The organism is Streptomyces sp. NPDC025651 (assembly GCF_055558735.1).
Genome location: NZ_JBVHLZ010000004.1, coordinates 591,660 through 632,875, shown reverse-complemented (window position 1 = coordinate 632,875; position 41,216 = coordinate 591,660). Strand labels below are relative to the sequence as shown.

40 protein-coding genes (1 of these 40 only partly in view) are annotated in these 41,216 nt (G+C 71.2%); 9 read left to right on the top strand and 31 right to left on the bottom strand.

From position 1 onward, the window contains the following. Positions 1-135 precede the first annotated feature (135 nt). The 4 genes from ACZ4D5_RS19315 to ACZ4D5_RS19300 all read right to left on the bottom strand — a co-directional run bounded on the left by ACZ4D5_RS19315 (position 136) and on the right by ACZ4D5_RS19300 (position 5,214). Entirely contained in the window at positions 136-1,530 is a 1,395-nt protein-coding gene (locus tag ACZ4D5_RS19315; protein WP_467773549.1) for an AI-2E family transporter, read from the bottom strand. Between the two features lie 135 nt (positions 1,531-1,665). Then, positions 1,666-2,385 carry an aggregation-promoting factor C-terminal-like domain-containing protein gene (locus ACZ4D5_RS19310; protein WP_467773548.1) on the bottom strand — a complete coding sequence of 240 codons (720 nt, stop codon included), beginning with the start codon at positions 2,383-2,385 and terminating at the stop codon, positions 1,666-1,668. Between the two features lie 400 nt (positions 2,386-2,785). Next, positions 2,786-4,108, bottom strand: a complete 1,323-nt coding sequence (locus ACZ4D5_RS19305; RefSeq protein WP_467773547.1) for a PhoH family protein — start codon at positions 4,106-4,108, stop codon at positions 2,786-2,788. Between the two features lie 332 nt (positions 4,109-4,440). Further along, positions 4,441-5,214: an isoprenyl transferase gene (locus ACZ4D5_RS19300; RefSeq protein WP_467773546.1), complete on the bottom strand. Its 774-nt coding sequence runs from the start codon at positions 5,212-5,214 to the stop codon at positions 4,441-4,443. A gap of 111 nt (positions 5,215-5,325) precedes the next feature. Here ACZ4D5_RS19300 and mgrA point away from each other — a divergent pair, with 111 nt between their 5' ends. Further along, positions 5,326-6,363: an L-glyceraldehyde 3-phosphate reductase gene (gene mgrA / locus ACZ4D5_RS19295; protein WP_467773545.1), complete on the top strand. Its 1,038-nt coding sequence runs from the start codon at positions 5,326-5,328 to the stop codon at positions 6,361-6,363. Positions 6,364-6,463: 100 nt separating this feature from the next. On the opposite strand, the gene ACZ4D5_RS19290 is transcribed toward mgrA, so the two are convergent. Then, on the bottom strand, positions 6,464-6,949 hold the full coding sequence (locus ACZ4D5_RS19290; protein ID WP_467773544.1) for a hypothetical protein: 486 nt from the start codon (positions 6,947-6,949) through the stop codon (positions 6,464-6,466). A gap of 323 nt (positions 6,950-7,272) precedes the next feature. Between ACZ4D5_RS19290 and ACZ4D5_RS19285 the strand changes: the two genes are divergently transcribed. Then, positions 7,273-7,671 carry a DUF192 domain-containing protein gene (locus ACZ4D5_RS19285; RefSeq protein ID WP_467773543.1) on the top strand — a complete coding sequence of 133 codons (399 nt, stop codon included), beginning with the start codon at positions 7,273-7,275 and terminating at the stop codon, positions 7,669-7,671. 201 nt (positions 7,672-7,872) lie between these two features. On the opposite strand, the gene ACZ4D5_RS19280 is transcribed toward ACZ4D5_RS19285, so the two are convergent. Continuing rightward, on the bottom strand, positions 7,873-8,244 hold the full coding sequence (locus ACZ4D5_RS19280; protein ID WP_467773542.1) for a winged helix-turn-helix transcriptional regulator: 372 nt from the start codon (positions 8,242-8,244) through the stop codon (positions 7,873-7,875). A 90-nt stretch (positions 8,245-8,334) separates the two neighbouring features. Continuing rightward, positions 8,335-9,150 carry a class I SAM-dependent methyltransferase gene (locus ACZ4D5_RS19275; protein ID WP_467773541.1) on the bottom strand — a complete coding sequence of 272 codons (816 nt, stop codon included), beginning with the start codon at positions 9,148-9,150 and terminating at the stop codon, positions 8,335-8,337. A 150-nt stretch (positions 9,151-9,300) separates the two neighbouring features. On the opposite strand from ACZ4D5_RS19275, the gene ACZ4D5_RS19270 reads away from it, so the two are divergent. Further along, positions 9,301-9,762, top strand: a complete 462-nt coding sequence (locus tag ACZ4D5_RS19270) for a nuclear transport factor 2 family protein (RefSeq protein WP_467773540.1) — start codon at positions 9,301-9,303, stop codon at positions 9,760-9,762. 30 nt (positions 9,763-9,792) lie between these two features. Here ACZ4D5_RS19270 and ACZ4D5_RS19265 read toward each other — a convergent pair whose 3' ends face one another. The 11 genes from ACZ4D5_RS19265 to ACZ4D5_RS19215 all read right to left on the bottom strand — a co-directional run bounded on the left by ACZ4D5_RS19265 (position 9,793) and on the right by ACZ4D5_RS19215 (position 19,430). Next, on the bottom strand, positions 9,793-10,470 hold the full coding sequence (locus ACZ4D5_RS19265) for an OmpA family protein (protein WP_467773539.1): 678 nt from the start codon (positions 10,468-10,470) through the stop codon (positions 9,793-9,795). A gap of 2 nt (positions 10,471-10,472) precedes the next feature. Further along, complete coding sequence (locus tag ACZ4D5_RS19260) at positions 10,473-11,060, bottom strand: hypothetical protein (RefSeq protein ID WP_467773538.1); 588 nt, start codon at positions 11,058-11,060, stop codon at positions 10,473-10,475. A gap of 32 nt (positions 11,061-11,092) precedes the next feature. Beyond that, positions 11,093-11,686 (bottom strand): pilus assembly protein TadG-related protein, encoded by a 594-nt coding sequence (locus ACZ4D5_RS19255; RefSeq protein WP_467773537.1) that lies wholly within the window; start codon positions 11,684-11,686, stop codon positions 11,093-11,095. Positions 11,687-11,697: 11 nt separating this feature from the next. Then, positions 11,698-11,901 (bottom strand): hypothetical protein, encoded by a 204-nt coding sequence (locus tag ACZ4D5_RS19250; protein WP_467773600.1) that lies wholly within the window; start codon positions 11,899-11,901, stop codon positions 11,698-11,700. Positions 11,902-12,185: 284 nt separating this feature from the next. Then, on the bottom strand, positions 12,186-13,076 hold the full coding sequence (locus tag ACZ4D5_RS19245; RefSeq protein ID WP_467773536.1) for a DUF5936 domain-containing protein: 891 nt from the start codon (positions 13,074-13,076) through the stop codon (positions 12,186-12,188). Positions 13,077-13,198: 122 nt separating this feature from the next. Then, on the bottom strand, positions 13,199-14,146 hold the full coding sequence (locus tag ACZ4D5_RS19240) for a type II secretion system F family protein (RefSeq protein ID WP_467773535.1): 948 nt from the start codon (positions 14,144-14,146) through the stop codon (positions 13,199-13,201). A gap of 88 nt (positions 14,147-14,234) precedes the next feature. Next, entirely contained in the window at positions 14,235-15,572 is a 1,338-nt protein-coding gene (locus ACZ4D5_RS19235; RefSeq protein WP_467773534.1) for a CpaF family protein, read from the bottom strand. Positions 15,573-15,622: 50 nt separating this feature from the next. Then, positions 15,623-15,952: a TadE/TadG family type IV pilus assembly protein gene (locus tag ACZ4D5_RS19230; RefSeq protein WP_467773533.1), complete on the bottom strand. Its 330-nt coding sequence runs from the start codon at positions 15,950-15,952 to the stop codon at positions 15,623-15,625. A gap of 107 nt (positions 15,953-16,059) precedes the next feature. Beyond that, positions 16,060-17,697, bottom strand: coding sequence for an AAA family ATPase (locus ACZ4D5_RS19225; protein ID WP_467773532.1), 1,638 nt, complete (start codon positions 17,695-17,697; stop codon positions 16,060-16,062). Between the two features lie 9 nt (positions 17,698-17,706). After that, a complete protein-coding gene (cpaB, locus tag ACZ4D5_RS19220; RefSeq protein WP_467773531.1) occupies positions 17,707-18,417 on the bottom strand; it encodes a Flp pilus assembly protein CpaB in 711 nt (236 codons plus the stop codon). Positions 18,418-18,518: 101 nt separating this feature from the next. Next, complete coding sequence (locus ACZ4D5_RS19215) at positions 18,519-19,430, bottom strand: hypothetical protein (protein WP_467773530.1); 912 nt, start codon at positions 19,428-19,430, stop codon at positions 18,519-18,521. Positions 19,431-19,703: 273 nt separating this feature from the next. Between ACZ4D5_RS19215 and ACZ4D5_RS19210 the strand changes: the two genes are divergently transcribed. Then, entirely contained in the window at positions 19,704-20,705 is a 1,002-nt protein-coding gene (locus ACZ4D5_RS19210; RefSeq protein WP_467773529.1) for a chitinase, read from the top strand. A 68-nt stretch (positions 20,706-20,773) separates the two neighbouring features. Here ACZ4D5_RS19210 and ACZ4D5_RS19205 read toward each other — a convergent pair whose 3' ends face one another. Continuing rightward, positions 20,774-22,111 (bottom strand): Nramp family divalent metal transporter, encoded by a 1,338-nt coding sequence (locus tag ACZ4D5_RS19205; RefSeq protein ID WP_467773528.1) that lies wholly within the window; start codon positions 22,109-22,111, stop codon positions 20,774-20,776. A gap of 166 nt (positions 22,112-22,277) precedes the next feature. Here ACZ4D5_RS19205 and ACZ4D5_RS19200 point away from each other — a divergent pair, with 166 nt between their 5' ends. Together ACZ4D5_RS19200 and ACZ4D5_RS19195 are read left to right on the top strand one after the other, a co-directional pair. Then, positions 22,278-23,615, top strand: a complete 1,338-nt coding sequence (locus ACZ4D5_RS19200) for a M14 family metallopeptidase (RefSeq protein WP_467773527.1) — start codon at positions 22,278-22,280, stop codon at positions 23,613-23,615. Positions 23,616-23,830: 215 nt separating this feature from the next. Further along, positions 23,831-25,843, top strand: a complete 2,013-nt coding sequence (locus ACZ4D5_RS19195; RefSeq protein ID WP_467773526.1) for a caspase family protein — start codon at positions 23,831-23,833, stop codon at positions 25,841-25,843. Between the two features lie 14 nt (positions 25,844-25,857). Here ACZ4D5_RS19195 and ACZ4D5_RS19190 read toward each other — a convergent pair whose 3' ends face one another. From ACZ4D5_RS19190 to ACZ4D5_RS19155, 8 genes are all read right to left on the bottom strand, one after another. Then, the gene (locus ACZ4D5_RS19190) at positions 25,858-26,511 is read right to left on the bottom strand and encodes an RES family NAD+ phosphorylase (RefSeq protein WP_467773525.1); all 654 of its coding nucleotides are present in this window, start codon (positions 26,509-26,511) and stop codon (positions 25,858-25,860) included. Between the two features lie 2 nt (positions 26,512-26,513). Continuing rightward, complete coding sequence (locus ACZ4D5_RS19185; protein WP_467773524.1) at positions 26,514-27,182, bottom strand: hypothetical protein; 669 nt, start codon at positions 27,180-27,182, stop codon at positions 26,514-26,516. Beyond that, positions 27,179-28,306, bottom strand: coding sequence for a macro domain-containing protein (locus tag ACZ4D5_RS19180; protein WP_467773523.1), 1,128 nt, complete (start codon positions 28,304-28,306; stop codon positions 27,179-27,181). Before ACZ4D5_RS19180 ends, ACZ4D5_RS19185 begins: the two co-directional genes overlap by 4 nt. A gap of 149 nt (positions 28,307-28,455) precedes the next feature. Then, positions 28,456-30,015: an alpha/beta hydrolase gene (locus ACZ4D5_RS19175; RefSeq protein WP_467773522.1), complete on the bottom strand. Its 1,560-nt coding sequence runs from the start codon at positions 30,013-30,015 to the stop codon at positions 28,456-28,458. Between the two features lie 172 nt (positions 30,016-30,187). After that, positions 30,188-31,675, bottom strand: a complete 1,488-nt coding sequence (locus ACZ4D5_RS19170) for a GntP family permease (RefSeq protein ID WP_467773521.1) — start codon at positions 31,673-31,675, stop codon at positions 30,188-30,190. 126 nt (positions 31,676-31,801) lie between these two features. Then, positions 31,802-32,212 carry a RidA family protein gene (locus ACZ4D5_RS19165; protein WP_362331803.1) on the bottom strand — a complete coding sequence of 137 codons (411 nt, stop codon included), beginning with the start codon at positions 32,210-32,212 and terminating at the stop codon, positions 31,802-31,804. Positions 32,213-32,219: 7 nt separating this feature from the next. Next, complete coding sequence (locus ACZ4D5_RS19160) at positions 32,220-32,996, bottom strand: IclR family transcriptional regulator (RefSeq protein ID WP_467773520.1); 777 nt, start codon at positions 32,994-32,996, stop codon at positions 32,220-32,222. Beyond that, entirely contained in the window at positions 32,993-34,072 is a 1,080-nt protein-coding gene (locus ACZ4D5_RS19155; protein ID WP_467773599.1) for a sugar kinase, read from the bottom strand. The genes ACZ4D5_RS19160 and ACZ4D5_RS19155 overlap by 4 nt, the downstream gene beginning before the upstream one ends. A gap of 182 nt (positions 34,073-34,254) precedes the next feature. On the opposite strand from ACZ4D5_RS19155, the gene ACZ4D5_RS19150 reads away from it, so the two are divergent. Further along, positions 34,255-35,595, top strand: coding sequence for an amino acid deaminase (locus tag ACZ4D5_RS19150; protein ID WP_467773519.1), 1,341 nt, complete (start codon positions 34,255-34,257; stop codon positions 35,593-35,595). A gap of 121 nt (positions 35,596-35,716) precedes the next feature. Then, positions 35,717-37,333: an N-acyl-D-amino-acid deacylase family protein gene (locus tag ACZ4D5_RS19145; RefSeq protein WP_467773518.1), complete on the top strand. Its 1,617-nt coding sequence runs from the start codon at positions 35,717-35,719 to the stop codon at positions 37,331-37,333. Between the two features lie 3 nt (positions 37,334-37,336). Here ACZ4D5_RS19145 and ACZ4D5_RS19140 read toward each other — a convergent pair whose 3' ends face one another. Then, complete coding sequence (locus ACZ4D5_RS19140; protein ID WP_467773517.1) at positions 37,337-38,206, bottom strand: trypsin-like serine peptidase; 870 nt, start codon at positions 38,204-38,206, stop codon at positions 37,337-37,339. Positions 38,207-38,308: 102 nt separating this feature from the next. Beyond that, the gene (locus tag ACZ4D5_RS19135) at positions 38,309-39,751 is read right to left on the bottom strand and encodes a cellulase family glycosylhydrolase (protein ID WP_467773516.1); all 1,443 of its coding nucleotides are present in this window, start codon (positions 39,749-39,751) and stop codon (positions 38,309-38,311) included. A gap of 111 nt (positions 39,752-39,862) precedes the next feature. Here ACZ4D5_RS19135 and ACZ4D5_RS19130 point away from each other — a divergent pair, with 111 nt between their 5' ends. Further along, positions 39,863-40,429, top strand: coding sequence for a hypothetical protein (locus tag ACZ4D5_RS19130; protein WP_467773515.1), 567 nt, complete (start codon positions 39,863-39,865; stop codon positions 40,427-40,429). Here ACZ4D5_RS19130 and ACZ4D5_RS19125 read toward each other — a convergent pair. Further along, a complete protein-coding gene (locus tag ACZ4D5_RS19125) occupies positions 40,426-40,719 on the bottom strand; it encodes an SCO5918 family protein (protein WP_467773514.1) in 294 nt (97 codons plus the stop codon). The genes ACZ4D5_RS19130 and ACZ4D5_RS19125 overlap by 4 nt on opposite strands. 51 nt (positions 40,720-40,770) lie before the next feature. Next, positions 40,771-41,216: the final stretch of a DEAD/DEAH box helicase gene (locus ACZ4D5_RS19120; protein WP_467773513.1), read on the bottom strand. The gene runs 973 nt beyond the window's last position; 446 of the gene's 1,419 nt are visible here — the last part of the coding sequence; the start codon falls outside the window, past its right edge; it ends in the stop codon at positions 40,771-40,773.

The following is a 41,216-nucleotide window of genomic DNA, read 5'->3' as shown; positions in this document are numbered from 1 at the left end:
AATTGGCCCCCGGTTTATCCCGGGGGGCGGGTCCCCCGCGTCACCCGTCGCCGGACCCGCATACCCCCCAACACACACAACCGGGGCCGCCACCCCGGGGGGGGCCCCCCCCCGCTTCTCGTCTCGCGTACGACGCTACTTCGGCGGCTCCGCGGGAGCGACGTGCTCCGCGGGGGCGACGTCCAGTGCCGTCGCCCCCCTCGGCTGCGGCGCCTGCTTGAGGGCCTCCTCGCGCGAGTACGCCCGCAGATAGCCGACCACCGTGTTCGTGACCGCCACCAGCGGCACCGCGACCACCGCGCCGCCGATGCCGGCGACCAGGCCGCCCGCGGCGACGGACAGCACGACCGCCAGCGGGTGCACCCGCACCGCGCGGCCCAGGATGAACGGCTGCAGGATGTGGCCCTCGATCTGCTGCACCGCGAGGACCACCACCAGCGCCATCACCGCCGTGAACACGCCCTGGGTGACCAGCGCGACGACCACCGCGAGCGCGCCCGAGATCACGGCGCCCACGAGCGGGATGAACGCGAACAGGAAGATGAACACGGCGAGCGGCACCGCCATCGGCACCCCGAGGAAGTAGATGCCGAGCCCGATGAAGATCGCGTCGATCAGAGCCACTATCACCGTGCCGCGCACATACGCGGTGAGCGTGCGCCAGGCCCTGGGGCCCGCGCCCTCGACGCCGGGCCGCGCCTGGGCGGGCACCAGCTTCAGCGTCCACTGCCAGATGCGCTTGCCGTCGTAGAGCAGGAAGAGCGTCGAGAACATCGCGAGCAGGATGCCGGTCAGCGTCTCGACGATGACCGTGACGCCTTCCAGGCCCGCGGAGGTGAGCTCCTCCGTGTTGGCGCCGACCGCGTCGCGCAGGCTCTTGGCGATCTCGTTGATCTGGTCCTCGGTCACGTGGAACGGGCTGTTGAGGAGCCACTTGCGCAGATCCTCGATGCCGTCCTGGACCTGCTGCGACAGTTCGTTGGCGTTCTCCATGACCTGCCACACCACGAACCAGCCGACCAGGCCCATGATCACGAAGCCGAGGATCGCGGTGACGGCGGTCGCGAGCCCGCGCGGCAGGCCGAGCTTCTTGAGCCGGGCCACCGTGGGCTGCAGCATCGCGGTGATCAGCAGGGCGGCCACGAAGGCGAGCACCACCAGCTGCACCTCGCTGATGACCTTCATCAGGACCCAGAGCGTGCCCGCGAGGACGAGGAGACGCCAGCCGGCCTCGGCCGCGACCCGCATCCCCCACGGCACGGCCGCCACCGGGTCGGGCCTCGCCGCTATGGCCGGCGCGTACGCGGGCGGCGGCGGCACGTGCTCGCGCTCGCCCTCCGTGCCCGACACGTCGTCGACCGGGTCCCGGCCGTCGTCCGCGGCCGCGTCCCTTCGGCGGCCGCCCAGGCCGTCGCGCGCGTCCTCGGCGTCGGCCTCGGCCTCCTTGTCGCGGCGCTGCTCGTTCAACCGCTCGCCCATCTCGCTCAGTCCGGCGCCGAGCCGACCCAGCCACCCTGGCACTCGCGACATGATCCGTCCTCTTCCCCCGTCTTTCCCCACCACTCCCCCCTGGAGCTGTCCGGACCGACCGTACACGTGCGAGGCCCCTCACCGAAGGACGGTGAGGGGCCTCGCAAGGTTGAGCGCGGTACGGCCGGCGTGGGCCTAGTACCAGTTGTTCGCCTGCCAGAAGCTCCAGGCGCCGCACGGGCTTCCGTAGCGGTCGTTCATGTAGTTCAGGCCCCACTTGATCTGCGTGGCCGGGTTGGTCTGCCAGTCGGCGCCCGCCGAGGCCATCTTGGAACCGGGCAGCGCCTGGACGAGGCCGTAGGCGCCCGAGGAGGCGTTGGTCGCCTTGTAGTTCCACGTGGACTCGTGGTTGACGATGTTGCTGAAGCACTGGAACTGGTCGCCGGGGACCATCTGCCGTGCCATCGCCTGGACCTGCGCGACCGTGTACGAGCTCTGGGGCGCGAAGCTGGAGGCGTCGCGGCCGGAGGAGCGGCTGGCCTTGGCCTCGGCCTTCTCCTCACGCTCCTTCTTGGCCGCGGCCTTCTCGGCCGCCTCCGCCTTCTCCGCGGCCTTCTGCTTCTCGATCGCCGATGCGGCGGCCTGCTTGCGGGCCTCCTCCGCGGCGGTCTTCTTGGCGGCGGTGTCGGCGGCCATGGCCTGCGCGTCGGCCTGCTGCGTCAGGGACGCGGTCTGGACCTGCGCCTGCTGACCGGCGGGTATGTCTGCGAGGAGCGTCGCGTCGCTTGCCGCTGCCTCGATGTCGTTCGAGTTCGAGGGCTGGGTGTCGCCCGAGGCGACACCCACGACAGCGCCGACGGTGGTGACCGCGGTGGCTGATGCCACGGCGAATCCCCGGACCGAAATCCGGCTCACACGGTTTCCTTCCAGCATCGCCCGCATAGGTGACCTCGCGGACGCAATCGTGCCCCTGGCGCTGGCCTCCGCTGGTAAATCGGTCACGGGAGGCGCGGGCCCGGTGGACAACTCCCTTCACGGGAGCGCCGCGTGGTGCTTCGGGCGGCATGCGACGGTCACTATGAAGTTCTGTGGTGCCTGAGTTGCCGTACCGCTGGGGGTACAGGTGTGTCGCATGCGGGGCCTGACAGGACCCAGACTCTGCCCCAGCTCGACGCCGCAAGGCAATTCTCCGTTGCGTGGGAAAGCTCACACCTCGTTTGTCCCAGGAGTTTTACGGAAAGCGGCACGCACGAAGACGCCGCCCGACTAGGCTCACTCGCTTCGCCGGGCGGCGCCAACTGCCGTGCATACCGCGTCAGATGTGGCCGTCCTCCAGCATTTCGGTCACCAGGGCCGCGATCTGGGAACGCTCGGAGCGGGTGAGCGTGACGTGTGCGAAGAGCGGATGCCCCTTCAGCTTCTCCACGACGGCCACCACGCCGTCGTACCGCCCCACGCGGAGGTTGTCGCGCTGGGCCACGTCATGGGTCAGCACGACACGGGAGTTCGCCCCGATTCGGGACAGAACGGTCAACAGGACGTTCCGCTCCAGGGATTGGGCCTCGTCCACGATCACGAACGCGTCGTGCAGCGAGCGCCCGCGGATGTGGGTGAGCGGGAGGACCTCCAGCATCCCGCGCGCGGTGATCTCCTCGATGACCTCTTTCCCGGCCACCGAACCGAGCGTGTCGAAGACCGCCTGCGCCCAGGGGCCCATCTTCTCGGCCTCGGTGCCGGGCAGATAGCCGAGCTCCTGCCCGCCCACCGCGTACAGCGGCCGGAAGACCATCACCTTCTGGTGCTGCCTGCGCTCAAGGACCGCTTCGAGGCCCGCGCAGAGCGCGAGCGCCGACTTGCCGGTGCCCGCGCGCCCGCCCATCGAGACGATCCCGACGTCCGGGTCGAGGAGCAGATCGAGCGCGACCCGCTGCTCCGCGCTCCTGCCCTTGATGCCGAAGGCCTCACGGTCGCCGCGTACGAGACGGACGTTGCCCTCGGCCGTGACGCGGCCGAGGGCCTTGCCCCGCTCCGACTGGATGGTGAGGCCCGTGTGCACCGGCAGGTCGGCGACCTCGGGGACGTACAGGGTGTCTTCCTCGAAGAGGAGGTCGACCTGCTCACCGGAGAGGGTCAGTTCGGACATTCCGGTCCAGCCGGAGTCCGTGATGGCGAGCTCCGCGCGGTACTCCTCGGCGAGGAGCCCGACCGACGACGCCTTGATTCTGAGCGGGAGGTCCTTGGACACGACCGTGACGTCGTATCCCTCCGCCTGGAGATTGCGCGCTACGGCGAGAATCCGTGAGTCGTTGTCCCCCAACCGGTAGCCGGCCGGGAGCACGCCGGGATCGGAGTGGTTGAGCTCGACGCGCAGCGAACCGCCCAGGTCCCCGATCGGGATCGGGGCGTCCAGGCGGCCGTGCCGGATGCGGAAGTCGTCCAGCAGGCGCAGGGCCTGCCGGGCGAAGTAGCCGAGCTCCGGATGGTGCCGCTTGGCCTCCAGCTCCGTCACCACGACGACGGGGAGCACGACTTCGTGCTCGTCGAAGCGGGTCAGGGCGTTCGGGTCGGCCAGCAGGACGCTGGTGTCGAGAACATAGGTGCGCCTGTCGGGCATGCGGCGCTTTGTGCTGGTCACCACGGAAGGACGTACCCCCTCGGATGAGGTCGGGGAGCGACGGGAGGGATACCGGGCGCGGTCCGGCGGGTGTGAACCGGGCCGGTCACGGGCCGCGATGCGCGGGCCGAGCGCCGGCCCTCCACGTCGCCCGTGCTGCTCACACGGTCGTCCTGGTGCAAAGGGCCTCCCGGGCGGACGGCCTGATGCCGCCCGCTGAGAACGACGTCCCTTTCGGACACTGCTCGGACGTCGACCTGGAAGGCTTATTCCCTCGAACAAGCGCAGCCATGCCAGGGCATATGACGACGCGTTGGTTAACTCTGGGTTACCCCGACCTCAGGGGCGTGAGGGGGTCAGCCCCCGTAACGGCGGTGCCGGGCGGCGTAATCACGCAGCGCACGCAGGAAGTCGACCTTCCGGAAGGCCGGCCAGAAGACTTCGCAGAAGTAGTACTCGGAGTGAGCGGTCTGCCAGAGCATGAACCCGGACAGTCGCTGTTCACCACTCGTTCGGATCACCAGGTCCGGGTCCGGCTGGGCCCGTGTGTAGAGGTGCTTGCCGATGAGGTCGACGTCGACCTTGTCGGCCACCTCCTCCAGGGACTGCCCCTTGTCCGAGGCGTCGAGCAGCATCGAGCGGACGGCGTCGGCGATCTCCTGGCGGCCGCCGTAGCCGATCGCGACGTTGACCACTATCCCCTTGACGTGGGCCGTGGCCTCTTCCGCCTCCTTGAGGACGTTCCGCATGCCCGACGGCAGGATGTCGGTGGCCCCGACGTGGTGGACGCGCCAGCGTCCGTCGCGGCCCAGCGAGCGGACGGTGTCCTCGATGATGCCGAGGAGCGGACCCAGTTCGTCCTGGGGCCGGTCGAAGTTGTCCGTCGAGAGCAGCCACAACGTGACGACCTCGACGTCCGTCTCGCTGCACCAGCCGAGGAACTCCTCGATCTTGTTCGCACCCGCCTGGTGGCCCTGGGCGGTGGTGGATCCGGCGGCCTTCGCCCAGCGTCGGTTGCCATCCATGATGACCCCGATGTGCTTGGGCACCTGGTCATGGTCCAGGTGACCTTCCACCCGGCGTGCGTACAGCCTGACCAGCAGGCCGCGCAGCCTGTCCCGCAGGTTCACGGTGTTTCCAACCCCTCCGTGCAGACGGCAGTCCCCGAAGGCGAAAGCCTACCGCCGGAAAACTGGGGTGTGAGCCACAGGACGTCCGGGCTCTGTCGTAGCTTCGTAACCATGAACGACACCTCTCCTTACGTCGCCTCGGCGGACCGCTACGACGCGATGGAGTACCGGCGCACGGGCCGCAGCGGCCTGAAGCTGCCCGCCGTCTCCCTCGGCCTCTGGCACAACTTCGGCGACGACAAGGCCCTTGAGACGCAGCGCGCGATCCTGCGCCGCGGTTTCGACCTGGGCGTCACCCACTTCGACCTGGCGAACAACTACGGCCCGCCGCCCGGTTCGGCGGAGCTCAACTTCGGCAAGATCTTCGCGCAGGACTTCGCCCCGTACCGCGACGAACTGGTCATCTCGACCAAGGCGGGGTACCTCATGCACCCGGGTCCGTACGGCGAGTGGGGCAGCCGCAAGTACCTGCTCTCGTCGCTGGACGCGTCGCTGGAGCGGATGGGTCTCGACTACGTCGACATCTTCTACTCCCACCGCTTCGACCCGGACACCCCGCTCGAGGAGACGATGGGCGCGCTCGCCTCGGCCGTCCAGCAGGGCAAGGCGCTCTACGCGGGTGTCTCCTCCTACAACAGCGAGCAGACCGCCGAAGCGGCCCGCCTGCTGCGGGAGATGGGGGTCCCCGCCCTCATCCACCAGCCGTCCTACTCGATGATCAACCGCTGGACCGAGGAGGACGGGCTGCTCGACACCCTGGAGGAGGCCGGCATGGGCTGCATCTCCTTCGTGCCGCTCGCCCAGGGCCTGCTCACGAACAAGTACCTCAAGGGAATCCCCGAGGGCTCGCGCGCGACGCAGGGCAAGTCCCTGGACCCGAACCTGCTGAGCGACGAGGTCGTACGCCGCCTCAACGGCCTGAACGACATCGCGGCGGGCCGCGGCCAGTCGCTCGCCCAGCTCGCCCTCAACTGGGTGCTGCGCGACGAGCGCATGACCTCCGCGCTGATCGGCGCCTCCAGCGTGAAGCAGCTGGAGGAGAACGTGGCGGCGCTCACGGGCCCGAAGCTGACGGACGAGGAGCTGGCCGCCATCGACACGTTCGCGGTGTCGACGCCGGGGACGAACATCTGGGCGGGACGGGGCTGAGCACTCCGCGGGAGGGCCGGTGTCACGTCCGCGGGACGGATGTGGCCGGTCGCGCAGTTCCCCGCGCCCCTCGCGGGGCGCGGGGGCCGCGTCCCCGCCGTCAGCCGCGCGGACGCTTGAACCACGCGCCCGCCACGCCCTGGGAGAGCAGGACGACGACGGCGATGGCGCCGAGCAGCGGCAGCAGTCCCGCCGGGTTGCCGCCGGCCGCGCCGCCGAGCGCGAAGGCGATCTGCACGCTCATCAGGACGATGCAGGTGACGCGGATGCCGTTGCCGACGGTCCCGTAGCGGAAGGCCATGCACGCGGAGACCAGCAGGCAGATGTTCACGCCGAGCGCGGCGCCCGCCGTCTCCGGGTTGACCGTGAAGATCAGGCCGATCGTGCCGAGGACGAGGAGTCCGCCGAGGACCCAGAGGACTATCTGTGCGGCGCGGACGACGCCGGGCATCTTCTGGGGCGCCATCGGGCCGTGGGCGTACGCGGGGTCCTGCGCCGGACCGGTGTAACTGGGCAGACCCGCCTGGGGGTTGGTGTACGGGTCGACGTGCGGGTTCTGGTGCGGTGGGGGGAACTGGTTCGACATGTCCCTGACCATAACTGGACGTCGATCTTCCGCCGTCCGCCGGTGTCTGGACGCGGGCACAAAAAAACGGGCCGGTCCGTGGGGGGGAGACGGACCGGCCCGAGGGGGGGTTTCCACCATAACCCTTCGTAAGTGATGCTGCGTGCATCGGCGTGCCACAACTACTCTCCGAGACCGGGCGGCGACTGCGAGACCCCGTTCCACGGGCGGAATCCGGGGTTCGAGGGCCAGATTCGGCCGGATGGGGCGGTACCCCCCAAGAGGGACCCCGGCGAGGTTCGCGTGCTTGACGCCCCGGGTGTCCGTGACGCTAATTTCCCGGCATGGCGACGATGACGGTCTCCGCGCCCGCCCCGAAGGCCCCCGCGGGGGCCCCGCCGGAGGCCCTCGCGGAGATCGCTCCGGAGATCCCCCTGGAGATCGCGGACTCGGCGCGGGCCCGGCGGCGGGGACTGCTCGGGCGCACGGGCGTGACGGGGGCGCTGCTCCTGACCCGGGCGAGCGGCGTGCACACCGTGCGGATGCGGTTCGCCATTGATGTGGCGTATCTGGACCGGGAGTTGTGCGTGCTGTCCGTCCGGACGATGCGGCCGGGGCGGATCGGGCTGCCGCGGCCACGGGCCCGGCACGTGCTCGAAGCGGAGGCCGGGGCGATGGCGCGCTGGGGTGTGCGCCGGGGCGCGCGGATCGTCGTACGCGATGCCGCGCACGGCGTCGGATGAGGGCTCGCGGTGCCGCGCAGCCCCCTCCACTGCGCGGCACCGCACGCGCAGCTTTGCTCACGCGAATTAGCCTTGGTCTGAACTTACGTGACGCTTAGGGGCGGATCGAGCCAGTATTGATAACGATGCGGAATCAAGGCTTCGATTTTGAGGCGTACGTGATGAGATGAGACAAGAGGGCGATCTGCCCGAATTGGTGGATTAGGCGGCGCTATTGGCGCTGTTGTTGGCATTGGCCTTGTTCGCGACCACCTGCTGCATGTGCTCGTCTCCCCACAACCCCAGGGGCAGCAGCGCCGTGTTGAGGGACTGGCCGAGGTCGGTCAGGGAGTACTCCACCTTCGGCGGCACCTCGCGGTAGACCTCGCGGTGCACGATGCCGTCGGACTCCAGCTCCCGCAGCTGCTGGATCAGCACCTTCTCGCTGACACCGGAGATGTGCCGCTTCAGCTCGCCGAAGCGCAGCGTCCTGCCCGAGTACAGCGCCCACAGGATCATGGGCTTCCACTTTCCGCCGACGACGTCCACGGCCGCGTCCAGGCCGCAGGCGTACGGCCCCTTCTCCTTCGGCATGGCCAACTCCTCTGGTCCGTACGGTCACTTGCCCGATCGACTCGCTTACTCGATCGACAGTACCTCCGCGGACCGCCGCCACGGCTGGCGCTATGGCTTGCGCAGGTCGAACAGGTGCCGGGTGCTGTGGGCCACGAAGGGGCCTTCCGCGCGGATCCTGTCGTGCAGCTCGCGCAGCCGCGGCCGGTACTTCTCCACCTCGAAGTCCGGGACCATCCACACCACCTTGCGCAGGAAGTGGACGACCGCCCCGATGTCGTGGAACTCCATCCGCAGCCGCTCGGCCCGCAGGTCCACCACCTCCAGGCCAGCGGCCTCGGCCTCGGCGCGCTCCAGGTCGGGGTGCCGGCCGTTGCGCACGTCCTCCGGCTGTGGCCCGAGGAAGTACTCGACGACCTCGAAGACGCTGGCGGGCCCCACGTGCTGGGCGAAGTACGAGCCGCCGGGGCGCAGCACGCGGGCGATCTCGTCGAAGTGGGCCTTGACCGGGTGCCGGCTGGTGACCAGGTCGAACGCGCCGTCCGCGAACGGCAGCGGCGCGTCCTCCGGCGAGGCGACGACGACCACGCCCCGCGGGTGCAGCAGGGCGGTGGCCTTGGCGACGTTCGCGGGCCAGCCCTCCGTGGCGACCGCGAGCGGCGGCAGGGTGGCCGCGGAGGCGAGGACCTCGCCGCCGCCGGTCTGGATGTCCAGGCTCGCCGACGCCCCGGCCAGGCGCCGCGCCATCGCCTCGGCGTACCGCCAGGAGGGCCGCGCCTCGGTGGCCCGGCCCTCGAACCAGGAGAAGTCCCAGCCTTCGGTGGGGGCGGCCTCGGCTTCGGCTACGAGGTCGTCGAAGGTGCGGGGGCGGTCGGCGGGGCTGGTGCGGTCGTCAAGGCCGGCGCGGTCGTCAGGGCTGGTGCTCATGGGGCAATCCTGGCATCGGGGGCGCCGCGTCACATCCGGGTTTCCGCCGCCACCCGCCGCCCGCCACGGGGAACGGCTGCGCGGAGCCCGGGCACGGCGGAGGCGGGCGACCTCTTGACGCGTGCCCCGGAGGCGTCAGACTTCCGCCGTGTGACAGTCACCCGGCACACCATGACGGACGAGCAGCGGAAGTCGGTCGCGCTGGAGTACCTCAAGGCGTTCGACCGCGGTGGCAAGACCTCCGACGGCGCCCCGCTCCTCGATCTCTTCGCGGACGACGCCCAGGTGTACTTCCCCAAGTGGGGCCTCGCCGAGGGCAAGGCGGAGATCGGGCGGATGTTCGGCGACGTGGGCGGCACGCTCCGCTCCATCACGCACCATTACGCCGACTTCAACTGGATCTTCTCCGGCACGGACACCCTGGTCTGCGAGGGCACCAGCCACGGCGAGCACCGTGACGGCGCCTGGCGCGCCGGCCTGCCCGAGTGGGGGGCGGGCCGCTTCTGCGACGTCTTCGAGATCAGGGACTGGCTGATCCAGCGGTGCTTCATCTATCTGGACCCGGATTACGGCGGCGGGGACGCGGGGCGGTATCCATGGCTCAAGGGGTAGGTTCCCCGCCACCCGGGACTCCCCCGCCGCTCACGGGTTCCCGCCGCTCGCGCCGCCCGCGCTTCCCGGCCCCGCGTCGGCCGCGCCGCGCGGGAACGAGACCTCCACGCGGCGGTTCTTCTTGCGGCCCTCCTCGGAGCCGTTGTCCGCGATGGGGTAGTCCTCGCTGTAGCCGCGTACGGAGTAGGTGACCTCGGGGCCGAGATGGCCCGCGAGCTTGTCGTGCACGGCTTCCGCGCGCTCGCGGGAGAGCTTCTTGCCGTGGCCGTAGGAGCCGAGGTCGTCCGTGAACCCGAAGACGCGTACGTCCGTGGCCTTCTGGGCCTTGGCCTCCTCCGCGATGGCCTTGATCCGGGCGTTCGCCTCGGGGTTCAGCTTCGCGCTGTCCTTGGGGAACAGGACCTCGGCCTGCAGCGCGAACTTCACGTCCGTGTTGGTGTCCTCGCGGCGCTCCTCGCCGCCGAGGTCCTCGACGACGGACTTGATGTCCAACACCTTGGCGGGCGCGAGCGTGGCGCCGTCGGCGAGCTTGAGCCCGGGGCTGTTGGAGTCGACCTCGGGGGGCGGGGACGTGGTGGTGCTGCCGGGGGGCGCGGAGGGGTCGTCGTTGTCGGCGGAGGCGGGGGGCGGGGCGAGGAGGAGGGCCAGGGCGGTGAGGGTGGCGGTGCCGAGGCCGGTTCGGGCGCGGGTGAGGGGGGCGCGGGTCATGGTTACTCGCCCTCGGTGAGCTCTATGGGGGCGGGTGGCATCGACCCCACCTGGAAGGTGACCTTGTCAGTGCCTTCCGGCGGTGCGGGGAACTGTGCGAACCAGTCGACGGTCTGTCCCGAGTCGATGCCGCCCTCGAACTTGGTGCACAGGCAGCGTCCGCTGGTGTCCCTCAGGACGAGGTACCGCTTCTTGCCTTCGCCGTCCACCAGGCTGGCCCCTGCCACGGACCCACCGTTCTTCTGCAACTCCTTCTCGTCGCCGCGCCACTGGCCGCCCGTCCACAGTCCACCAGAGGTGTTCGTCACCTTGCCCGAGACGGTGACGAAGCCCCCCTCGTCACGATTCGCCGAAGTGATCACGAGAGTTACGCCATCGCCCTTGGCTTCAGCAAGGGCTTGACCCGCCGCAGGCGTCTGCGACTCCTTGCTCTTGTCTTCCTGCTTGTCAGGAGCTGCGGACCTGGACTTCTCCGCGGGCTTGTCCTCGTCGCCGCCTCCACCACAACCGGCGACCGCGAAGACCAGCCCAGTCGTGATCGCAACAGCGGTCATGGCCCTGCGGCCCGTCATCGAGCGCCGAATGCTCATCGCTACCGCTACCTTCTTTCGTCGATCGCCGGTCAGTCGGCCAGGTGGACAGAGAAGAGGACGGATGCGTCCGGTAGGTCGTCCAGTTCGAAGTTGTCCGGATCGAACTCGAAGGATTCGCCGCCGTCACACTCGAACTCCACGCCCTCCTCCGGGTCGGCCGAAAGGTCGACGTCGCAGCGCGGTTTGATGATGGCGGTAGCCTCGGCCTTTGCGTGCTTGGACTCGGTGCCGGGAATGATCGAGTCGCCGACCGTGTAGTCAGTTTCGACCTTTGCCCAGTAGCCGGGGTAGCCATTCACCTCGTCCGGGCCGAAACCGATGACTGTCGATTCGTTGTCCGCGGCCAAGGCCTCGGCAGCCCCTCGTGCACCGTCACCGGTGAACTTGTCGCCGGCCAACCAGTCGAGCCAGTCGTCCCCCTCACCGATGGTCGCCCCCAGTCCCTCGACAAGCTCGTCACGGGAGTCCTGGGCAGCCGCCAACGCGGCGGCATCCGCTGCAGATTGGGCACCATTACGGGCGGATGCGGCCTGGGCGAACGCGAAGAAGGCGAACGCAACAAAGAGCAGAATCCCCGTGATCCAGATGTAGATGGGGAGAGTCTGCCCTCGGTCGCTCTGCAAGCAGCAGCGCGTCACCCTCCGACGACGTCGCTCACCGCATTGCCGATCGCCGTGGAGATCTTGTTGTCGAGGGCGAGACCGTCGATCAACGTGTAGATCCCCGCAATAAGAATCATCAACCCCGCATACTCCACGAACCCCGCCCCGGAATCCCGCTCCCTCCCCCGAACCCGGGAAGCCACGGTCACCGTCCAGTCGACCCAGACTCTGAGCACGCGTTCCTTCAGCACGACGGCCCCTTCTCTCCCACCCGATACCGCGACCGTTGCAGTCAGAGGCAACGTACGCCACAACACGTGCAGCGGCAGCAACTCTGCGCAACCAATGGGCTCTTGGGCGCCACGGGTCCGCAAGTTGGCGGATTCCCTTCCCCCTCGGTGAGATCACCATGCACGAAGTCCCCTCCCGCGAACCGTGAACTCAGCCCTGACTGTCCCACATCGAGTTGCATCCGCGAAGGGGTTTCGCGGAGCCTGGCGCATCACAGCGGCAATTCATCTCAACGGCCCAGTATCGAACCGAAGTCGGAGCCCGAACCGAGGAACATGCCCGCCGCGATCAGGATCATCGTCGCCGGGAGCATGAAGACCAGCGTCACCATCGTCGCCTTCGGGATCGTCTTCGCCGCCCTGCGGCGGGAGTTCTGCGCGTCCGTGCGCCGCATGTCCGTGGCGAGCTGGATGAGCGTGTCCGCGATCGGGGAGCCCAGTTCCTCGCCCTGCTGGAGGGCCGAGACGAACTGGGCGACCTGCTCGGAGGCGTTGCGGCGGCGCAGTTCGTCGAAGGCCTGGCGGCGGCTGACGCCCATGTCCATCTGGCGGAGGGTGATGCGGAGTTCGTCCGCCCAGGGGCCCTCGTACCGCTCCGCCACGCGGTCCAGCGCCTGCCGGAAGCCGAGGCCCGCCGAGACCACCACGGCGAGGACGTCCAGGAAGTCGGGCAGGGTGCGGTCGATGACCTCGCGGCGTTCGCGGATCGCCTGCCAGATCAGCGCGTCCGCCGCCGTCGCCCCGAAGGCGAGGGTCAGGAGGGCGAAGAGCGGGGAGCCGTTCGTGAGGAAGATCAGGCCGAGGAGCAGGCCGAACACGCCGTACACCGCGCGCCGCGCCGCGTAGCGGTCGATCGTGAGGCCGCCGGGGTTGCCCGCCATGTCGATCCTGCGGCGCTTGGCGTCGACCCGCTTCGGGCCCATCAGCCGCAGGACCAGGGGCGCGAAGCGCATGCCCAGGCGGTCCACCGCGGAGCCCGCCGCCGAGACGCGGGTCGCGCCCACCTCCAGGGCGACGGCCAGGTCGGACGGCAGCTTCGCGTCCGCGCGGTACATCCGGATCCCCTGGCAGACACCCGCCACGGCCAGGCCCATCAGGGCGGCAAGAGCCAGTGCCAGCATCGTCGCGAACCTTCCTGGACTTCAGTCTTGTGGGCTTCGGTCTTCTGAGCTTCGGTCTTCTGAGCTTCGGTCCTCTGAGCTTCGGTCTTTCTGGACCTTGGGCTTTCCAGGCTTCGGGCTTTCTAGACTTCGATCTTTCCCAGGCGCCTGATCACGAAGAAACCGACCCCGTAGAGACCGAGCGAGATCAGGATCAGCGTCTGGCCGAGCGGTGAACCGGTCACCCGCGCCAGCGCGCCCTCGTTGGAGGAGTTGATCAGCAGCAGGGAGCCCAGGCCCAGGAGCGGGACCGTGAACGCCGTCGCGTGGACCTCCGACAGCATCGTGCGGACCTCGCGGCGCGTCTCCTTCCGGTCCTCCAGGGTCTGCGTGAGGTTGCGGAGCGAGTTGACCACCGTGCCGCCCGCCTTGTTGGAGAGGACCAGGGTGGTGACCAGGACCACCAGCTCTCGGGACGGGAGGCGTTCGGCCAGTTCGCCGAGCGTGTCGTCGACCGAGCGGCCCAGCGTCAACTGGTCCGCCACGTGCGAGAGTTCCTCGCCGGCCGGGGCCTCCAGCTCCTCCGCCGCCATCGCCAGGGACGTGCGCAGGGCGAGGCCCGCCGCCGTCGCGTTGGCCAGGATGCGTGCCACGTCCGGGAGTTGGTTGATGAACGCCTCGATGCGCTTCTGGCGTTGCCAGTTGAGGAAGGCGACCGCGCTCCACACCGCCACGACGCCCGCGATCGGGCCGAAGAAGGGGGCCAGGGTCGCTGCCGCGATCAGCCAGAGCGCGGCGACGACCGCGACGACGTACGTGAAGAACTCGCCCGCCGTCAGGTCGAGTCCCGTCGAGGACAGGCGCAGGTGGATCGACCGGCCCAGGCGGGTGCGGCGCAGTCGGCGGTCGACGGCGGCGAAGCGGCGCGTGCGGGACGGCGGTCCGCCGTCGCCCGTGCCGGGGCCGAGCGCCAACCGGTCCACCAGGGCCTGGCGTTGGGCCCGTCCGGACGCGTACGTGTGGACTCCCGCGACCGCGAGCGTACCCGTGAGGATCGTGGCGCCCAGGGCGAGGAGGGCGGGGTTGTTCATCGGGCGGCTTCCCTCGTCGTCATCCGGTCGCTTCCCTCGTCGTCATCCGGTCGCTTCCCTCGTCGTCATCCGGTCGCTTCCCTCGTCGTCATCCGATCGCTTCCCTCGTGTTCAGTACGTCGACGGCCTCCGCCACGCCGAACGCCGGCGGCACCGGTTCGTTCGCCACGTACAGCTTGTCGGCGACCTCGCGCGGCAGCGGGAGGTGCTCGAAGTAGCCGTGCACCACACGGTCGGGGCCGAGCGGGCGTGCCACGAAACGGGTGACGGGCACGATGCGGAACTGCTGGCGGCCGTGCGAGACGAGCAGCACGATCTCGGAGATCCTGCGGGATCCGTCGGCGTGGCGGGTGAGCTGGATGACCACGTCGACGGCCGAGTTGATCTGGTCCTTCAGCGCCTCGAAGGGGATCTGGACCTCCGACATGGAGCCGAGGGTCTGCAGCCGCATCAGGGCGTCCTCCGCGGTGTTCGCGTGGACGGTGGCGAGCGAGCCGTCGTGCCCCGTCGACATCGCCTGCAGCATGTCCAGGGTCTCGCCGCCGCGGACCTCGCCGACGATGATGCGGTCGGGGCGCATGCGGAGGCTGTTGCGGACGAGGTCGCGGATGGTGATCTGGCCCTTGCCCTCGACGTTCGGGGGGCGGGATTCCAGGCGGATCACGTGCTCCTGCTGGAGCTGGAGCTCCGCCGAGTCCTCGATGGTGATGATGCGCTCGTGGGCGGGGATCAGGCCGGAGAGGGCGTTCAGGAGGGTCGTCTTCCCCGAGCCCGTGCCGCCGCTGACGATGAGGTTGAAGCGGGCGCGGACGAACGCCGCGAGCAGCATCAGCATGTGCTCGTCGAGGGAGCCCAGACCGATGAGTTCGGGGAGGGTGTACGCGCGCGGGAAGCGGCGGATCGTGAGGGTCGCGCCCGTGAGGGCGAGCGGCGGGATGATGACGTTGACGCGTTCGCCGGTGGGCAGGCGGGCGTCGACCATGGGGTTCGACTCGTCCACGCGGCGGTTGACCGTGGAGACGATGCGCTCGATCGTCTGCATCAGCTGGTCGTTCGAGGCGAAGCGGAGGGGGAGCTGTTCGACGCGTCCGGCTCGCTCCACGAAGATCGAGTCCGGGCCGTTGACCATGATCTCCGTGATCGAGGCGTCGGCGAGGAGCGGTTCGAGTACGCCGAGGCCGAGGGCCTCGTCGACCACGCGGCGGATCAGCTGGGCGCGTTCGGAGGTGGAGAGGACGGGGCCCTCGCGGCTGATGATGTGGCCGAGTACGCGTTCCAGGCGGACGCGGCGGTCCGCTGCCGCGAGCGAGGACATCTCGGCGAGGTCGATCTCCTCCAGGAGCTTGGAGCGGTAGACGGCGACGAGGCCGTCGTCGCGGCTCGGCTCCGTCTGGTGGGTGGGGGCCACGCGGTCGCGCAGGCTCATGTCGTCCTTCAACCTCCCTTGGCGGTACGGGACTTCGGTGGGGCGGTGCTTCAGTCGGTGTCGGCTGCGTCGTCGTTGGGCATGGTGGCCTCCTTCGTGACGGTCCAGTCCGTGTCGACGAAGGGGAGGAGGGTGGGGACCTGGACCTTCACCGTGGCGGTCGTGGTGGTGCCGCCGTCGCTGACGCCGATGTTCGCGGTGAGGCCGCCGTCCATGGCGGCCTGGCCCGCCGCCTGGCCGGAGTCGCCCTGCGAGGCGGCGCGGGCCGCCGCGCGGGCGGCGGTGCCCGCCTGGTTGGCGGCGTATCCCACCAGGCCCAGCTGAATGGCGGCGAGGCCCACGAGGAGCAGTACGGGCAGGAAACCGGCGAACTCCAGCATGGAGACTCCGCGGTCGTTCCACCTGCGGCTGCCGGGCGCCCTGGTGACTGCGCCCGCCCTCCTGGGACGTGCCGGTGCGGAACGCCTTGCGGCGGCAGGGAACGGGCTCATTCGTCCTCCCCCTCCTTCGCCGCCCCCGCCTCCCCGTTCACGTGCCAGCCCGCGTCGATTCCCGGGAAGAAGACCGGGACGTCCACCGAGACGTGGGCCTTCCAGACCGGGCCCTCGTCCGTGCAGGTCACCGCCGCGTCCTGCCAGGCGTCCGGGAGGTGTTCCCGGGCGGCGGACGAGCAGGCGCCTGCCGTGCCCCCGCCCGCCGCGTACGCCGCCGTGGCCGCCCTCGCCGCCTCGTCCGCGGCGTTTCCCGCGAGGGAGTACGTGTAGCCGTACAACGCGCACTGCCACAGGATCGCGAGGACGGCGAGCAGCAGGGGGAACATCCCGGCGAACTCCAGCGTGACCGCGCCGCGGTCGCCGCTCGCCGCCTTGCGGCGCAGGGAGAGGCCGCCCCGCTTCCCGCCCCCCGCGCCCGTGGACTCCGCGTCGACCAGGCCCAGTTCACCGGCCAGGCCCCACAGGGCCTGTTTCACCGAGGAGCGGCTGTCGAGGTCCTGCATGCGGCCCGCGTCGACGGCGCCCTGGAGTTCCTTGAACCCCGCCGGGACCGTGGAGCGGGCCGCCTTCGTGCCGGTGACGCGTTCCACCAGGGACGGCTGGATCTCCGCGGACTTGCCGTGGCGGTTGACGACCGTGACGGTCTCCTCCGCCTTGCGGATCTGGAGGCGGTCCCAGAGCCGCACCATGCGCTTGGCCGCGCGCACGGCCACCACGTCGGGCGTGACCAACAGCAGGGCCTGGTCGGCGAGTTCGACGGCGGCGGCGCTCGCGCCGGTGACGTAGGCGCCGCAGTCGACGACCACCACCTCGTAGCGTGCGCGCAGGGCGCCGATGGTCTGGCGGGCGACCCGGTCGGTGACCTCTTCCCCGCGCTCGCCCTCGGCGGGGGCGAGGAGCAGGCCGATGCCGGTCTCGTGGGTGTAGACGGCGTCCTGGAGGACGCGGGGCGTGATGTCGGTGATGGCGGCGAGGTCGGCGACGGAGCGCCGGAACTGCACGTCGAGGTAGGAGGCGATGTCCCCGGACTGCAGGTCGAGGTCGAGGAGGGCGACGGTGCGGCCCGACGCGCGGGCGGCGAGGGCGAGTTGGACGGCCGTCACGGTGGCCCCGACGCCGCCCTTGGCCCCGCTGACGGCGACGACGGTGCCCGCGCCGCCGGACCCGGCTCCCGTGCCGGCGCCCCCGCCCCCGTACAGCTCAAGGCCCCCGCTGCCCAGATGCCGCCGCATGCCCGTGGACCAGGCGGCGGCGGCCTGGACGCGCTCGGCGAGGGCGTCGTAGGCGAGCGGGAGGCCGACGATGCCGCGGGCCCCGGAGTCCATGGCGGCGGTGAGGAGTCCGGGGCTGGTGTCGGCGGTGATGAGGACGACGCCGACCGCGGGGAAGCGCAGGACCAGGTCGCGGATGAGGTCGAGGGCGGGGACGGGGCCGATGCGCTCGTGGACGAGGACGACCTCCGGCAGTTCCTCGACGGACTCGGCGGCGAGCCGCGCGAGGGTGTCGATGAGGGCGGTGGAGTCCGCGACGGGCAGGGCGGGTTCGGCGTCGGGCAGCTGGCCGGTGAGCGTGGACAGCGCGCGGGCGGCCTCGATGTCCCCGACGGCGGGGAGGATCCGGGTGGCGGCCATGCGAGCCTCCTACTTGTCCTCGTCGAGGGTGTACGTCCGGTCGCGCGGCGGGACGGTGGCGTCGCCGCCCGCGCCGACCAGGGCGAGCCGGACGTGGGTGGCGAACGACTCGGCGTACGCGACGCGTTGGGCATCAGCGGTGCCGAGGGCGAACGTGATCGGCACGGCCTCGGTGGCCTTGCGGCGCGTGCGGTCGTCCTGGTCGGGGTCGAGCGGGGTCAGCTTGCCGACATCGAGCACCTTGGCGCCCTCCACGATGACTTTGGACTGGTCCTTCGCCTGGTCGGCCTCGCCCTTGAAGGTGGCGTAAATGTTGACCGTCGAGCCGGGCGTGATCTTTCCGGCGACGCCGGTCGACGCGTCGATCATGATGGCGATCTCCTGCTGCCCCGCGCCGAGCCGGGGCCGCTTGACGATCATGTCGGACTGCAGCAGCGAGCCCTTGCGCAGCTGGGTGACGGCGATCTTCCCGCGGATCTCGCGCAGGTCGGTGACGGCGTTGTCGGAGAGCCAGCGCTCGGGCATCTCGACCTTCTCGAACTGCCCGGCGGTCAGCTCCTTGTAGGGCGCGATGTCGTCCTTGAGCTTGTACGCGGAGGTCTCCGGGCCCACCTTCGAGTTCACGTCGCGGATCACCGAGAGGACGCCCGCGAACGCGCCGAACGCGCACAGGACCGAAAGGACCAGCAGGATGACGCCGCGGCGCTGGCGTGAGTTCATGGGCCGGACTACCTCGATCGGGTGCGGTTGGCTACGGACAGTGAGCGGGGTGGCGCGTGATCGGTCGTCGGTCGCGTACGGCGTACGGGGTGGCGCCTGGCCTAGGTCGCGCCGCGGGGCAGGGCGGTGGCGCCGCGGGAGATCAGGGCGCGCACCGGTGGCGAGGGGCGGTCGGAGGGCGGCGGCAGGGGCGCGGCGCAGAACGCGCAGCGGTCGCCGATGAGTTCGAGGCCGCACCAGTGGCAGTCGTCGCGGCGCACGGACGACACCAGCTGGTAGAGGACGGAGATGTCCGGGATGGCCGCGGCGAACTCGACGAGCCTGCCGGTGGCCCACCAGCGCGCCGACCCGGACGGCAGGCGCGCCTCGGCGACCCCCTCGACGTGCCAGTCGGGGGCGAGGGTGTCGGTGACCCAGGCGGGCGCGAGCTGGCCGGTGGCGTAGAGGAGCCGGGTGGTGAATCCCGGGCCCGGCAGCCGTGCGTCGGTGCCGCCCGAGACCTTCACCAGCTCGGGCTTCGGGGTGGCGAGGACCGCGAACTGGGCGCCCGGCATCCAGGACTTGGCGTGCGACTGGAGGGTGACGGGCACGCGGTCGAGCCTGGCGACGGAGCCGAGCAGGGCGCCCGCGTAGATGTAGTGGGAGAGCAGGCGCGCGGCGGAGGCCAGGACGCCGGGGCTGAAGTCGCAGATCGACAACTGCCGCAGCTGGAGGGCGAGTACGGCGAGACCGAGGGGTGGCAGGTCCGAGCGGACGATGGCGATCCGGTCGCTCTCCAGGACCGAGCGGACGGCGTGCAGGCGCTGGGCGACGGAGGCGGGCGCGGAGGCGGGGCACAGGGCGACCACATGGCCGTGGTGCTCGATGAGCGTGTTCATCTCGGTGAGCGCCTGGTCCAGGGAGTACGCCCGCGGGGACTGCACGGCCGACTGGAGGACGGCGGCCGACGGGGTGTGCCGGTCGGGTGACGGCAGCACCAGGTCGGGGCCGGTGACGGCTATGGCGGTCGGCAACGCGTACACCCCCGGTCCTCGTGCACTCCTGCCTCAGCACCATATCCACGTCATGGGTGCCTCAACACCCAACTTCGCACTGTTCATGTGGAGGTGGGCACCGCGCGGCGGGAATCGAGTGGTGCTTGAGCCCTTGACAACTCAATTGGTCTGGACCAGCTTGTACGACCAAGCCAGGAGACACCATGCCGAGCGGGCACCACCCTGGCGAACGACGGTGGCCACCGTTCCCCCAGCACCTCCCTGTCCAACTCCCCCCACAGGAGGCAGCAGTTGCACCGCACACGCAGCAGAACGGGAGCGGTCCTCGGGTCGCTCACAGCCCTGGCCCTCGCGTTCACCGGCCTGTTCACCGGCGGCGCCGACACCGCCGACGCCCGGACCCGCGCCGTCCCCCAGCACGCGGTGACCGGTTACTGGCAGAACTTCGACAACGGCGCCCAGGTGCAGAAGCTCGGCGACGTGCAGAACGAGTACGACATCATCGCCGTCGCCTTCGCCGACGCCACCGCCACACCGGGGCAGGTGACCTTCAACCTCGACTCCGCGGGCCTCGGCGGCTACACCGTCGACCAGTTCAAGGCCGACATCAAGGCCAAGCAGGCGGCCGGGAAGTCCGTGATCATATCCGTCGGCGGCGAGAAGGGCGCGGTGTCGGTGAACGACTCGGCGTCGGCCGACGCGTTCGCGAACTCCGTGTACGCGCTGATGCGGGAGTACGGCTTCGACGGCGTCGACATCGACCTGGAGAACGGCCTCAACTCCACCTACATGACGCAGGCACTCAAGTCGCTCGCGGGCAAGGCCGGTTCGGGCCTCGTGCTGACCATGGCGCCGCAGACCATCGACATGCAGTCCCCGTCGACCGAGTACTTCAAGACCGCGCTCGCCGTGAAGGACATCCTCACGGTGGTCAACATGCAGTACTACAACAGCGGTTCGATGCTGGGCTGCGACGGCAAGGTCTACAGCCAGGGCACGGTCGACTTCCTCACCGCGCTCGCCTGCATCCAGCTGGAGAACGGCCTCGCCCCCTCACAGGTGGGCCTCGGCGTGCCCGCCTCCCCGCGCGCGGCCGGGGGCGGCCACGTCGAGCCGAGCGTGGTGAACAACGCCCTGGACTGCCTGGCCAAGGGCACGGGCTGCGGCTCCTTCAAGCCGTCCAAGACCTACCCCGGCATCCGCGGCGCGATGACCTGGTCCACCAACTGGGACGCGACCGCGGGCAGCGCCTGGTCCGAGGCGGTCGGCCCGCACGTCCACGGCCTCCCCTAGCCCGCACCCCGTCCCCCCTCCCAGACCGCAGCGCCGCCGCTCCCCCGGCGGCGCTGTCGTTCGCCCGGCTAGAAGAAGCTCCCCCAGTCCTGGTCGGCGATCTGCTTGACGCACAGCACCAGGAACAGCAGGCCCGCGATGACCAGCATGCCGTTGCTGACCCAGCCGTTGCGCCACTCACGGGGCGTGCGCGAGGAGTTGAGCAGCCAGACCAGGGTGAGCGCGAGGAACGGCATGAAGGCCGCGCCCAGGACGCCGTAGATGATGATGAGACGGAACGGCTGGCCCTGGAAGAGCAGGATCATCGGCGGGAAGGTCAGCCACAGCAGATAGGCCCGGAACGGCAGGGACTTCTCGCGGGCGCCGGACGCCACCGCCTCCCCGCTCGACTCCTTGCCCCCGGTGCCGACACCGGCGCGCTGCTTGCGGTAGCGCTCCACGAAGTCGGCGAACATCAGGCTCACTCCGTGCCATACGCCGATCAGCGAGGTGAAGGAGGTGGCGAGGAAGCCGATGAGGAAGAGCTTGGAGGTGGCGGTGCCGTACTCCTTCTCCAGGATGTCACCGAGCTGGACCAGGCCCTTGTCGCCGCCGGCGATGGCGACGTTCGCGGAGTGCAGCAGCTCGGCGCCGACGAAGAGCATGGCGACGACGAAGACGCCCGTGGTGATGTACGCGACGCGGTTGTCGAGCCGCATCACCTTCATCCAGGACGTGTCGGTCCAGCCCTTGGCGTTGACCCAATAGCCGTACGCGGCAAGCGTGATGGTGCCGCCGACGCCGCCGATCAGGCCGAGCGTGTTGAGGACGGAGTCCTTCTCGTCGGGCAGGACGGGCACGAGTCCCGCGAGGGCGTCGCCCAGGTGCGGGGTGACGCGGATCGCGAGATAGACGGTCACGACGAACATCACGCCGACCAGGACCGTCATGACCTTCTCGAAGACGGCGTACTTGTTGAACCAGACGAAGACCAGGCCGACGACACCGGTCAGGATCGCCCACCACTTGAGCTCCATGACGTCGGGGAACAGCGCCTGGAGCGGCAGTCCGGTCGACGACATGGCGGCCGCTCCGTAGACGTACCCCCAGATCACCACGTAGACGACGAAGAACCACGTCGTCCAGCGGCCGAGGCTCGCCCAGCCGTCGAACAGGGTGCGCCCGGTGGCCAGGTGCCAGCGCCCCGCGGCCTCGGCGAGGGAGATCTTCACGACGCAGCCGATGACGGCGGCCCAGAGCAGGGTGTAGCCGAAGTTGCTGCCCGCGATGAGGGTCGCGACGAGGTCGCCCGCGCCGACACCGGTCGCGGCGACGACGATGCCCGGACCGATGTACTTCCAGCTCGCCTTGCGCATGGGCGGCGCAGACTCGCCCGCCGCGACGCCGCTGCCTGTGGTTTCAGCCATGCCGATCAAGAAAGCGCATCGCGGCCCCGGGCACAAGGGGGTTGGCCGAAGAGAGCGTTGACGGGGCCATGCCACGCCTCGACGATGGGCCCGCGCAACCCGCACCGTTTTCCCGCAGTCCCCGCACGTGTCGCACTGAACCACCCCCCACCCCTGAGGAGACTTCATGCGACTTCGCATTCGCGGCCGAAGATCCGCCGCCCTCGCGGCGCTGCTCGCCCTCGCCGTGGCGGCCCCCATCACCGCCAACGCCTCACCGGCACCGTCCGGCCAGGCCTCCCGGAGCCCGGCCGCGGCCGACGAGGAGACACGGCAGTACGAGATCCCCCTGCGCGACAGCCGCGCCGCGCGCACCGCGCTCGCCCGCACCGGCGTCGCCATCGACGAGGTCGACGCCCGCGCGGTCGTCGTCTCCGCCGACGGCCAAGAGGCGGCCGAGCTCAGGGAGTTGGGCTACGACCTCAAGCTCCTGCCCGCTCCCCCGAAGCGCACGGACGGCAAGGCGGTGGAGCCCAAGGACTTCCCGCCCGCCGACTCGCGCTACCACAACTACGCCGAGATGAACGCGGAGATCGACCAGCGCATCGCGGCCCACCCGAACCTGATCAGCAAGCGCGTCATCGGCAAGTCCTACGCGGGCCGCGACCTCGTCGCCATCAAGATCAGCGACAACGTCGGCACCGACGAGGCCGAGCCCGAGGTCCTCTTCACCCACCACCAGCACGCACGCGAGCACCTCACGGTGGAGATGGCGCTGTACCTGCTGCGCGAGCTCGGCGACGACTACGCCACCGACGCCCGCGTCAAGAAGATGGTCGACGAGCGCGAGATCTGGATCGTGCCGGACCTGAACCCGGACGGCGGCGAGTACGACATCGCCACCGGCTCGTACCGCAGCTGGCGCAAGAACCGCCAGCCCAACAGCGGTTCCTCGAACGTCGGCACCGACCTGAACCGCAACTGGGCCTTCAAGTGGGGCTGCTGCGGCGGCTCCTCCGGCTCCACGGGCTCCGAGACCTACCGCGGTCCGAGCGCCGAGTCCGCCCCCGAGGTGAAGGTCGTCTCCAACTTCGTGCGCAGCCGCGTCGTCGGCGGCAAGCAGCAGATCAGGGCCGCCATCGACTTCCACACGTACAGCGAACTGATCCTGTGGCCGTACGGATACACGTACAGCGACACGGCGCCCGGCCTCACCCAGGACGACCGCGACGCCCACGCCGCCGTCGGCCGCAAGATGGCCGCCAGCAACGGCTACACGCCCGAACAGGCCAGTGACCTCTACATCACGGACGGGTCGATCGACGACTGGCTGTGGGGCAACCAGAAGATCTTCAGCTACACCTTCGAGATGTACCCGCGCTCCGGCGGCGGCGGTTTCTACCCGCCCGACGAGGTGATCGAGCGTGAGACGTCGCGCAACCGCGACGCGGTGCTGCAGCTTCTGGAGAACTCGGACTGCATGTACCGGTCGATCGGCAAGGAGCAGCAGTACTGCACGAGTTGACCGGTCGTACGTGACGGCCCCGGACCCCGGGCGGGTCCGGGGCCGTCCCGCCGCCCCTCTGCCGCGTCCGGGGTGAGGCACATCCCGGACGCGCCTTGTATCAGGACGCGTGCGTGAGTTCGGTCCGTGTCGGTGAGTTCGGGCCGTGTCCGTGAGGAGGGGTGGTGTTCGTGAGGACGGGCTCGTGCGGCGGCGTCCGCTGGCAGACTCCCGCCATGGCGAAGATCTACGCGCTCATGGTGGGGATCAACGACTATCCGGCCCGGACGGCGCCCCCGCTCACGGGATGCGTCAACGACATCGCGGAGGCCGGCCGGCTGCTCGCGGACCGCACGGGCGGCACGGCGGACGTACGGCTGCTCCTGAACGAGGAGGCCACGACCGCCGCCGTCACGGACGCGATCGAACGGCACCTGGGCGCGGCGGGCCCCGACGACACGGCGCTGCTCTGGTTCTCCGGGCACGGCACGCAGTCGCGGGCGACGGGCGCGGACCTGCTCGTCGAGGCCACGGGCCGCAACCAGGCCCTCGTCTGCGTGGACGGGCCGCTGCCCGACAAGCGCCTGGGCGCCCTGCTCGACGCGGTCGCCGCCCGCGGCACGCACACCGCGGCCGTCCTCGACTGCTGCTTCTCCGGGGGCGCGACGCGGGACGCGGAGCTGACGGCGCGGTACGTGCCGCCGGGGGCGGGGTGGGACCTCGCGGAGCCCGACGGGCCTGCGGAAGCCCGTGACCCGGTCGTCGCCGAAGGCCCCGCCCGCCATGTGCTCCTCGCCGCCAGCAGGCTCAACCAGCTGTCCTACGAGGGGTACTTCGACGGCCGCAGGCACGGCGCCTTCACCCACGCGCTGCTCGCCGCCCTGCGCGAGGCGGGCCCCGACGCGACGTACCGCAGGCTCCTGGCGGCCGCCGACGCGCGGCTGCAGCGCTCCGGGGGCCGCCAGCAGCCGGTGCTGTACCCGGCGGAGCCCGGCGGCGTGGCGGACCTGCCGTTCCTGGGCGGCGCCGTCTCGCGCGCGCCGAGCCCGTACCTGCTGCGGTACGGCGCGCAGGGCTGGGAGGTGGACTGCGGCAGCGGGCACGGGCTGCGGGACGGCGCGGGCGCGTCGGGGACGGAGTTCACGGTGCTTCCGGAGCCGGCGGACGGGGCGGCGGGGCTCCCGGCCGTCCTCCGCGCCAGGACCGTGCACGCCCACCGCACACTCGTCGACCCCGTGGACTGGGCGCCGTCCGCCGGCCGTGTCTACCCCGTGACGCTCTCGGCGCTCGCGACTCCCCCGGCGACGGTGACGGTCACGGCCACTGAACATCCGGTGCCGCTCACAGCCGCCGAACAGCCTGTGCCACTCACGGCCGCCGAACAGGCCGCTGCCCGCGGCGATTTGACCGCCCCCTCACGAGTGCTGCGCGACACCATCAGCGCCGCCTCCCCGCTCCTGCGGGTGGTGGCCACCGCCCAGGAGGCCGCGGAGCTGCACTTCCGCGTGGAGACGCGGGAGTCCTCCGCCCATGTGCTGCGCCGCGACGGCACCCCCTTCGTCGAGCCGCTGCCGCTGACCGGCCCCGCGGACGCGGCGCGCGTCGCCGACTGCCTCGTCCATCTGACGCGCTGGCACCAGCTGCGGGGTCTGACCTCACGGCCCTCGCCGCTGGACGGCCTGGTCCGCGTGGAGATCGCGCCGTGGGACGCGCCGGAGGGCGAGCGGCTCCTGCCGGACGGCAGCGGGGAGATCGTCTGCCCCTATGCGCACGGGCCCGACGGCCCCGAGTCGCCGCTGGTCTCCATCCGGCTGCACAACCGCTCCCCCGACCGCTCCCTGTGGTGCGTGCTCCTCGACCTGACCGACAGCTACGCCGCCGACCCGGTCCTCTACCCCGGCCACTTCATCGCGCCCGGCGGCACGGGCCACGCCCTGGACGGCGAGCCGGTGCAGCTGTCCCTGCCGCGGGGCAGGCCCGCCGTGCCGGGCGCGCAGGTGCGGGACTGGCTGAAGCTGGTGGTGGCGGAGGGGGAGCTCAACACGCTGCCGTTCCACCTGCCCGCGTGGGATCCGCACGGCGGCACGGGGCGCTCCCGCTCGGACCGGTTCATGGAGCGCGACGGCGTCCTGCGTCTCCAGCCGCACACGGTCAGGGAGTTGGGGCCGGTCGGCGGCGCCTCGCCGGGGCGCTGGACGACCCGCACGATCCCGGTGCGGACGGTGGTCCCGCGGGGGCCGGGGCGCTGAGGGGAGCGGGGCGCTCAGGGCGCGAGCCGCGCGTGGTACGGCTGCAGGACCGAGTTCAGCCACTGCTCGCCCTCGTCCGTGTCGAAGTCCACCGCGTCCCCCTCGACGGCCTCGACGGCGCCCCGCGGGCACCGGTCGGCGAAGAGCAGCACCGTACGGTCGCCCGGCTCCCGCTTCGACGGCCAGACGAAGCCCTGCGCCCAGGGGTCGGTGTGGTCGCGGATCCAGTGCGCCCAGTCACGCGTGTAGGCGTAGTCGGCCGCCTCGGTCTGCACCAGCCAGCTGTCCTGGTGGACGCCTGCCAGGTCCTGCGCGGTCATCAGCGACACGACGGCCACGTCGGCGGTGAGGCGCAGCGTGCTCAGCCGCCGTCCGCGTACGCTCACCCGCTGCACGAGGCGCGGGCCGCCCGCCGGGTCGAACGGCAGCGAGCGCAGCAGCGTCTCGCAGACCGCGGCCTCCGGGTTGAGCCCGGCGTAGAGGAAGCCGTACGGGTCGCAGGCCGTGCCGTCGAAGCGGCCGCCGCCGTACAGGCAGTGCGCGGGGCGGGGGTTGAAGTCGGCGGCGGCGCGGCGGGCGGAGTGCACGCGGTGCAGGACGGTGCCGCGCGCCAGGGTGACCTTGGTGGGGGTACCGGTCAGCTCGTCGGGCGGGCGGTAGTTGGGCACGGCTACTCACCCTCCATCAAGAACCGCGCGGTGTCGACGAGTTGACGGTCGCGTCCGGCGCCGAGCAGGCGGGCGGGCGGGGTGCCGAGCCAGGCGTTGTCGGACAGCCACCAGTCGGCGGCGCCCCACGGGTCGCGGTCGGCGGCCAGGAGTGTGTTGACCTCCAGGACGATCAGCCAGGGCATCGCGTCCTCGGAGAACTGGAAGCGCGGCAGGCGCGGCAGGCCGCCGACGCCGGGCAGCCTGATCAGCTCGGGCGCGAACGGATTGCCGCCGTGCCGCAGGACGGTGTCCGCGTCCAACGCCGGTGCGGCCAGGAGGCGTTCGCGGACCGGGCCGAGCACGGGGCCGACCATGCGGTGCCCGTCGATGAGGAGTACGGCGAGGTCCTCGACGCGAAATCCTCCGTAGCCGACGTCCTCGGTCTCGGCGTCGGGCACGGCGTCCAGGGAGAGCCGCGTCTCGCTCCCCGCGCCGAACTCGTCGGGCAGCCGCTCCCGCAGCAGGCCCGCCGCCCGGTCGGCGGCGTCCCGCCGGGTGGCCTCGTCGCCGCCCCTGCCCCGTACGACGCCCATGAGCGCCGCGAGGCGGTCGCGCAGCGGCTGGTCGATGCGGTCGGAGATGCGGTCCCAGAGCGCGGCGGCGGCCGCGAGCACGGCGTACGGATTCACGGATCCCCCCGGTCTGCGTGTGCCCCCCGAGCTTCCCTGTCGGTGAGGCCGGCGAGCAGTCGCTCGATGAGGTCGGCGCGGGCGTGGCGGCGTACCACGAAGTGGACGTCCCACCCGGCGCCGCGGGCGAGTTCCGCCTCCACGGCCGTCCAGAGCGCGCCGAAGCTCTCCAGCGGCGGGAGTCCGCCGCGGCCGGCGCCGAGCAGGGGCAGGCAGATGGAGGTCAGCGGCGGGTCCCAGGCGCGGGACTCCTCGGCGAGCAGCGCGAAGGCGCGGGTCACGCCGCGGGTGACGTCGGCGGGCTGGACGTCGTAGTCGTTGCTCTCGGGCCGCGGCACGGCCACGGCGACGTGGTAGATCCGGCGGACCCTCTGTCCGGCGAGCGCGCCGGAGGAGGTGGCGACGACGGTGCCCGGCAGGGCCGCCCGGCCCGGAGTTCCGTTCCGGGCGGCCCACCCCCGTAGCTCGTCGTGGACGTGGTCCTCGACGACTCCCCCCGCCGGGTCCTTGAGGGCGCAGGCCCGCCGCAGGGTCGCCGAGACCGACGACTTGTAGGCGGCGGGCAGCGCGAAGTACGTGTTGGTGGGCGAGACGACGACGTCGACGTCCCGCAGCAGGTCCACGGAGTGGACGTGCACGGTCAGGTTCACGGCGCGGCCGTGCAGGAACAGCGGGATCGCGCGGTGCGCGGCGGGCAGCGGGGCGGCCACGGTGGCGGCGGTGTGCGCGGGCACCCGCCCGGCGAGGGCGACGACTTGCTCGGCGACCTGCCCGAGCACCATGACCTCATGATGCTTGCGGAACCGCTCGACGCTGACCCCGTAGACCTGGGCCGCCCGTCGCCTGCGGTCGGCGGGCGGCCAGTCACGGGTTCCCTGGGCCAGGCCCAGGGTGTACTCGGCGGCGGTCTGGAGGCTGCCTCCCCCGATTCCGAACACGGCGGTCCGCAGCAGCCTCTCGACCGCCCCGCCGGACGACTCGCCGTCCGCGCCGTGGAGTTCGTCGGCGATACGGCGCAGCTCCGGCGTATCTATCTCGCGCAGTCTGACGACACCGGCCCGCCGCACCTTCCTCACCTCCTCCAGTACCGATCCGTAGTCGGGCAGACGAGGAGGGGCTGACATGGCGGCAAGAATCGCACCGCCCACCCCTCATCACAAGCCCGTTCGGCTCTTCCTCCATCTCCCATTGGACAGGAGGGGCGGGGCGAACTCGGGTCGTGCGCAGGGCAGTTACTGGTCGGGCTTCGATGCCCGCGAAGAACGGCGGTCCGTCAGCGCCGCGACCGACCGGGGCAGGTCCCGTCGTCGGTGGGCAGCTTGCCGGTGGCCAGGTAGTGGTTGACCTGGTTGTCGACGCAGGCGTTCTCGTAGAGGCCGTAGACCGCGTGCCGGTTGGCGCCCTCGACGGTGATCAGCCTGGAGCTCGGCAGCAGGCCGTGCAGGGCGACGGCGCCCTTGTGCGGGGTGCGCGGGTCGCCGGTGGCGGACACGATCAGCGCCTTGGCGTCGCGCTCGACCCGGGTGGGCTTCTCGCGGGGCCGGTCCCAGAAGGCGCACGGGCCGATGTTGTTGTTCACCGCGCCGAAGCGGGGGTACGCGGCGCGGCTGCGCCGGATGTCCCGCCAGTAGACCTCGGGGTCGCGCGGGGCGGCCACGTCCCCGCAGATGACCGCGGTCTGCGCACTGCCCATGTTGGACTGCTCGCCGGTCGTCGCGAGCCGCAGAAGCCCGGCGAACTGCGGCGAGAGCGCGGTCGGCGGCTGTCCGGCCGCGGCCCTCGCCAGCACGGACACCTGCTCGCCGAGGGACGCCCGCGAGGTGTCGGTGTCGCTGTCGAGCCCCGCGAGGAGGACGAACGGGACCTGGGTGTCGTCGAGTCGGAAGGTGTCCGGGGCGGTGCCGACGGTCAGCGGGCCGCGTGCGGACCGCTTGATGACGCGGTCGACGGTGGCGAGGACCTGGTCGCGGGTGCGGCCGAGGTGGTAGGTGTCGTCGCGGGCGGCGGCCCAGGCCGCCCAGTCGGCGAGCGCCCGCTCGTTCTCGCCGACGGCTTCCCGCAGCAGCCGGGGGCCGAACTTGCGCGGGTCGATGGCGCCGTCCAGGACCATGCGGTCGGTGCGGCCGGGGAACATCTGGGTGTACACGGTGCCGAGGTAAGTGCCGTACGAGTAGCCGAAGTAGGAGATCTTCTTCTCGCCGAGCGCGCCGCGGATGACGTCCATGTCGCGGGCCGTGTTGCGGGTGCTCACGTGCGGCAGCACGTCGGCGTTGGTGGCACGGCACTTGGCGGCCAGGTCCTTGTGGAGGTCCACCTGGCGCTCGAAGCTCGCCCGGCCCAGACCGGCCGAGAAGAGATTGGTGCCGACGTTCCAGCCGCAGTCCAGCGGGGTGCTGCGGCCGACGAAGCGCGGGTCGAAGCCGACGATGTCGTACCGCGGCCCCGTCTTCCTCATCCACGCGTGGAACTCCGGCGGGGACTGCACGGCGCCGTTGCCGGGGCCGCCGTTGTTGAGCAGGATCGAGCCGATGCGGTGGCGGGTGTCGGTGGCCTTGAGCCGGGATATCGCGACGGTGATCGTGCGGCCCCGGGGCTTGGAGTAGTCGAGCGGCACGGTGACGTCCGCGCACTGGACGCCCGCCTTGTCCAGGTCGCGGCCCATGGTGTCGTCCGGGCCCTTGGAGCAGCCGCCCCAGGCCAGGCTCTGGTCGTGGTAACGGGCGAGTCCGGCCCCGGACTTCGACACGTCGGGGGTCGCCGTCGCGGCGGGGGCCGCGCCGAGGCAGGCGGCGAGGGCGAGTCCCGCGGCCGGGATGCTCCGTGTATGTCTCATACCGTCAGACGCTAAGCGGAACAGCTGCCCCCACTCACTACGGCTGTCCCCCCACTCCTGACGGGGGGCAACCCCCACCAACGGCCGCCGCCGTCCCACGGCCGTACGCACCGATGGGGGCACCCGGCATGCGCTGCCGGGTGCCCCCATCCACGTACGCGAGGCAGAACCCCTACACGAACAGGCTCACCACCGCCGCCACCGCGAACCCGGCCACCGACAGCACCGACTCCAGGACCGTCCACGTCTTCAGCGTGTCCCGCTCGCTGATGCCGAAGTACTTCGCGACCATCCAGAAGCCGCCGTCGTTGACGTGCGAGGCGAAGATGGAGCCCGCCGAGATGGCCATGATGACCAGGGCCACGAAGGCCTGGGAGTGGTCGCCCTCGGAGAGGAGGGGGGCCACGATGCCCGCCGTCGTGACGATCGCCACCGTCGCCGAGCCCTGGGCCACCCGCAGGATCAGGGAGAGCAGGTAGGCGAGGACGATGATGGGGAGGCCCACGTCCTGGAAGGTGTCCGAGATGGCCGTGGCGACGCCGCTCGCCTTGAGGACCGCGCCGAAGATCCCGCCCGCGCCGACGACCAGGAGGATGTTGCCGACCGGCTTGAGGGACGAAGTCGAGACCGTCTCAAGGGACTTGCGGGACCAGCCGCGCCGGATGCCGAGCAGGTAGTAGGCCATGAGGAGGGCGATCGTCAGGGCCACGAAGGGGCTGCCGAAGAACTCGATGACCGAGCGGAACGTCGAGGGGTCGAAGGCGATCGAGGAGAACGTGGCGAGGAGGATCAGGAGCAGCGGGGTGCCGATGATGGTGAAGACGATGCCCAGCGGCACCGGCTTCTCCTGCGGCGTCACGCCTGCCGCGCGCTGCTCGGCGACGACCGCCGCCTTCGCCTCGTCCGCGGCCTCGACCATGTCCTGCGGGACGGGGACGAAGATGCGCTTGCCGATCCAGGCCGAGAAGGCCCAGGCCGCGAGGACCGCCGGGATGCCGCAGACGATGCCCATGAGGATGACCCAGCCGAGGTCCACCTTCAGGAGGCCCGCCGCGGCCACCGGCCCGGGGTGCGGGGGCAGGAACGCGTGGGTCATCGACAGGCCCGCGAGGAGGGGCAGGCAGTAGAGGAGGATCGACTTGCCGGAGCGCTTGGCCGCGGCGTACACGATCGGCGCCAGGACGAAGATGCCGACGTCGAAGAAGACGGGGATGCCGAAGATCAGACCCGTCAGACCCATCGCGAGCGGGGCGCGCTTCTCACCGAAGAGACCCAGCAGGCGCGAGGCCAACACCTCGGCGCCGCCCGACACTTCGAGGATCGCGCCGAGCATCGTGCCGAGGCCGATGATGATCGCCACATGGCCGAGGATGCCGCCCATGCCGGATTCGATGACCGAGACGGCGTCGGACTTCTGGACCGTGCCGAAGAGCTCGGTGACGGAGAGGCCGGCCGCGAGGCCGACGGCTATGGAGACCGCGAGCAGCGCCACGAAGGGCTGCAGCCTGACCTTGATGATCAGGAAGAGGAGAAGGACGATGCCGAGCGCGGCGACGGTCAGCAGGCCCGCCGTGCCGTCGATCAGGGTGAGGATTCCGCCGGTGTGGGGTGGCTCCGGTGCGGGGGCGGCCGCGAGCGCCGCGAAGGGGGACGGGGACATCTTTGACCTCGTAAGTGCATGGGGCTTTCGGGGCAGGGGGGATCGCGGCGCGGCGCCTCGTGCGGGAGAGGCGCCGCGCCGTGACGACGTACGGCTTGCGGAGGGGAGATCAGGGGACGGGCGGCGTCAGCTCAGGACGGCGAGCGCGTCGATCTCGATGAGGAGGCCCTTGGGCAGGCCCACGTACACGGTGGTGCGGGCGGAGGCCGGGGCCTTCAGGCCCTGCTCCTCGAAGTACTCGTTGTAGATCTGGTTCATCTCGGCGAAGTGGTCCACGTCCGTGAGGTAGACGCGCATCATCATCACGTCGTCCCAGGTGGCGCCGCCCTCTTCGAGGATCGCCTTGACGTTGGCGAAGGTCTGCAGGGTCTGCTCGCGCAGGGTGGGGCCGGCCGGGGTGGGGGCCTTGCCCTCTTCCGCCGGGAGGAAGCCGACCTGACCCGCGACCTGAAGGATGTTGCCCTTCTTCACGCCGTGGGAGAACTTCGCGGGCGGGGTGGTGTGGGTGGCCGGGGTGAGAGCGATCTTGTCGGTCATGGGCTGATCAGGCTTCCTTGAGAGGGGCGGTTTTTTCGTCGGGCACTGCTCCCGAGTACTCCCTGCTGATGGCGTCCGCCGTGCGGCGGACCAGCGGGAGCAGGGTGAGGAGTTCCTCGGCCGTGACGACGACGTTCGGCGCGGAGACCGACATGGCGGCGACGACACGGCCGTCCGCACCGCGGATGGGGGCCCCGATGCAGTTGATGGACTCCTCGTGGCCACCGAGGTCGGTGGCCCAGCCCTGTTCGCGCACGGCCGCCAGCTCCTTTAGGAAGGCTGCGGCGTTGGGCGTCGAACGGGACGTGTAGGTGGGGTAGTCGAGCTTCTCCGCGATGGCGCGGCGCTCGGCTTCCGGGAAGTCGGAGAGCAGCAGCTTCGCCACGGCGGCGACCGTGATGGCCACCGGCTTGCCGATGCGCGAGTACATCCGCACCGGGTAGCGGCTCTCGACCTTGTCGATGTAGACGACCTCCTGCTCCTCGTAGACGGCGAGGTGGACCGTGTGGCCGCACTTCTCGTTGAGGGCGAGGAGGTGGGGATGGGCGATCTCGCGTACGTCGAGGTTCTCGACGGCCTCCTGGGCGAGCGCGAAGAGCCGGGCGCCGAGGCGGTAGCGCTGGTCGGACTGGCGGAAGACCAGGCCGTGTTCGAGGAGGGTGCGCAGGAGCCGGAGCGCGGTGGACTTGTGGACGCCGAGCCGGTCGGCGACCTGTCCCAGGTCGGCGGGGCCCTCGGCGAGCAGCGGCAGGATCGAGAGCGCGCGGTCGACGGTCTGACTCATGGGGTACGTACCTCCTCATCGGCCTCGGTGTCCTCCGGGACGCGTTCCGTCCAGCCGGGGCCGAGACGAAGTGTCTCCCAGGCGGCGGCGTCCAGGGCGGCGAGGCGGTCGGCGCGTGCCGTCCAGGAGGGGCGCCGCAAAGCGGCTCCCTGAGGGGCGGTGGCCGGGTGACGGGCGGGCGGGGTGGCGAGGTCACCGGGGACGGTGAGCGCGGCGGCGGCCATCAGGTGGCCGTGCCGCAGGCGGTGCGCGGCGGGCAGGCCGCGCAGGGTGGCGGAGAGGAACCCGGCGGCGAAGGCGTCACCGGCGCCGACGGGCGCGACGACGTCGACGCGCGGGGCGGCCTCGAAGACGGGGTCGGCGCCGTGCTCGAAGACGGTGGCGCCGCGGCTGCCCTGCTTGACGACGAGCGTCGCGGGCTCGGGCAGCGCGGCGCGGACGGCGTCGGGGCCGCCGGTCACGCCCCAGGCACCCGCGGCCTCGTCCTCGCCGACGAAGACGAGGTCGGCGCCGCGGGCGAGGTCGAGCAGGACGTCGGGTCCCGCGGCCGCGCCCTTCCACAGGCCGGGGCGGTGGTTGACGTCGAAGGAGACGAGCGGCCCGCGGTCGGCGCGGCGGGCGCAGAGGTGGCGTACGAGCTCCAGGCAGTCGGCGGAGAGCGCGGGCGTGATGCCCGACAGGTGCAGGATGCGGCCCGAGGTGAGGGCGTCCTCGTCGACGGAGCCCGGCGACATGGCGGAGGCGGCGGAGCCGGCGCGGTAGTAGACGACCTCGTGGGCGTCGGTGTCGCGGTCGTCGGCGGTGCGGAAGTAGATGCCGGTGGGGCGGTGCGGGTCGCGGCCCACGGCGGAGGTGTCCACTCCGTAGCGCGCGATGGTCTCGACGAGGTGGTCGCCGAAGCCGTCGGCGCCGACGCGGCTGACCCAGCGGGCGGAGTGCCCGGCGGCGGCGAGCGCGCAGGCCACGTTCGACTCGGCGCCGCCGATCCCGCGGTCGAAGGAGGGCACGTCGGCGAGGCGGCCCGGCCGTGCGGGCCGGAAGGTGACCATGGACTCGCCGAGCGCCACGACGTCCACTGCTGCCTGTGCGGTCGCCCCTGCGGCCACCCGTGCGGCTGCCTGTCCGGTCACGATCTTCCAGCCCCTCAACCGACTCTCCGGATCCGTTGACCCGGCGTTGGCTCGGATGTTAGACAGCAGTAAGCGACATACGCAATGACTGTTGCACATGCTGCAACGCACTCCTGGAGGAGGCGCCCATGGCCGCCGACAACGCCGTCGAACGTCCCGCCGGTCCTGCCGATCCTGCTGTTCCCGCCCGCCCCGACGGCCCCGCCGATCCGCTGGCCGCACTCGCGGACGAGCGCGTCGACCACCGCTTCAAGGGCCTGCCGCCGGACGCCGAGGGGCTGACCGTCGGCGAACTCGCCGCACAGCGCAGGAACCTCTTCACGGGCGGCTTCACCACCCCGGTCCTCGCGCTCTCCGCGGAGCGCCTCGAGCACAACCTCGCGCTCATGGAGACGTACGCGCAGCGGCACGGCCTCGCCTTCGCGCCGCACGGCAAGACGTCGATGGCCCCGCAGCTGTTCGCCCGTCAACTGGAGCGCGGGGCATGGGGGATCACGCTCGCGGTGCCCCACCAGGTGCGCGTGGCGCGGGCGTTCGGGGTGGGGCGGATCTTCCTCGCCAACGAACTCGTCGACGCGGCGGCGCTGCGGTGGCTCGCGGGCGAGCTGGACGCCGACCCCTCCTTCCGCTTCGTCTGCTACGTCGACTCCGTACGCGGCGTCGACCTGATGCACGCCGCGCTCAGCGAGGCGGGCGCGAGCCGCCCGGTGGACGTGGTGGTGGAGCTCGCCGCGGGCGAGGGCGCGCGGACCGGGGCGCGGACCGAGGCGGAGTGCTTCGAGATCGCGGACGCCGTCGCGGGCGCGGACACGCTGCGGCTCGTGGGCGTCGCCGGGTACGAGGGCGAGGTGCCGGAGGCTTCGCCGGAGCGGGTGGCGCGGTGGCTGCGCCGCCTGGTCGCCCTGCTCGTCGAGTTCGACAAGGCGGGGCGGTTCGCGGATCTGCCGGAGGTCGTGGTGAGCGCGGGCGGCAGCGCGTGGTTCGACGCGGTGGCCTCGGTGTTCGCGGAGATCCCCGAACTGTCCTCGCCGGTCCTGAAGTTGCTGCGTTCGGGTGCGTACGTCTCTCACGACGACGGCCACTACCGGCATCTGACGCCGTTCAACCGCGTGCCGGAGGAGGGCGCCCTTGAGCCCGCCTTCCGACTCTGGGCGCAGGTGGTCTCGCGCCCTTCTCCGGAGCAGGCGTTCACGAACGCGGGGAAGCGGGACGCGGCGTACGACCTCGACCTGCCCGAGGCGCAGGTCGTCCGCCGGGACGGGGTCGAGCGGCCCGCTTCGGGGGTGACGGTCTCGGGCCTCTCCGACCAGCACGGGTGGGTGCGGACGTCCTCGGGGACGGATCTCGCGGTGGGTGACTGGCTGGGCATGGGTCTTTCGCACCCGTGCACGGCGTTCGACAAGTGGCAGCTGATCCCGCTGGTCGAGGCGGACGGAACGGTCACGGACTACATCCGCACGTTCTTCTGAGCGGGGGGGGGCAGGGGGACCGCCCCTCGCACACCCACCCGTTCACCGCCGACGGTGAACGACCCCCGCGGAAAAACAAACCACAACCGGCCCGCAGCCGAGCGAACCAGAGAGGTACCCCATGGACCTGGTGATCCGGGACGCACGCGTCATAGACGGCACCGGAGGTGCCTCCTACCGCGCCGACGTCGGCGTACACGAGGGCAGGATCACCACGATCCATCGGGAGGGCGAAGCCTCAGGCCCCCGCCCGACGGGGCAGACCACCCTGAACGCCGAGGGCCTGGCCCTGGCCCCCGGCTTCATCGACATGCACGCCCACAGCGACCTCGCCCTCCTCCGCGACCCCGACCACTGCGCGAAGGCCGCCCAGGGCGTCACCCTGGAAGTCATCGGCCAGGACGGTCTCTCCTACGCCCCCGTCGACGACCGCACCCTCGCCCAGGTCCGCCAGGCCATCACCGGCTGGAACGGCGACGGCGGCGACATCGATTTCACCTGGCGCACCGTCGGCGGCTATCTCGACGCCCTCGACACCGCCCACGGCGGCCACGGCATCGCCGTGAACGCCGCCTACCTCATCCCCCAGGGCACCGTCCGCATGTACGCCCTCGGCTGGGACGACCGCCCCGCCACCCCCGCCGAGCTGGCCCGCATGAAGCAGCTGGTCGCCGAGGGCATGCGGGAAGGCGCCGTCGGCATGTCCTCGGGCCTCACCTACACCCCCGGCATGTACGCCGACGACTCCGAACTGACCGAGCTCTGCAAGGTGGTGGCGCAGTACAACGGCTACTACTGCCCCCACCACCGCAGCTACGGCGCCGGCGCCCTCCAGGCGTACGAGGAGATGGTGAACCTCACCCGCACCGCGCACTGCCCCCTCCACCTCGCCCACGCCACCATGAACTTCGGCGTGAACAAGGGGAAGGCGCCGGACCTGCTCGCCCTCCTCGACGAGGCGCTCGAACACGGCGCCGACATCAGCCTCGACACCTACCCCTACACCCCCGGCTGCACCACCCTCGTCGCCATGCTGCCCAGTTGGGCGGGCGAAGGGGGCCCGGACGCCGTCCTCGCCCGCCTCAAGGACGACGAAACCGCCGAGAAGATCCGCCACCACATGGAGGTCATCGGCGCCGACGGCTGTCACGGCGTACCCATCGAGTGGGACACCATCGAGATCTCGGGAGTCAGCGACCCCGGGCTCGCCTCCTGCGTCGGCAAGACCATCGCCCAGTCCGCCGAGATGCGCGGCGAGGCCCCCTGGGTCACCGCACGGCGCCTGCTCATCAACGACAGCCTCGGCTCGACGATCCTCCAGCACGTCGGCCACGAGGAGAACGTCCAGGCGATCATGCGCCACCGCGTGCACACCGGCGGCAGCGACGGCATCCTGCAGGGCTTCAAGCCGCACCCGCGCGCGTACGGCACGTTCCCGCAGTATCTGGGGCGCTACGCACGGGAGTTGGGCGTGCTGTCCCTGGAGGAGACCGTCGCGCACCTCACCTCGCGCCCCGCCGCCCGGCTGCGCCTGCCCGACCGCGGCGTCGTCCGCGAGGGCTACCGCGCCGACCTCGTCCTCTTCGACCCGGAGACGGTCGCGGCCGGGTCGACGTTCGAGGCGCCCCGCACCCTGCCCACCGGCATCCCGCACGTCCTGATCGACGGCCGGTTCGTGATGCGGGACGGCCGGCGCACGGACGTCCTCGCGGGACGCGCCGTACGCCGGACTCCCTGAGACCTACCCGGCGGTGGCCGGCCGGGGCAGCTTGCACCCCGGCCGGGTCAGGTCGATCTTGCTGTCGCGGCCGACGCACGGCACGATCCCGTACGTCTGCTGGGCGTAGTTGATGCCCTTGCGCACCGTCACGTTGCCCTTGCGGTCGATCTCACAGGGGTTGTTGATGGTGCAGCGCTCACCGTCCTCGTTGCCCGTGTTGTTGACCGCGGTGACCTTGCCGGTCCTGTGGTCGATCACCGGCGATCCCGACGTGCCGCCGATGGTCTGACACTGGGGGGTGTAGCGCACGGAGTCCTTCCAGGTCCACTCCCCCTCCTTCATGCGGTACACGAAGCCGTCGATGTTGCAGGTGTACGTCTTCTTCCAGTAGCCGGAGACGACCGTGACGGCGCGGCCCTTCACCGGGTGGTCGTCCTCCAGGACCAGCGGCTTGATGCCGTACTTCTTCGTGATGTCGCGGTAGCTGCTGGTGAGTTGGTAGATCGTGACGTCGGTGTCCGTCATGGTCGCGTAGGACACCTTGGACGCCTTGAGCGTGGCGACGTCGTTCGCCTTGGCGTCGAGCAGCTTGAAGGTGCGGGTGGACGGCTGGTCGACGACGACCTCGCCCGCCGCGGGGAAACCGGTCTCGATGCAGTGGCCGTTGGTGAGGACGAGCGCCGGGTCGCTCGGATCCGACTTGGGCGTGCGGACGACGGAGCCGGAGCAGTTGCTGAGCGCCACCGTCCCCGCGAAGTCGACCTTCTTGGCCTTGGCGGCCGGGGCCTTGGCGTCCGGTTGGGTGTGTCCCGCGAACGCGGGGGTCGTGCCGGCACCGGCCAGGGCCAGGGCGATCAGTCCGCCCGCGACCGCGTAGCTCTTCTTTCCCATCTGTGGAGCCCCCCTCATGACGACGTACGCCTGACGTGCGTTTGTCAGTGGGCATTCTTGGGGTGCCTGTGCAGCCGGACAAGGGGTGGGAACTCTTCCATTTCACCCACGCGGTGTGATGCGGACAGAGTGTGCACCGGGCCCCGAACCGAGCGTGAGAATACGGGACTTGGGATCCCAGGAGCGTTTCTTCCCGCCCGCCACCCGGCCTCCCTCGGGGAAGTGCCGCGCGGGCAGGTGGATCTCCGTGTCGCCGCGCACACCCGCCCTGCCCCGCCAGCTCACCGTCAACGCCTTGTCCGCCGCGTCCCACCGAAAGGTGACGGGATCTCCCGCGACGGCCCGCGGATAGGGCCGGTCGAGCACAGGCAGCAGCCGGGTCGGCTTCATGTCGGCGTCCCAAGGCGCCCAGGAACCGGGGTCGTTGGACCAGTAGGCGATGCCCGCCCCCATGTCGTCGGCCATGCGCTGTACCTTCTCGACGTACTCCATGGCGCCCGGCAGCCCCACGTCGAGCCCGAACTCCCCGATGACCACGGGCGCGCCGAGCCGCCGCGCGGTCTTCTCGGTCTGTTCGCGCCATTCCCGCAGCGTCGCGTCGACCTGCCCCCTGGCGTCGCCCGTGTATCCGCCGCCCAGGTCCATGGGCAGCGGGTAGAGGTGCGGCGCGTACGCGATGCGCGCCTCGTCGCCGTCGCCGCGCGGGTCCTCCAGGCGCGGAAGCCCGCTGGCGAAGCCCCAGTTGGCGCCGATGGCGGACGGCTCGACGAACAGCCAGTGGTCGCGGTCCACGGTCCGGATGGCCTCGATGCAGTCCTGGTAGAGCCGGGCGAGCGGCCCCGACTCGAAGGCGGGGCCCTGGACGCTGCCGCCCCAGGGCTCGTTCATCAGGTCGTACCCGATGACGGCGTCGTCGTCGGCGAAGTGCTCGGCCACCGCGCGCCAGGCCTTGACGTAGTGCGCGCGCAGATCGCGCCCGTCGCCTTCGACCGTCCCCCAGAAACGGTCGAAGGCGCGGACGGTCCCGGGCTCGGCGTAGCCGAGCTCCCAGGGGTCGGTGGCGGCGGACGTCAACCCGTCGGTCTCGGTGGCCCACTGGGGCGCGCCGTTGCCCCCGACCCCCGGCCCGTACAGGTCCTGGTGCATGTCGAGCAGCACGTGGTAGCCCCGCTCGCCGTACCAGCGCACGCGTTCGGCGACCTGCCGGAGGTACGTCGTGTCGTACGTCCCCGGAGACGGCTCGACCTTGCGCCACTGGAGGAGGAAGCGGACGAAGTTCGTGCCGAGGCTTCGGCGTTCGCGCTCGACGTCCTTCTCCTCGATCCACGGCATACCGTCGGCGGCCGACTTGGCGCTGCTCGCGGTGGACAGGCCGCGCAGCACGAGCGCGCGCCCCTGCCGGTCGGTGATCCACCGGTGGCCGCTCGCGGTGTCGGCGCGCCCGGCCCCGGCACCCTCGGGCCCGACGGCGACCAGCAGGGCGGCGGCGACGGCGAGCACGACCGCGCCGACCGCCCACGTGCGGTGTGCCGCAAGCGATTTCATGGCCGGGATCGTAGATCGCACGGCCCCCCGAGCAATAGACCTGAGCATTGTTCACTTTTCTTCCGCCCGCCCCCTGTCGGGCCGCGCCGCGGCGCCCTACAGTGACGCGCCATGCGGACGAAGACCGACGCACTGCGGGAACGACTGCGCGCGGGGGCGGCCGACGCCACGGTCGTGGTGGCCGGGGTCTGCCTGCTGCTCGTCCTCCTCCACGGCAGCGGCACCCTGCTCACCGCGTTCACCGCGCGGGCGGGTCTCTCGGTGGCGCCGAGCGCGCTCGGCGTGCCCTTCGCGCTGCCGGGCCTGCGGGCGACACCGCTGGGCGCGACGGACTGGTCCTGGCAGCTGTGCGAGGACTTCGCCGCCCTGCTCCTGGTCGCCGTCGCGGCGGCCCGGACGCGCCGCCACGTGCGCCGCCGCCCGGACGCGGGCAGGGGCCGCCGGCTGCTCGCGGGCTGGACGGCACTGATCGCGGGCGCGGCCGCGGCGGGCGTCTGGCGGGGCATGGTCGCGGCCCGCATGGTCGAGGCGGGCCCGTGGGGCTGGCTCGGACTGCCGCTTGCCGGGGCCGTGTTCGGCGCGCTGTGGGGGCTTGTGCTGGGGTGGCTGCCGGGGGCGGCGGCGCTCGCGGCGAAACGGCCGCGCCTCACCGCACCCCGGTCGTCCGAGGCGTCCTAGACGAGGGAAGTGGGCCAGGGCTCGGCGGCGGAGTCGGGGACGGACTCCACGGGCGCGGGAGCGGCACGGCAGGTGAACCCGAGGCCGGTCAGCGCTCTGGTCACCTCGCGCGCCGAGAAGTCGCGGCGGTCCTGCCGCGTGATCACTTCCCCCACCTGCTTGACGGGGTAGTGGCGACGGCCGATGATCACGGACTCACCGGTGACGGGTTCGGGCTTGACACCCTTCATGGCCCGCTCCACCTCGTTCTTGAACAGGTCGAAGGGGAAGCGGGCGATGACACAGCGCATGGCGCCTCACAGACTCACGCAGGGGAAGGGGCAGGGGGAAGGACCAGGGGGTCAGGCAGCGGTTGTACCGGCCCGGGCACGGGCGGCATAGGCGCGGCGCGCACGGCCGTCACGAGGGCGGCGGCCACGGCCCGACGAGCCGCCGCGCCCCGGACCGTCCTTCGGCGGAGCGGCGATGGTCACCGGAACGCCCGAGGGAGCCTTGGCCCCGGTGATGCGCGCCAACTCGGCCTCGCCGGAACGCACTTGTGCGGTCTGCGGCGCGATGCCCGCGGCGGCCATCAGTCGGTTCATGTCGCGTCGCTGCGCCGACGTGACCAGGGTGACGACGCTGCCCGAGCCGCCGGCGCGGGCGGTGCGGCCGCCGCGGTGCAGGTAGTCCTTGGGGTCGGTGGGCGGGTCCACGTTGACGACGAGGTCGAGGTCGTCGACGTGGATGCCGCGCGCCGCGACGTTCGTGGCGACCAGCGCGGTGACCTGGCCGGACTTGAACTGGG

Bases quoted from the DNA above. Each gene is read 5' to 3' on its own strand.
- ACZ4D5_RS19315 (WP_467773549.1), bottom strand. From the start codon at position 1,530: ATGTCGCGAGTGCCAGGGTGGCTGGGTCGGCTCGGCGCCGGACTGAGC.
- mgrA (WP_467773545.1), top strand. From the start codon at position 5,326: ATGAACGACACCTCTCCTTACGTCGCCTCGGCGGACCGCTACGACGCG.
- ACZ4D5_RS19290 (WP_467773544.1), bottom strand. From the start codon at position 6,949: ATGTCGAACCAGTTCCCCCCACCGCACCAGAACCCGCACGTCGACCCG.
- ACZ4D5_RS19285 (WP_467773543.1), top strand. From the start codon at position 7,273: ATGGCGACGATGACGGTCTCCGCGCCCGCCCCGAAGGCCCCCGCGGGG.
- ACZ4D5_RS19280 (WP_467773542.1), bottom strand. From the start codon at position 8,244: ATGCCGAAGGAGAAGGGGCCGTACGCCTGCGGCCTGGACGCGGCCGTG.
- ACZ4D5_RS19275 (WP_467773541.1), bottom strand. From the start codon at position 9,150: ATGAGCACCAGCCCTGACGACCGCGCCGGCCTTGACGACCGCACCAGC.
- ACZ4D5_RS19265 (WP_467773539.1), bottom strand. From the start codon at position 10,470: ATGACCCGCGCCCCCCTCACCCGCGCCCGAACCGGCCTCGGCACCGCC.
- ACZ4D5_RS19260 (WP_467773538.1), bottom strand. From the start codon at position 11,060: ATGAGCATTCGGCGCTCGATGACGGGCCGCAGGGCCATGACCGCTGTT.
- ACZ4D5_RS19245 (WP_467773536.1), bottom strand. From the start codon at position 13,076: ATGCTGGCACTGGCTCTTGCCGCCCTGATGGGCCTGGCCGTGGCGGGT.
- ACZ4D5_RS19240 (WP_467773535.1), bottom strand. From the start codon at position 14,146: ATGAACAACCCCGCCCTCCTCGCCCTGGGCGCCACGATCCTCACGGGT.
- ACZ4D5_RS19235 (WP_467773534.1), bottom strand. From the start codon at position 15,572: ATGAGCCTGCGCGACCGCGTGGCCCCCACCCACCAGACGGAGCCGAGC.
- ACZ4D5_RS19230 (WP_467773533.1), bottom strand. From the start codon at position 15,952: ATGCTGGAGTTCGCCGGTTTCCTGCCCGTACTGCTCCTCGTGGGCCTC.
- ACZ4D5_RS19225 (WP_467773532.1), bottom strand. From the start codon at position 17,697: ATGGCCGCCACCCGGATCCTCCCCGCCGTCGGGGACATCGAGGCCGCC.
- cpaB (WP_467773531.1), bottom strand. From the start codon at position 18,417: ATGAACTCACGCCAGCGCCGCGGCGTCATCCTGCTGGTCCTTTCGGTC.
- ACZ4D5_RS19205 (WP_467773528.1), bottom strand. From the start codon at position 22,111: ATGGCTGAAACCACAGGCAGCGGCGTCGCGGCGGGCGAGTCTGCGCCG.
- ACZ4D5_RS19200 (WP_467773527.1), top strand. From the start codon at position 22,278: ATGCGACTTCGCATTCGCGGCCGAAGATCCGCCGCCCTCGCGGCGCTG.
- ACZ4D5_RS19195 (WP_467773526.1), top strand. From the start codon at position 23,831: ATGGCGAAGATCTACGCGCTCATGGTGGGGATCAACGACTATCCGGCC.
- ACZ4D5_RS19180 (WP_467773523.1), bottom strand. From the start codon at position 28,306: ATGTCAGCCCCTCCTCGTCTGCCCGACTACGGATCGGTACTGGAGGAG.
- ACZ4D5_RS19175 (WP_467773522.1), bottom strand. From the start codon at position 30,015: ATGAGACATACACGGAGCATCCCGGCCGCGGGACTCGCCCTCGCCGCC.
- ACZ4D5_RS19170 (WP_467773521.1), bottom strand. From the start codon at position 31,675: ATGTCCCCGTCCCCCTTCGCGGCGCTCGCGGCCGCCCCCGCACCGGAG.
- ACZ4D5_RS19165 (WP_362331803.1), bottom strand. From the start codon at position 32,212: ATGACCGACAAGATCGCTCTCACCCCGGCCACCCACACCACCCCGCCC.
- ACZ4D5_RS19160 (WP_467773520.1), bottom strand. From the start codon at position 32,996: ATGAGTCAGACCGTCGACCGCGCGCTCTCGATCCTGCCGCTGCTCGCC.
- ACZ4D5_RS19150 (WP_467773519.1), top strand. From the start codon at position 34,255: ATGGCCGCCGACAACGCCGTCGAACGTCCCGCCGGTCCTGCCGATCCT.
- ACZ4D5_RS19145 (WP_467773518.1), top strand. From the start codon at position 35,717: ATGGACCTGGTGATCCGGGACGCACGCGTCATAGACGGCACCGGAGGT.
- ACZ4D5_RS19140 (WP_467773517.1), bottom strand. From the start codon at position 38,206: ATGGGAAAGAAGAGCTACGCGGTCGCGGGCGGACTGATCGCCCTGGCC.
- ACZ4D5_RS19135 (WP_467773516.1), bottom strand. From the start codon at position 39,751: ATGAAATCGCTTGCGGCACACCGCACGTGGGCGGTCGGCGCGGTCGTG.
- ACZ4D5_RS19130 (WP_467773515.1), top strand. From the start codon at position 39,863: ATGCGGACGAAGACCGACGCACTGCGGGAACGACTGCGCGCGGGGGCG.
- ACZ4D5_RS19125 (WP_467773514.1), bottom strand. From the start codon at position 40,719: ATGCGCTGTGTCATCGCCCGCTTCCCCTTCGACCTGTTCAAGAACGAG.